The 57671-nt window shown below is 41.5% G+C and carries 55 protein-coding genes (1 of these 55 running past the window's edge); 25 read left to right on the top strand and 30 right to left on the bottom strand.

Going from position 1 to position 57671, the window contains the following annotated elements:
• Positions 1 to 358: 358 nt before the first annotated feature.
• From U3A58_RS06955 to U3A58_RS06975, 5 genes are all read right to left on the bottom strand, one after another.
• Complete coding sequence (locus tag U3A58_RS06955) at positions 359 to 955, bottom strand: 3-keto-disaccharide hydrolase (protein ID WP_323822681.1); 597 nt, start codon at positions 953 to 955, stop codon at positions 359 to 361.
• A gap of 63 nt (positions 956 to 1018) precedes the next feature.
• The gene (locus tag U3A58_RS06960; protein ID WP_323822682.1) at positions 1019 to 1783 is read right to left on the bottom strand and encodes a 3-keto-disaccharide hydrolase; all 765 of its coding nucleotides are present in this window, start codon (positions 1781 to 1783) and stop codon (positions 1019 to 1021) included.
• Positions 1784 to 1908: 125 nt separating this feature from the next.
• The gene (locus tag U3A58_RS06965) at positions 1909 to 2667 is read right to left on the bottom strand and encodes a helical backbone metal receptor (RefSeq protein WP_323822683.1); all 759 of its coding nucleotides are present in this window, start codon (positions 2665 to 2667) and stop codon (positions 1909 to 1911) included.
• A gap of 44 nt (positions 2668 to 2711) precedes the next feature.
• Entirely contained in the window at positions 2712 to 3776 is a 1065-nt protein-coding gene (locus U3A58_RS06970) for a M42 family metallopeptidase (protein WP_323822684.1), read from the bottom strand.
• A gap of 36 nt (positions 3777 to 3812) precedes the next feature.
• Entirely contained in the window at positions 3813 to 5396 is a 1584-nt protein-coding gene (locus U3A58_RS06975; protein WP_323822685.1) for an acyl-CoA carboxylase subunit beta, read from the bottom strand.
• A 262-nt stretch (positions 5397 to 5658) separates the two neighbouring features.
• Between U3A58_RS06975 and U3A58_RS06980 the strand changes: the two genes are divergently transcribed.
• From U3A58_RS06980 to U3A58_RS07015, 8 genes are all read left to right on the top strand, one after another.
• Positions 5659 to 6603 carry a Ppx/GppA phosphatase family protein gene (locus tag U3A58_RS06980; protein ID WP_323822686.1) on the top strand — a complete coding sequence of 315 codons (945 nt, stop codon included), beginning with the start codon at positions 5659 to 5661 and terminating at the stop codon, positions 6601 to 6603.
• Positions 6604 to 6670: 67 nt separating this feature from the next.
• Complete coding sequence (locus U3A58_RS06985; RefSeq protein WP_323822687.1) at positions 6671 to 7741, top strand: Ldh family oxidoreductase; 1071 nt, start codon at positions 6671 to 6673, stop codon at positions 7739 to 7741.
• An 89-nt stretch (positions 7742 to 7830) separates the two neighbouring features.
• The gene (locus tag U3A58_RS06990; RefSeq protein WP_323822688.1) at positions 7831 to 8046 is read left to right on the top strand and encodes a hypothetical protein; all 216 of its coding nucleotides are present in this window, start codon (positions 7831 to 7833) and stop codon (positions 8044 to 8046) included.
• Positions 8046 to 8498 (top strand): nucleotidyltransferase, encoded by a 453-nt coding sequence (locus tag U3A58_RS06995; RefSeq protein WP_323822689.1) that lies wholly within the window; start codon positions 8046 to 8048, stop codon positions 8496 to 8498. Before U3A58_RS06990 ends, U3A58_RS06995 begins: the two co-directional genes overlap by 1 nt.
• A gap of 12 nt (positions 8499 to 8510) precedes the next feature.
• Positions 8511 to 8972, top strand: a complete 462-nt coding sequence (locus tag U3A58_RS07000) for a hypothetical protein (RefSeq protein WP_323822690.1) — start codon at positions 8511 to 8513, stop codon at positions 8970 to 8972.
• Positions 8973 to 9117: 145 nt separating this feature from the next.
• Positions 9118 to 10485 (top strand): Gfo/Idh/MocA family protein, encoded by a 1368-nt coding sequence (locus U3A58_RS07005; protein WP_323822691.1) that lies wholly within the window; start codon positions 9118 to 9120, stop codon positions 10483 to 10485.
• A gap of 119 nt (positions 10486 to 10604) precedes the next feature.
• The gene (locus tag U3A58_RS07010; protein WP_323822692.1) at positions 10605 to 11972 is read left to right on the top strand and encodes a Gfo/Idh/MocA family oxidoreductase; all 1368 of its coding nucleotides are present in this window, start codon (positions 10605 to 10607) and stop codon (positions 11970 to 11972) included.
• 90 nt (positions 11973 to 12062) lie between these two features.
• A complete protein-coding gene (locus tag U3A58_RS07015; RefSeq protein ID WP_323822693.1) occupies positions 12063 to 12557 on the top strand; it encodes a GNAT family N-acetyltransferase in 495 nt (164 codons plus the stop codon).
• 49 nt (positions 12558 to 12606) lie between these two features.
• Here the strand turns inward: U3A58_RS07015 and truA are convergent, their stop codons facing one another.
• Together truA and U3A58_RS07025 are read right to left on the bottom strand one after the other, a co-directional pair.
• A complete protein-coding gene (truA, locus tag U3A58_RS07020) occupies positions 12607 to 13443 on the bottom strand; it encodes a tRNA pseudouridine(38-40) synthase TruA (RefSeq protein ID WP_323822694.1) in 837 nt (278 codons plus the stop codon).
• Positions 13444 to 13462: 19 nt separating this feature from the next.
• Positions 13463 to 14668 carry a CehA/McbA family metallohydrolase domain-containing protein gene (locus U3A58_RS07025; RefSeq protein ID WP_323822695.1) on the bottom strand — a complete coding sequence of 402 codons (1206 nt, stop codon included), beginning with the start codon at positions 14666 to 14668 and terminating at the stop codon, positions 13463 to 13465.
• 289 nt (positions 14669 to 14957) lie between these two features.
• Between U3A58_RS07025 and U3A58_RS07030 the strand changes: the two genes are divergently transcribed.
• Together U3A58_RS07030 and U3A58_RS07035 are read left to right on the top strand one after the other, a co-directional pair.
• The gene (locus tag U3A58_RS07030) at positions 14958 to 15236 is read left to right on the top strand and encodes a hypothetical protein (protein ID WP_323822696.1); all 279 of its coding nucleotides are present in this window, start codon (positions 14958 to 14960) and stop codon (positions 15234 to 15236) included.
• A complete protein-coding gene (locus tag U3A58_RS07035; RefSeq protein ID WP_323822697.1) occupies positions 15233 to 15688 on the top strand; it encodes a PIN domain-containing protein in 456 nt (151 codons plus the stop codon). Before U3A58_RS07030 ends, U3A58_RS07035 begins: the two co-directional genes overlap by 4 nt.
• A gap of 50 nt (positions 15689 to 15738) precedes the next feature.
• On the opposite strand, the gene leuB is transcribed toward U3A58_RS07035, so the two are convergent.
• From leuB to ilvD, 10 genes are all read right to left on the bottom strand, one after another.
• Positions 15739 to 16806 (bottom strand): 3-isopropylmalate dehydrogenase, encoded by a 1068-nt coding sequence (gene leuB, locus U3A58_RS07040; RefSeq protein ID WP_323822698.1) that lies wholly within the window; start codon positions 16804 to 16806, stop codon positions 15739 to 15741.
• Positions 16775 to 18361: an alpha-isopropylmalate synthase regulatory domain-containing protein gene (locus tag U3A58_RS07045; protein ID WP_323822699.1), complete on the bottom strand. Its 1587-nt coding sequence runs from the start codon at positions 18359 to 18361 to the stop codon at positions 16775 to 16777. Before U3A58_RS07045 ends, leuB begins: the two co-directional genes overlap by 32 nt.
• 6 nt (positions 18362 to 18367) lie before the next feature.
• Positions 18368 to 18958: a 3-isopropylmalate dehydratase small subunit gene (gene leuD, locus U3A58_RS07050; protein WP_323822700.1), complete on the bottom strand. Its 591-nt coding sequence runs from the start codon at positions 18956 to 18958 to the stop codon at positions 18368 to 18370.
• Positions 18959 to 19068: 110 nt separating this feature from the next.
• Positions 19069 to 20475 (bottom strand): 3-isopropylmalate dehydratase large subunit, encoded by a 1407-nt coding sequence (leuC, locus tag U3A58_RS07055; protein WP_323822701.1) that lies wholly within the window; start codon positions 20473 to 20475, stop codon positions 19069 to 19071.
• Between the two features lie 2 nt (positions 20476 to 20477).
• Positions 20478 to 21986: a 2-isopropylmalate synthase gene (locus tag U3A58_RS07060; protein WP_323822702.1), complete on the bottom strand. Its 1509-nt coding sequence runs from the start codon at positions 21984 to 21986 to the stop codon at positions 20478 to 20480.
• A 19-nt stretch (positions 21987 to 22005) separates the two neighbouring features.
• Positions 22006 to 23049 (bottom strand): ketol-acid reductoisomerase, encoded by a 1044-nt coding sequence (gene ilvC / locus U3A58_RS07065; protein WP_323822703.1) that lies wholly within the window; start codon positions 23047 to 23049, stop codon positions 22006 to 22008.
• A gap of 64 nt (positions 23050 to 23113) precedes the next feature.
• The gene (ilvN, locus tag U3A58_RS07070) at positions 23114 to 23614 is read right to left on the bottom strand and encodes an acetolactate synthase small subunit (RefSeq protein WP_323822704.1); all 501 of its coding nucleotides are present in this window, start codon (positions 23612 to 23614) and stop codon (positions 23114 to 23116) included.
• Between the two features lie 17 nt (positions 23615 to 23631).
• Positions 23632 to 23823 carry a hypothetical protein gene (locus tag U3A58_RS07075; protein WP_323822705.1) on the bottom strand — a complete coding sequence of 64 codons (192 nt, stop codon included), beginning with the start codon at positions 23821 to 23823 and terminating at the stop codon, positions 23632 to 23634.
• A 9-nt stretch (positions 23824 to 23832) separates the two neighbouring features.
• Positions 23833 to 25527 carry a biosynthetic-type acetolactate synthase large subunit gene (gene ilvB / locus U3A58_RS07080; protein ID WP_323822706.1) on the bottom strand — a complete coding sequence of 565 codons (1695 nt, stop codon included), beginning with the start codon at positions 25525 to 25527 and terminating at the stop codon, positions 23833 to 23835.
• Positions 25528 to 25531: 4 nt separating this feature from the next.
• Positions 25532 to 27211 carry a dihydroxy-acid dehydratase gene (ilvD, locus tag U3A58_RS07085; RefSeq protein ID WP_323822707.1) on the bottom strand — a complete coding sequence of 560 codons (1680 nt, stop codon included), beginning with the start codon at positions 27209 to 27211 and terminating at the stop codon, positions 25532 to 25534.
• Between the two features lie 535 nt (positions 27212 to 27746).
• Here ilvD and ispE point away from each other — a divergent pair.
• The 3 genes from ispE (at position 27747) to U3A58_RS07100 (ending at position 29187) form a co-directional block, all read left to right on the top strand.
• Positions 27747 to 28556, top strand: a complete 810-nt coding sequence (ispE, locus tag U3A58_RS07090; RefSeq protein WP_323822708.1) for a 4-(cytidine 5'-diphospho)-2-C-methyl-D-erythritol kinase — start codon at positions 27747 to 27749, stop codon at positions 28554 to 28556.
• A 69-nt stretch (positions 28557 to 28625) separates the two neighbouring features.
• Positions 28626 to 28868, top strand: a complete 243-nt coding sequence (locus tag U3A58_RS07095) for a ribbon-helix-helix domain-containing protein (RefSeq protein ID WP_323822709.1) — start codon at positions 28626 to 28628, stop codon at positions 28866 to 28868.
• Positions 28855 to 29187, top strand: a complete 333-nt coding sequence (locus tag U3A58_RS07100; protein ID WP_323822848.1) for a type II toxin-antitoxin system PemK/MazF family toxin — start codon at positions 28855 to 28857, stop codon at positions 29185 to 29187. The genes U3A58_RS07095 and U3A58_RS07100 overlap by 14 nt, the downstream gene beginning before the upstream one ends.
• A 6-nt stretch (positions 29188 to 29193) precedes the next feature.
• Here the strand turns inward: U3A58_RS07100 and U3A58_RS07105 are convergent, their stop codons facing one another.
• From U3A58_RS07105 to tgt, 3 genes are read right to left on the bottom strand one after another with little or no spacing between them, the layout of a single operon-like run.
• Positions 29194 to 30102, bottom strand: coding sequence for a DMT family transporter (locus U3A58_RS07105; RefSeq protein ID WP_323822710.1), 909 nt, complete (start codon positions 30100 to 30102; stop codon positions 29194 to 29196).
• Positions 30103 to 31176 (bottom strand): LptF/LptG family permease, encoded by a 1074-nt coding sequence (locus tag U3A58_RS07110; protein WP_323822711.1) that lies wholly within the window; start codon positions 31174 to 31176, stop codon positions 30103 to 30105.
• Position 31177: 1 nt separating this feature from the next.
• The gene (gene tgt / locus U3A58_RS07115; protein WP_323822712.1) at positions 31178 to 32308 is read right to left on the bottom strand and encodes a tRNA guanosine(34) transglycosylase Tgt; all 1131 of its coding nucleotides are present in this window, start codon (positions 32306 to 32308) and stop codon (positions 31178 to 31180) included.
• Positions 32309 to 32315: 7 nt separating this feature from the next.
• Between tgt and U3A58_RS07120 the strand changes: the two genes are divergently transcribed.
• The 10 genes from U3A58_RS07120 to U3A58_RS07165 all read left to right on the top strand — a co-directional run bounded on the left by U3A58_RS07120 (position 32316) and on the right by U3A58_RS07165 (position 47553).
• Positions 32316 to 33566 (top strand): glycosyltransferase, encoded by a 1251-nt coding sequence (locus tag U3A58_RS07120; protein WP_323822714.1) that lies wholly within the window; start codon positions 32316 to 32318, stop codon positions 33564 to 33566.
• Entirely contained in the window at positions 33557 to 34168 is a 612-nt protein-coding gene (locus tag U3A58_RS07125; protein WP_323822716.1) for an RNA polymerase sigma factor, read from the top strand. The genes U3A58_RS07120 and U3A58_RS07125 overlap by 10 nt, the downstream gene beginning before the upstream one ends.
• Positions 34168 to 34812, top strand: coding sequence for a 16S rRNA (guanine(527)-N(7))-methyltransferase RsmG (gene rsmG / locus U3A58_RS07130; RefSeq protein WP_323822717.1), 645 nt, complete (start codon positions 34168 to 34170; stop codon positions 34810 to 34812). The genes U3A58_RS07125 and rsmG overlap by 1 nt, the downstream gene beginning before the upstream one ends.
• A gap of 687 nt (positions 34813 to 35499) precedes the next feature.
• Positions 35500 to 38316, top strand: coding sequence for an outer membrane beta-barrel family protein (locus U3A58_RS07135; protein WP_323822718.1), 2817 nt, complete (start codon positions 35500 to 35502; stop codon positions 38314 to 38316).
• A 19-nt stretch (positions 38317 to 38335) separates the two neighbouring features.
• Positions 38336 to 39079 carry a GLPGLI family protein gene (locus U3A58_RS07140; RefSeq protein ID WP_323822719.1) on the top strand — a complete coding sequence of 248 codons (744 nt, stop codon included), beginning with the start codon at positions 38336 to 38338 and terminating at the stop codon, positions 39077 to 39079.
• A gap of 451 nt (positions 39080 to 39530) precedes the next feature.
• Complete coding sequence (dnaE, locus tag U3A58_RS07145) at positions 39531 to 43817, top strand: DNA polymerase III subunit alpha (protein ID WP_323822720.1); 4287 nt, start codon at positions 39531 to 39533, stop codon at positions 43815 to 43817.
• 318 nt (positions 43818 to 44135) lie between these two features.
• Entirely contained in the window at positions 44136 to 44456 is a 321-nt protein-coding gene (gene trxA / locus U3A58_RS07150; protein WP_323822721.1) for a thioredoxin, read from the top strand.
• A gap of 66 nt (positions 44457 to 44522) precedes the next feature.
• On the top strand, positions 44523 to 45578 hold the full coding sequence (mnmH, locus tag U3A58_RS07155; protein WP_323822722.1) for a tRNA 2-selenouridine(34) synthase MnmH: 1056 nt from the start codon (positions 44523 to 44525) through the stop codon (positions 45576 to 45578).
• Complete coding sequence (gene selD / locus U3A58_RS07160) at positions 45550 to 46593, top strand: selenide, water dikinase SelD (RefSeq protein WP_323822723.1); 1044 nt, start codon at positions 45550 to 45552, stop codon at positions 46591 to 46593. The genes mnmH and selD overlap by 29 nt, the downstream gene beginning before the upstream one ends.
• Before the next feature lie 48 nt (positions 46594 to 46641).
• Positions 46642 to 47553: a TolB family protein gene (locus U3A58_RS07165; protein WP_323822724.1), complete on the top strand. Its 912-nt coding sequence runs from the start codon at positions 46642 to 46644 to the stop codon at positions 47551 to 47553.
• On the opposite strand, the gene U3A58_RS07170 is transcribed toward U3A58_RS07165, so the two are convergent.
• The 9 genes from U3A58_RS07170 to cmk form a co-directional block, all read right to left on the bottom strand.
• The gene (locus U3A58_RS07170; protein WP_323822725.1) at positions 47554 to 48108 is read right to left on the bottom strand and encodes a DUF502 domain-containing protein; all 555 of its coding nucleotides are present in this window, start codon (positions 48106 to 48108) and stop codon (positions 47554 to 47556) included.
• 84 nt (positions 48109 to 48192) lie between these two features.
• Positions 48193 to 48822, bottom strand: a complete 630-nt coding sequence (locus tag U3A58_RS07175; protein ID WP_323822726.1) for a 3-keto-disaccharide hydrolase — start codon at positions 48820 to 48822, stop codon at positions 48193 to 48195.
• Positions 48823 to 48955: 133 nt separating this feature from the next.
• Positions 48956 to 49567, bottom strand: coding sequence for an NADH:ubiquinone reductase (Na(+)-transporting) subunit E (nqrE, locus tag U3A58_RS07180; RefSeq protein ID WP_323822727.1), 612 nt, complete (start codon positions 49565 to 49567; stop codon positions 48956 to 48958).
• A gap of 14 nt (positions 49568 to 49581) precedes the next feature.
• Positions 49582 to 50265, bottom strand: a complete 684-nt coding sequence (locus U3A58_RS07185; protein WP_323822728.1) for an NADH:ubiquinone reductase (Na(+)-transporting) subunit D — start codon at positions 50263 to 50265, stop codon at positions 49582 to 49584.
• Between the two features lie 30 nt (positions 50266 to 50295).
• Positions 50296 to 51060 (bottom strand): NADH:ubiquinone reductase (Na(+)-transporting) subunit C, encoded by a 765-nt coding sequence (nqrC, locus tag U3A58_RS07190; RefSeq protein ID WP_323822729.1) that lies wholly within the window; start codon positions 51058 to 51060, stop codon positions 50296 to 50298.
• The gene (locus tag U3A58_RS07195; RefSeq protein ID WP_323822730.1) at positions 51047 to 52264 is read right to left on the bottom strand and encodes an NADH:ubiquinone reductase (Na(+)-transporting) subunit B; all 1218 of its coding nucleotides are present in this window, start codon (positions 52262 to 52264) and stop codon (positions 51047 to 51049) included. The genes nqrC and U3A58_RS07195 overlap by 14 nt, the downstream gene beginning before the upstream one ends.
• 5 nt (positions 52265 to 52269) lie before the next feature.
• On the bottom strand, positions 52270 to 53622 hold the full coding sequence (locus U3A58_RS07200; protein ID WP_323822731.1) for a Na(+)-translocating NADH-quinone reductase subunit A: 1353 nt from the start codon (positions 53620 to 53622) through the stop codon (positions 52270 to 52272).
• A gap of 132 nt (positions 53623 to 53754) precedes the next feature.
• Positions 53755 to 54651: a 4-hydroxy-3-methylbut-2-enyl diphosphate reductase gene (locus U3A58_RS07205; RefSeq protein ID WP_323822732.1), complete on the bottom strand. Its 897-nt coding sequence runs from the start codon at positions 54649 to 54651 to the stop codon at positions 53755 to 53757.
• Entirely contained in the window at positions 54635 to 55339 is a 705-nt protein-coding gene (cmk, locus tag U3A58_RS07210; RefSeq protein WP_323822733.1) for a (d)CMP kinase, read from the bottom strand. The genes U3A58_RS07205 and cmk overlap by 17 nt, the downstream gene beginning before the upstream one ends.
• 130 nt (positions 55340 to 55469) lie before the next feature.
• Between cmk and ade the strand changes: the two genes are divergently transcribed.
• Positions 55470 to 57092: an adenine deaminase gene (ade, locus tag U3A58_RS07215; protein WP_323822734.1), complete on the top strand. Its 1623-nt coding sequence runs from the start codon at positions 55470 to 55472 to the stop codon at positions 57090 to 57092.
• A gap of 18 nt (positions 57093 to 57110) precedes the next feature.
• Here ade and U3A58_RS07220 read toward each other — a convergent pair whose 3' ends face one another.
• A complete protein-coding gene (locus U3A58_RS07220) occupies positions 57111 to 57497 on the bottom strand; it encodes a hypothetical protein (RefSeq protein WP_323822735.1) in 387 nt (128 codons plus the stop codon).
• 170 nt (positions 57498 to 57667) lie between these two features.
• Here U3A58_RS07220 and U3A58_RS07225 point away from each other — a divergent pair, with 170 nt between their 5' ends.
• Positions 57668 to 57671 carry the beginning of a hypothetical protein gene (locus U3A58_RS07225; protein WP_323822736.1) on the top strand. 290 nt of this gene lie beyond the right edge of the window, so the window shows 4 of its 294 coding nt (coding positions 1–4); the start codon lies at positions 57668 to 57670; its stop codon lies off the right edge, out of view.

Below are 57671 nucleotides of genomic sequence, written 5' to 3' on the forward strand. Positions count from 1 at the left end.
CCGCAATACCCTCCGCAAATTAATTTCTAAAGTTTTTCAGTGGCCTGAACCCCTCCTGCTTTATCCCCTTCTCTTCAGATGGGTGCGCAAAGGTAAAAGATCATTTTTGACTTCCAAAACCTCCCGCTTAAATTAATAGTTTTTCTACTTACTTGAGCCGCTTTCCGCTCAGCCCCGACACCGTCTGCGTCGTTTGGGAGTGCAAATATCTGCCTTTTTATTTTAGCGGCAAGGGAATATCTAAGGTTTTATCCCCAACTCTCATAATCCCCTGATAAAGAACATGAAAAGTTTTTGCAAAATAAAAATACCCTGAAAAATGAATCTTCAGGGCATTTCAACTATTCCTTATCGCTTATTAAAGCTTTTTCAAAACAATGTTTCGCCAGTAAACCTTAATCCCACCACCATCATGAATCTGTAGGTTAATACCTCCTTTTCCATCTCCTATTTTAGCATCTGAGAAGTTTACCATCTCCACGCCATTCAAATAGGATGTTACATTATCTCCCTTGACTACAATCTTCATTTTGTTCCATTCTCCAAACTTCAAATTCTTGTCTTTTTCCGGATCCGGCTTCACTAACCATCCTCTACCGTATGATTCGTAGATCCCACCAGTATCATTACCCGGAGGAGCAACCTCTACTTGCCAGCCAGAAACCTTAGTCCCATCTACAGTAGATCTAATAAATACCCCCGAGTTACCATTTGCCTCTTGCTTGAATTCTAAGTTTATTTCAAAATCATCATACTCTTCATCTGTCCCTAAGTACCCATACCCTTTATCTGGGCCACTTTCAGAAACCAACAATCCATCTTCCACGTACCACTTTTCTGTTCCATAAATGGTCCAACCTGAAAGATCCTTACCATTAAATAGTTTTACTTTCTTCTGCGCATGGGCAAAATTCACAGTGGCCAGCAACAGCAGCATCACTAATATCTTTTTCATATTTTTATAATTTGTATTTCCAATGTTATGTAAAATCTCGCATGCTTGTAATTATGATCGATTTTATAGTTTTCTAATTTTAATGTTTTTGAACCAAGTCTCTGCGCCATGATCCTGAAGGGAAATCAAACCAGTTTTTGAAATAGCATAATCAGGGAAGTCATTCCACTTGCCAGAATTACGGGCAGCCGTCCACGCTTCTGAGAAAGGAACGAACTCAACTGTCTTCTTTCCATTTAAATAATAGCTCGAACCTTCTTCAGAGAAGATGATTTTTGATGTATTCCATTCTCCTGCAGGTTTAACTGCACCTTCGTAATCAGGTTCAGTCATTGCATAATCCGCGCCAATTGATTGCCATTTCTCTAATGGATCTGCAAAACCAAGCTGATCAATCATCTGATACTCTGGCCCGGTCTCGTAGGGAGCATCGTACTTCGGGTCTTCAACCACGTGATAAAGAACTCCACTATTTCCACCCGGAGCTATTTTCCAAGTCCATTCCATCTCAAACTCTTCAAATTCTACCGGCGCAAAAACAATGTCTCCACCGATATCCCCTCCTTTTCCCAGCGCTTTCAAAGCGCCATCTTCAACTGTCCAGCCATCTGAAGGAAAACTATCTCCATTAAAGGCTCTCCAACCATCTGTATTTGTTCCGTCGAAAAGTAGCATCCAGCCATCAGCTTTTTCCTCCTCTGTAAGAGAGTTTTCCGGCACTAAAACTTCTTCAACAACTGTTTCGGTAACTGAATTTTCAGCTGGCTTAGGGCCGCATGACCAAGCCAAGGCGAATATTGCCACCCATGCATATCTTGTATTTTTCATATTATGGTAATTTTCAAAGTAATTGAACCCAAAAGTTAATTGAAATTTTTAATAAAGTATCTCGCTTAATTAGATTTTTTCACGGGCGGTAGCGCCATTATATTCATGTTATCAAAATACTTGCACTACAGGCGCTCAAAATAAGATCTTGCTTTCAATAACCTGCTTCCATACCATGAAAAAATTTCCCCATCCACTAATTTGATTTTAGCCTTCGGCAATAGCGAATGAAAAAATTTAACGTGCTCCTCACTGAAAGGAAAAGGCTCTGAGCTGAGTAATAGGTGTTCAGGATTCAACTCAACCAACTCCTCAATCGAGAACTGTGGATAGCGGGAAGTTTGGATCAAATTCTCGAAACCTGCAAAGCCCAGCATCTCATTAATAAAGGTATCAACTCCAGCTACCATGATAGGATCGTTCCAAATCAAATAAATGGCCGTTCCCTTCTTAGGAAGTGGTAAAGCAAAATCTAAATTCAATTGCTTGATGATTTCTTCAGCTTTAGCTTTTACGCTTAGCATTTTTCCAAAATCCTCAATCATCTCCAGACTATTCTCCAAGGTATTGATATCACTCATCCAAACAGGATACATTTCCATCAATTTCTCCACTTCGGATTGCTCGTTTTCCTCTTTATTCCCAATAATCAAATCTGGCTCTAAAGAATCTATTACTTCAAACCGGTAATTCTTTGTCCCACCGACTATAGCTTTACGCTTTTTTAAGCCTTTGGGATGAATACAAAACTTGGTTACGCCCACAATTCTTTCTTCCAAACCTAAATCAACCAGCAATTCTGTTTGAGAAGGTACTAGAGAAATGATCCGTTGAGGAGGGTTCGCAATAGAAATACTTCGCTTGAGTTGGTCTATATATTTCATGCCCATAGTTTACCCGACAGCTCAAATGACGCTAAATCCTAGACTTACTTAATGTATTTAAAATCAAATGTGGGGTCAAACTCAAGCAAAAATTCGTACATCAGGTTGATCACTTGCTCGATATCATCCTTACTAGCTGTCTCTACTGTTGTATGCATGTATTTCAAGGGAAGTGAAATCAATGCAGAAGGTACGCCCTCGTTAGAATAAGCAAATGCATCCGTATCTGTTCCTGTCGCCCTTGATGCAGCTGATCGCTGAAAAGGAATCTCATTCCTTCTGGCCGTTGCAATGATAAGATCCAGAAGTTTTTTATGTACAGAAGCACCATAAGTTAAAACAGGCCCTTTCCCAGCTGTAAAATCACCACTTGTAACTTTATTATATAAAGGTGCTGTAGTATCATGACAAACATCCGTAATAATTGCCGCATTGGGTTTGATTTTGTGTGCAATCATTTGTGCTCCACGCAGACCTATTTCTTCTTGTACCGCATTTACTATATAAAGACCAAAGGAGAGTTTCTTTTTGGACTCCTTTATTTTTTTAGCAACCTGAGCAATCATGTATCCGCCTATTCTATTATCAAGTGCTCTTCCTGAATAGAATTTTCCGTTTAATTCGGTTAGCTCATCTTTGAAAGTAATCACACAGCCTACATGAATCCCCATTTCCTCCACTTCTTCTTTAGTTCTGGCGCCAACATCTAGGAAAATATTATCCAAAGTTGGGGCATCTTCTTTTCCCTCTTTCCGAACATGAATAGCAGGCCATCCAAAAACTCCTGGAACCATTCCTTTGTCTGTGTGGATATTCACTCGCATAGATGGCGCAATCATATGATCCGAGCCTCCATTGCGACGCACATATATATAACCGTCCTCTTTGATGTAGCTAACAAACCAGCTGATCTCATCGGCATGGGCTTCTATCACCACTTTGTATTCAGCCGTTGGATTGATGACTGCAACCGCGGTTCCGTAATTGTCAGTAAAATAATCATCCACAAATGGCTTGACATAATCCAGCCAAATCTGCTGACCTGATGATTCAAAACCAGTTGGGGAGGCGTTATTTAAGTATTTATATAAAAAGGTATTCGAATCCATATTGAAAATTGTATTTGAAATTGATAATTGAATGTATTACAAAGGAATATTCCCGTGCTTCTTCCGTGGGATTTTATCCACTTTGTTCTCTAGCATTTTGAAAGCTCTAATTAGTTTAACTCGCGTTTCAGAAGGCATAATGATTTCGTCAATAAAGCCTCTATGAGCTGCTCGATAGGGATTTGCAAATTTAGCCGTGTACTCCTCCACTTTTTCCTGAAGTTTAGCTTCTGGATCTTCGGCTTCTGAGATCTCTTTTTTAAAGATAATTTCCGAAGCACCCTTAGCTCCCATTACTGCAATCTCGGCTGTTGGCCAGGCAAAATTAAGATCGGCGCCGATATGTTTGGAGTTCATTACATCGTATGCACCTCCATAAGCTTTTCTGGTAATAACCGTAATTCTCGGCACGGTGGCCTCCGAAAATGCATACAGCAATTTTGCCCCATTCGTGATTATCCCATTCCATTCTTGATCTGTTCCTGGCAAAAACCCCGGTACATCTACCAAAACTAAAAGCGGGACATTGAAGCTATCACAAGTCCGCACAAATCTTGCCGCTTTGACAGAAGCGTCATTATCCAATACACCTGCCATAGATTGCGGTTGATTACCCACCACGCCTATACTTCTACCAGCCACTCTAGCAAAGCCAACAACAATATTGTCTGCAAAGTTTTCATGTACCTCCAAGAATGAATCCTCATCCACAATACCTCTCACTGCATCGCGCATATCATAGGGTTGATTTGGATTCTCTGGAATCAAGCTGTCCAATTCTTTCCGGCTTTCATCCTTTAACAATTCATAGGAATAAACGGGAGCAATTTCCTCACAGTTTTGAGGCATGTAACTCAAGATCTTTTTTATATGCAGAATACATTCCAACTCATTTGGGCAAGAGAAATGAGTCACGCCACTTTTAGTGCTGTGCGCTGAAGCCCCACCAAGTTCCTCTGCTGTGACATTTTCCTGAGTTACAGTCTTCACCACATTTGGCCCTGTCACAAACATATAAGATGTGTTTTCCACCATCAAGATAAAGTCAGTTATCGCTGGTGAGTAAACCGCTCCTCCTGCACATGGCCCCATGATCGCTGAGATCTGTGGCACCACTCCTGAAGCGAGTGTATTTCTATAAAATATATCGGCATAGCCACCAAGTGAATTCACTCCTTCTTGGATTCTCGCTCCACCAGAATCATTCAATCCAATCACCGGTGCTCCATTTTTCATAGCCATATCCATGATTTTGCAGATTTTCTCGGCATGGGTTTCGGATAACGATCCTCCAAAAACTGTAAAGTCCTGAGAAAATATGTAAACCAGTCGGCCGTTAACCTCTCCATATCCCGTAATCACTCCATCACCAAGGTAATGCTCTTTGTCCAGGCCAAAATCCTTTGCCCTATGCATCACGAATTTGTCAATCTCCTCAAACGTCCCTTCATCAATCAGTAGTTCCACACGCTCTCGGGCGGTGAGTTTGCCTTTCTTATGTTGGGAAGCAATTCGTTTTTCACCTCCTCCAAATAAGGCTTCTGCATTTTTCTTGTTCAGTAATTCGACCTTCCCTTCTTTTCCTGGCAAAGTATAATTGGGTTTATCCTGCTTGCTCATACATTAGTTATTAGACTTGCTCAAATATAGCAGGCTTTGTCAGCTATGGAAAAATTCCTACCCAAATGCGTTTTGTGTAAATGTGTGTTTGTACTAATCGAGAAATATAGATGCGCAAATCGAGTTGGTACAAAAAACACCGCATTAGACTTAGAAGTGCGTTTATCCAGGACTTTTTAAAAAAAAGGGCATTTAAATAAAAGTAGAAAGACCTCATTTCAAATAACTTTCTATATTCGCCCATCCAAAAAATTGGCAGCGTATGAGTACCCGAAAGGCAGCGGTGATAGACATGGGGACCAATACATTTCATTTGTTATTGGTTGAATTAGATGGTGTAAGTTTCAAGACGATTTACAAGGAGAAAATCCCTGTCAAATTGGGAAAAGGTGGCATCAATCAGAATACCCTTGCCGAGGATGCTATAAAACGAGCTTTTCATACGCTCACACATTTCAAAAACCTGATCGATGGCGAGCACATCGATCAGGTTTTTGCTTTTGCTACCAGTGCTGTACGAAATGCAGTAAATGGCCCTGAATTCGTCAAAAAGGTCAAAGAAACCATTGGAATAAACATCCAAGTATTATCCGGCACTGAGGAAGCACAGATGATCTATGAAGGCATCCGACTTTCCGGCTCGCTCAATGGTCAAACAGAACTAATGATGGATATCGGAGGTGGTTCTGTGGAATTCATTATTGGCAATAGTCAAGGATCCCTCTGGAAACAAAGTTTTGAAATAGGAGGTCAGCGTTTGTTGGAACTTTTTCACTACCACGACCCCATTCTCCCAGAAGAAATCGATAAACTGGAAAGTTATTTAGAACAAAAACTCCAGCCATTGATTGAGGCTATTAGCACCTACAAACCAGTTGGGTTAGTGGGTGCTTCAGGGACTTTTGATACGCTGACGGATATTTACTTTGAATCCATGCTACAATGCAAACTCACCGGCCGACATGTATTTGAGTTGCCAGTGGAAGAATACGAAGCTATTCATCGCATAATTTTGAGCAAAAACAAAGAAGAGCGTCTGCTGATTCCTGGAATGATCCCCATGCGTGTCGATATGATTGTAGTTGCGTCGAGCCTGATCGAATTTATTCTGCGGTATATCGAGGTTGATTTTATCACATGTTCTCATTATGCATTGAAAGAAGGTGCTATCGCCTCCTTGCTTGTTCCAGAGCAATCAGCCCTTTAGGGTTTTTCGAAAATTTCCTTTCTTATCTTTGGCTACTAGTTATTTGCCAGTTTAATCTCCTATACTTATGACCTATTCCTATGAACAACTTCACTCATTTACTTTAGGCTTGCTTGACAAAATCGGCTGTCCGGATGAGCAAGCCAAAACGGCTGCTGATGTGTTGCTCTCAGCTGATCTCCGCGGAGTGGATAGTCATGGTGTGGCCAGACTTTCAGGCTATGTAAGATTATGGGAAAAAGGAAGAATCAATGCGACTCCTAATTTACGGGTGGTACATGAGACACCTTCCACTGCGGTGGTGGACGGGGATGGGGGTTTAGGTTTGGTCGTAGCTCCTTATGCGATGAAAGTAGCTATTGAGAAAGCTAAAATTGCCGGGACAGGATGGGTTTCTGTGAAAAACTCTAATCACTACGGCATTGCAGGCTACCATGCCATGCAGGCATTAGATCATGATATGATCGGGATTTCTTTGACAAACGCCAGTCCGCTGGTAGCGCCTACTTTTTCGCAGGAAAGACTATTGGGAACTAATCCCATTGCAGTGGCAATACCTGCCAAAGATCAACCACCATTTGTAGCAGATTTGGCCACAACTACGGCTGCTAATGGGAAGTTGGAAATTTTGCAACGGAAAGGCATGGACACTCCAACGGGATGGGTGCAGGATAAAAATGGCAATCCAACTACCTCTGCCAATGGCGTAAAAGACGGAGGAGCTTTACTTCCACTCGGTGGCGATCGGGAGCATGGATCACATAAGGGCTATGCGCTTGGTTCAATCGTTGATATTTTTTCAGCAGTGCTTTCGGGAGCCAATTATGGACCATGGGTTCCGCCATTCGTGGCATTCTTAGAGCCAGATCCCAATCCAGTCGGTGAAGGAATCGGACACTTTTTTGGAGCGATGCGTGTAGATGCATTCCGTCCTGCAGATGAATTTAAAGCGCACATGGACAATTGGATCACTCGATTCCGTGCAGCCAAACCGACACCTGGAAATGAAAAAGTTTTGATCCCTGGAGATCCTGAACGGGAACTGGAAGCTATTCGTATGAAAGAAGGAATTCCATTGCTTGATCCCGTGGTCAAGGATTTGACTGAATTGGGAGAACGGTTTGGTGTGAAGTTTTAGGAGCGGGAAGACAGGAAACGGAAGATGGGAGTTGGGTGATTAAGAAGTTTCGTCGAATTCTTACCTTAGTAAGGTTCAAACAATTATTCATGCCTGATTCTACTCAAAAATTTCGTCTCGACCGCTCCGCCTTCAAAGCAAGAAATGCTTCTGAACAAGTTAATTATGGGGAAGAATACAGGAATTTGACTTGGCAAGAAAGGATGCGAATCCATAAGTACCTTAATAGCATAGCTTACGGGTACGATTTAGAAAATCCACCTAGGATGGACAGATCTGCTTTCTGCATGAAATCCAGAAAATAATGGGAAATATTTTTGAAGATGATTTTCGCGATTTTTTAAAAGCATTAAATCACCAAGAAGTAGATTACATACTCGTTGGTGGGTTCTCTGTGATTATTCATGGATACGCTAGAACTACCGGTGATATGGATTTATGGGTTCGAAAAACTGAAAACAACTATAAAAAGCTTGTAGATGCATTTTATGAATTTGGAATGCCTGTCTTCGATATGACTTTGGAAAATTTCTTGAATCATCCTGATTGGGACGTGTTTTCCTTTGGAAAATCCCCGGTAGCCATTGATATCATGACGGCGGTAAAGGGTTTAGACTTCAATAAAACTTTTGAACAAGCAAAGATATTTGACGATGGTGGCTTAAAAGTCAGAACAATTCATAAAAATGATTTAATTAAAGCCAAAACTGCTTCTAATAGACCTAAGGATCAAGATGACTTGGATAATTTACAATAGCAACCCAAAAACATGTCCCTCTTCTACCTCACTCCACAACCCTCTTTCGAAGAAAATCCAAAACTTGCCAAAGCATCTCATAATTTAAGTTCTCTTTTAGATGCACTTAGAGTTAAAAAAATACCTGCTGCCACCGAGTCCCAAATCAATGAAATCGTGACGGGAGTGAATAATTTCCTAGGCCCAGATCCCCAACTGATTAAGCAAATCACTTCTGCGCAATCAGCCATCCTCAAGCTCCTAGAGAATGAACTTGGAATAGTTTCCAAAAACTATTATCAACTCCAATGGCTGGCTCTGGGAATGGCTGCTTTTGGAATCCCTTTAGGAGTTACTTTTGGTGCTGCGTTGGGAAATATGGCATTTTTAGGAATTGGACTTCCGATTGGAATGGCTATCGGAATAGCAGTGGGTACATCAAAAGATAAACAAGCTCAGGAAGAAGGAAGGCAATTGGATTGGACTGCCAAATAATTTTTGGAAGTAATCCTTAACTCAGAGTACCAATTAAAATGGGTGGTTTATTTTCCTCTCAAAACTTATGCACGTCCTAAAACTTCTTGTCATTGTTTGAGCTTTTTGTAATTTGATGCACTATTTTCCTCCAACCCAAAAACCTATGAATCCCCTAAACCGAAGAGAATTTTTAAAAGGAAGTGCCACCATGATGTCTCTGGCCAGTTTTGGCTTGCTTGGCATGGACTTTAAAGACCGGGAAGGTCCACTGCAAGTAGCACTGATCGGTACAGGATGGTATGGTAAGTCTGATCTTTTCCGGTTGATACAAGTGGCAGAGGTAGAAGTGGTTGGGCTTTGTGATGTGGACAGCAAGCAGTTGGCAGAGGCTGGAAGATTAGTATCAACAAGACAAAAGTCAGGAAAAGTCCCAGCACTTTACGAAGATTACAAAGAGCTTCTGGCCAAAGAAAAACCTGAATATGTGTTGATAGGAACACCTGATCACTGGCATGCTCTTCAGGCGATAGACTCCCTAAAGGCTGGGGCACATGTTTATTTGCAAAAACCAATTTCTGTAGATGTGATCGAAGGCGAAGCGATTTTGGCGGCAGCTAGAAAGTACGACCGCAAAGTTCAGATCGGAACACAGCGCAGAAGCACGCCACACCTCGTTCAAGCAAAGACGGAAATAATCGATTCGGGAAAGCTCGGTAAAATCTCCCATGCGGAGGTCTGCTGCTATTACCATATGCGAAATAGAAGCCATCCAGACGTTACCCCAGTTCCAGAAAACCTAAACTATGAGCTGTGGGCTGGTCCTGCTCCTATGCTTCCATATCGTGGGATTTTGCATAGAGGCTGGCGGGCATTTATGGAATACGGTAATGGCATCGTGGGCGACATGTGTGTACACATGCTGGATGCCGTGCGCTGGATGCTGGATTTGGGCTGGCCTGTACAGGTGACTTCCACCGGGGGGATCTATATGGACAACGATTCCATTTCCAATATTGCGGATACCCAAACAGCGCTTTTTGAATTTGACAAAATGAATGTAGTCTGGCAGCACCGCACCTGGGGAAACCCTGTGGACAAGGATTATCCTTGGGCTTTTAAGATTTACGGAGAAAATGGCATGCTAGCAGGAAGTCCTATGCGGGCAGATTACTACCCTGAAGGAAAGGAAAATGGTGAACCAATCCATTATCCAGTAGTGCTGGAGAAAGAGCAATATCCAGAAGATGTCACTGAAAAAGACATTGAAATCCATGCGGCACCAGCGACTAGAGAACAATTGAAAGACTGGCTTCAGTCAATTGAAAAAGACACCTTGCCGGTTGCTGACGTTCTCCAGGGTCACATTTCCACAGCATCCTGCATTTTGGCAAATATGTCTATGGAACTTAATGGAAGACCACTAAAATATGATCCCAAAACCATGACAGTGGTGGGTGATGAGGAAGCTACTGATCTTTTGAGAAGACCTTATCGGGATGCTTATACACATCCGGAGCCAGATCAAGTTTGAGTTTGAAATTAAAAATCTCAGCTATCAAATTCATTCTTTTTCCATTCATCTAATTCTAGTTGCTAAGGTTTTGACTTTTTGTAACTTATAAGCCAAAATAACCCTCAAACCCTTAATTTATGAATTCATTTAATCGAAGAGATTTCCTAAAAGGCTCTTCCGCTTTGGCAACCCTCGCAAGTTTCGGCCTTCTAGGGATGGATTTCAAAGACCGAGAAGGCCCTCTACAAGTAGCATTAATCGGTGCAGGCTGGTATGGGAAATCAGACCTTTTTCGCCTCATTCAAGTAGCAGATGTGGAAGTAGTCGGACTATGCGATCCAGACAAAAATATGCTAAAAGCTGCTGGAGAAATGGTCGCAACCCGCCAAAAGTCAGGAAAAGTACCTGCGCTCTATGAAGACTATAAAGAACTTTTAGCTAAGGAAAAACCTGAGTATGTTTTGATCGGATCGCCTGATCACTGGCATGCTCTTCAGGCAATTGACTCGTTAAAAGCCGGAGCGCACGTTTATGTGCAAAAGCCGATTTCAGTTGACGTAATAGAAGGTGAAGCGATGATCGCAGCCGCCAGAAAATACAAAAAAGTGGTCCAAGTAGGAACCCAGCGCAAAAGCACCCCGCATTTGATCGATGCAAAGGAGCAGATCATTGACACAGGAAAGCTAGGCAAGATTTCTCATGTGGAAGTTTGCTGCTATTTTCACATGCGTGCCAATGGCAATCCGCCAGTCGAGCCCATTCCGGATTTTTTAAATTATGACCTTTGGACAGGCCCTGCTCCAATGAGACCATACGATGGTTTACCACATAGACGTTGGTGGAGAACATTTATGGAATATGGAAATGGCATCACAGGTGATATGTGTGTGCATATGCTGGATACTGTTCGATGGATGCTTAAACTTGGCTGGCCAACCCAGATCACTTCCACTGGCGGAATCTTTGTTCAGAAAGAGGGGAAATCAAATATTTCAGATACGCAATCAGCAATTTTCGAATATCCAGAGCTCAATGTAGTTTGGCAACACCGAACTTGGGGAAATCCAGACGACCCCGAGTATCCATGGGCCTTTAAAATTTTTGGTGAAAAAGGAATGCTGGCTGGAAGTACTATGCAGGCAGATTACACTCCATTAGATAAGGATGAAAAGCCGATACATTTTGATTGCCTTTTCGAACGAGAGAAATATCCAGAAGATTTGAATGAGCCTGATATCGAGCTGAATGCAGCTCCAGCCACTCGACTCCACATGCAGGATTGGTTGAAAGCGATCCAAAATAACTCACTGCCTGTTGCTGACATTGAAGATGGGCATATTTCTACAGCATCATGTATTCTGGCTAATATTTCCATGGACTTGGGCGGTCGAGCGTTGAAATACGATCCAAAGAGCATGACAGTAATTGGCGATAAAGAAGCGACCGAAAGATTGAGAAGACCTTACAGAAAAGGCTATATACATCCAGAACCTAAAAAAGTATAAAAATCTTCAACATTACTCCTCATCAAGACCGATCTTTTATCTTAAAGGTCGGTTTTCTTACTTTTATACCTGTTTCAACTAATCTTAAAAATGGTAACTATCGTTCCTGCCCAAAAAAGAGAGCTAATCCATGTTCAATCCATAGCACATCGAACTTGGCCAGATACTTTTAAAAACATTCTCAACCCAGAACAAATTGATTACATGCTCAAGTGGATGTATAGCTTGGAGACACTTGAGCAGCAGGCAAGTGATGAATATCATTTTCATTTTGCTGATGAGGATGGGGAGAAATTGGGGTTCGCAGGTTTTGAACTCAATCAGGAACCCGGGAAGACAAAAATCCATAAGATCTACATTTTGCCAACCGCTCAAGGGAAAGGCATTGGAAAGAAATTGATCAATGCAATCAAAGAAATTGCTTTGGAAAATGAGCAGACCAGTCTGCTGCTAAACGTCAATAAATACAATCAAGGAGCGATTGACTTCTACGAATACTTGGGCTTTATTAAGATTAAAGAGGAAATCATCGACATAGGAAATGGTTATGTGATGGATGATTATGTGTTTGAGTTAAAGCTTTGAGTTTTTTTTATCTCGAAACGGCGCAGCGACGCAACCAAAAATTCATCTCTCATAAATTCCGTAAGATCGTTTCCCAAAGCACCAATCCATTCACTGGTGCTGGAGGTAATTTCTCAAAACCCTCAGGGGATTCAAACCGAGCAGAGATTTCTGATAAATCTATTTCTCCTTTGCCTATTTGCCAAATGGCAGACATCACCATCCGCACTTGATGATGAAGAAAACCTGATCCAGTGATTTCGAAGTAATAAATTTTCTGTGGAAAAAACTGCCCGAGAAATTCTTTTGATGTAAAAATACCAGCCGAAAGTACCTCTCGTTTATAATCAGTCTTGTTTTCCGAAGGCTTGCAAAACGCTCGGAAGTCATGATTTCCGACAAACATTTGACACGCTTCCTCCATGGATTCCCAATTCAACTTTCCTGCTACATTGACTATCAAAGCTGAAGCAAAAGGATGGAAATCTTTGGAGTTTGAGAAATAATAGCGGTAGGTTTTCTGGCTGACTGACTGGATCAGATTGAAGTTAGCACTCACGTCTTGCACTGAATTTAGTTGAATATCCTGTGGAAGATGCGCATTGAATTCTGGCAATAAGGAATTCATATCTACTTTTTCCCGAAGGAAAATCTGTACAAATCCCCCAACACAAGAAACCCCCGAGTCCGTTCTGCTAGCTCCGATCAGAGAAAAATCCTCATGACTGAGCACATGTCGCAGTACTCGCTCCAATCTCCGCTGCACAGTCAGCTGATTAGGTTGAGGTGCCCAGCCTTTATATCGGGCACCGTAGTAGGAAATGGAAAAAAGGTAGGAAAATGGGCGTGATTGCAAGGAATAAATGATTTCTGATTTGAGAATATGCCCAAGTTCGCTCAAATCCACGAAGTACTCAAGAATTTAATCAATACTGCTTTACTGGCTGTGTCCAGGCAACTTCCATATCGCCTAACTGATATGGATTTTCTTTCGGTTTGGAAGAAATGATTTTAGCACGGACGTACATATCATCTGCCTCTAGGCTGTAAGATGCTTTTTCCCCATTCTCCTCATCCAGCAATACACCAGTAGATTCAGGGTTAGATTTCTTTGTGCCAAAAAACTGAATTGTATAAGTGATTCCCTCTTCGGGTTTAACGTCAACATTGAGCACTTCCCCATCAAAATCAATAGACTCCAAAGTCACTCCAGTGCTGGAGTAAAAATCTCCAAGCTCCATTGCTTCAACGAGAGAAGCCGGATCCAAACTTTCCGCCAAAACCATTACCCACCCTCTGCCTGGATTACTGCTATTTTGATCGAAAACATGGTAATTATGTGAATCGTCCACCGCCAAACCATATAGTAGTGGCTTCTCATCTTCCAGATAAGCTACCTGAACTTGATCCCAAAGAGCCTCCATGCCTGGACGAAGTGAATCGCCATAATTATGAACGAGTGGGTGACCATTATACACTTCGAAAAATCGCTCACCATCCAAAGCAATAATATCCTCAGGCGTAATTGCCCAGATAAAATTAGGGTGGTTGATATGCAAAAACATAGGTACACCCGTGGAATCACGCTGAGCTTTTACCTTGTCCAGACTTCTTTGCATAACTTCAGAAACTGAATTTCCGCCCTGTGGGGTTATCTCCTTTTGGACATTCGTCACATTCATATGAATAGGCTTCTTATCGAATGAATCTGATAATTCCTGAGATTGAATGATCAGAAATTCACCGGGCTCTTCAAACATAGGAGCATATTCTGCTAATGTTTTCAATTTGACTTCAATCCTACCTGCCAAATCTTCTCTAGATATCACCTGATCACCGTACTTCTCAACATACTTTTGATAGCCCATTTCATGTGATGGGGATTTTGGAATCAGCTTCCATTTTTCACCCTCTGCTAAAATATTATGATCAGATAAAACCACAAAGTCGTATTCATGCGACTTGTACCAATCCATAATCATTTCCGGATAATCATCCCCGTCAGACCAATAAGAATGGGTATGGAGATTGCCTTTATACCATTGTTTAGAAGATTCCTCAACTTTCTCTGTAGGCTTACAGGAAACAAAACTTAAAGCAAAAAGCATAAAAATTAAAGGAAGATATTTCATTGTAATCAAGTTATTGATGAACTTTAAATATAACAAGGACTTTTAAATGAAAGGTTAACCCAAGCTTATCATAACTTTGGGCATTAAAAAACCACCCAACTGCTAAAGTATTTTTTTGAGATTTGATAATAAATATCAAATAGTTTGGCGAAAGTACCGGACTTACTTAGAGTCCAGAATGATCAGAATTTATTTAAATGAATCATGGATTCAGGTATGCATTGCTCATTTATTATGATCAATGTGGCAGAAATTAAATTGAGATTTGATAAATTGGAAAAAAATAGAAATGGAACTATCTCTTAAAGAAATCTTTGAAGCAGCGAAAAAGCAATTTGCGGAATTGATCAATATTCAGGAATCCGATTTTCGGCTTGAACAAATAGAATTTAAAAAAGAAGAAAAGGCATGGGATGTTGTTGTTTCATATCTACAGGAAAATAAAAACAGGGGTAGCTCAGCAGTTTCAGTCTTTAGCTTTCTACCTTATGAAAGAATATATAAGAGACTGAAAATCGATGAAAATAAAGAAGTGGTTGGAATCTACATGTTTTCCGAGTCAAAATGATTTTTATAGACACCAATGCTTTGATACTTTTAGTCGTAGGCCTTATTGACAAATCACTAATTTCTACCCATAAAAGAACTTCAATTTTCGAATCAATTGACTTTGAAAACTTGACTTTTTTAATTGGAAGCTTGGAAAGAATATTGACAACCCCAAATGTCTTGACGGAAGTTGACAACCTTCTAAATAACTTTCAAAAAGGGCATCGTTGGACTTACTACCAAGTTTTAAAAGAATTGATTTCAAAATCAACTGAGAGATTTATAGAGTCAAAATCCAATTTGGAGTCTCAAGCTTTTTTTGATCTTGGATTAACAGATTCAGGAGTTCTAGAAATCTGCAAAGAATGTGATTTTCTGATAACTGGGGATTCCAAACTTGCAGACTATGCAAACGCGTATGGGATAAAAGTGGTAGACTTAAAAAAAATCAGAAATGATAGATTAAACTAGAAAGCCACATCATTCCTAAGTTGGCTTTCTAGTTTTTGTAAGAATCGTGATTACCCCAAAATCTTAGCGGCCAGCCAGTCTCCAACTTCAGAAGTCTTGTATGCCGTACCGCCATCAGCAATATCTTCGGTCACATAGCCTTCTTCAAGAGAAAGGTTCACCACGTCGGAAATCATCTTAGCTTCCTCTTTCAGATCAAATGCATAATCAAACATCATGGCTGCCGAAAGAACTGTCGCCAAAGGATTAGCAATGTCTTTACCAGCCGCCTGAGGATATGAACCGTGAATCGGCTCAAACAATTTGATAGATGTCCCCAAAGATGCAGATGGCATCAAGCCCATAGATCCTGAAATCACAGATGCCTCATCAGTCAAGATATCACCAAACAAGTTTTCCGTGATTAGCACATCATACGCTTTTGGCCACTGGATCAATCGCATCGCTACTGCATCTACAAATTCATATTCTACTTTCACATCTGGATATTCTGGAGCGAGTTCCTGCACCGTTTCTCTCCAAAGTCTGGAAGTAGCCATCACATTTGCTTTGTCCACACAAGTCAGAAGCTTTCTCCTTTTTTGCGCAGCTTCAAATCCCATTCTAGCTAAGCGAACAATCTCAAACTTGCTGTACACGTTGGTATCAAACGCCTTAGTGCCTTGCTCATTTCTTCCTCTTGGTTCGCCGAAGTAAATCCCTCCGGTTAATTCTCTGAAGAACACAAAGTCAACACCATCAACACGATCCAACTTCAAGGGAGATTTGTGCACCAGAGAAGGGAAAGTAAATGTAGGACGAACATTGGCAAACAAGCCCAATTTCTGACGCATCAACAGCAATCCTTGCTCTGGGCGAACCTTAGCCTTGGGGTCATTATCATATTTAGGATCACCGATGGCTCCGAAAAGAACTGCATCCGAAGCTGCAGCGATCTCATGCGTGGAGTCTGGATAGGGCTCACCAGTTGCATCTATTGCAGCGGCTCCTACTACAGCTTCTGTAAAAGTGATTTCGTGTCCGAATTTTTGGCCGATAGCTTTCACTACTTTCACAGCCTGGTCGATTACTTCAGGTCCGATGCCGTCACCTGGCAACAGCGCGATATTCATTTCCATAAAACTTGGATTCTTCTTTCGTTGGTGTATGATTAAATGAGTCGAAGATGTTCAGCATTTTCTCCGTGGCCATCATCGCTGCCACTGTTTGATCGGGATCTAGCCCTTTAGTTTTAAATATTTTCCCATAATCCCAAGTGATGACAGTCTCTACGAAAGCATCAGTTTTTCCTCCCGGAGGAATGGAAACATGGTAATCGGTCAACTTAGGTAATTGTCTTTTACGGGATTTATAGATCTTTTTGACTGCCCGCATAAAGGAATCATACTGACCATCTCCAGTTGCGGTCGCATCGTATGACTTCCCATAAATATTCAATCTCAGCTGCACCGAAGGCTTTAATCCTTTGGAATGAGTCATATGATAGCCTTCAATAAAGATATTTTTGGAAATGGAATTATTCTGCAACACATCAGAAATGATATATGGCAAATCTTCAGTAGTAACGCGCTCCTTTTTATCACCGAGTTCGATGATGCGCTGAGTTACTTTTGCGAGCTCATCTTTTTCCAAAGAAATTCCCAATTCCTCTAGATTCTTCAGGATATTAGCTTTCCCGGAGGTTTTTCCAAGGGCATATTTCCGTTGGCGACCAAATCGCTCAGGAAGTAAATCGTTGAAATACAGATTCTTTTTATTGTCCCCGTCAGCGTGAATCCCAGCGGTCTGGGTGAAGACATTCTCCCCCACCACTGGTTTATTCGCCGAAATATGCTGACCGGAAAATTGCTCAACCAATTTGCTTACGCGGTAGATTTTTTGCTCCTGCACATTGATTTGAAGATCTGTGAAATCTTTGATCACAGCAATAACCGACTCAAGGGGAGCATTTCCTGCTCTTTCCCCAAGTCCATTGACAGTGGTGTGAATTCCTGATGCACCGTGCATAATCGCTTCCATCACATTGGCAACAGAAAGATCGTAGTCATTGTGTGCATGGAAGTCGAAATGTGCCTGAGGAAACCGTGTACAGATATGAATGAAAAAACTCCTTGTTTCTTCCGGAGAAAGCAGTCCCAAAGTATCTGGGAGCATAATTCTCTTAATAGGTAGCGTAAGCAGGAATTCTATCAATGCCAGTGTATATTCTTGCGAATTACGCATGCCATTTGACCAATCTTCCAAGTACACATTTACATCAATCCCATTCTCTTGGGCATATTCTATGCTCCTTTGAATATCATTGAAATGCTCCTCTTGAGTTTTTTTCAACTGATGAATCAGATGATTATAAGAACCTTTAGTAAGCAAGTTCATCACCTTGGCACCAGCTTTCAAAATCCAATTCACCGAAGCAGGGGTATCTACAAAACCCAAAACCTCCACACGATCCAGGTAACCTTTCTCGGTTGCCCAATGGGTGATTTTCTGCACTCCTTCCAATTCACCATCTGAAACCCTCGCTGAAGCCACCTCTATACGATCCACCTTCAATTCATCCAGCAAAAGTTTAGCGATCTGCAGCTTTTCAGAAGGCAAAAAAGAAACGCTCGAGGTCTGCTCACCATCCCTCAGCGTTGTATCCATTATTTCAATGCGCTTCCCTGCGGTCATTTTCACTTATTTATCCGCTGCAAACGCGTCGATTTCCTCTGACATATTCAATAAATAGTCGATGTCGTCGAAGCCATTTTGCATGTTATCTTTCTTGTATTCATTGATATCAAAAGACTCTGAATCTCCAGTGGTATCCAAAGTGATCTTCTGTGAAGGAATATCTACTGTGATAGTCGCAGCAGGATTAGCAGTAATCGTTTCCAGCAATTTATCTGCGAATAGCGGAGAAACCGTCACAGGCAACACTCCGATATTTAGGCAGTTATTTTTGAAAATATCTGCAAAAAAGCTAGAAACTACACATCTGAAACCGTAATCATAAAGCGCCCAAACGGCATGCTCACGGCTAGATCCAGAACCGAAATTCCTTCCGGAAACCAAGATTTTGCCGCTGTACGTGGGATCGTTCAGGACAAAATCCTTTTTGGGATTTCCCTCCACATCATATCTCCAGTCACGGAAAAGATTGTCGCCAAAACCTTCACGCTCAGTAGCCTTCAGGAATCGAGCTGGGATGATTTGATCTGTATCGACATTATCTGTCGGTAAAGGAACCGCAGTGCTCGTGAGAACAGTAAATTTATCGTAAGCCATTTTTATTTAATTAAAAGATTGGAAAAACCTGTCCGCCGTGGCGGATAGGAAGATTGGAAAATTGATAAGCTTTGGTTATAAGTAAAAGCCCTCAATCACCATCTTCAACATTAGTTCTCGAAAACTTCTCTTGGGTCGCATATTTCACCTCTTACGGCAACAGCTGCAACCGTCAACGGAGAGGCAAGCATGGTACGCGCACCTGGCCCTTGACGACCTTCAAAATTTCTATTAGAAGTAGAGACTGCATACTTCCCAGAGGGGATCTTGTCATCATTCATCGCCAAACAAGCTGAACAACCCGGCTGTCGTAGTTCAAATCCTGCTTCTTCGAGGATTTTCACCAAGCCTTCCTCATGTGCCATTTTTTCCACTTCACGGGATCCTGGCACGATCCAGGCGGTGATATTTTCTGCTTTCTTATGACCTTTTACAAATTCGGCTACAGATCTGATATCTTCAATTCTTCCATTTGTGCAAGATCCTACAAATACGAAATCGACTTTTTTACCTTTGATCGCCTCGCCCGGCTCAAAACCCATGTAGGCTAAGGATTTCAGATAAGAACTTTTATTGCTTCCTTCCATTCCTTCTGTAGTAGGAATAGTTCCTTTTACTTTGATACCCATACCCGGATTAGTCCCGTAGGTGATCATCGGTTCTATATCTGCAGCATCGAAGTGGTATTCCTTATCAAATACAGCATCTTCGTCTGTTTTCAGTGTTTTCCAGTAAGCAACTGCCTTATCCCAATCCTCACCTTTAGGAGCGTATTGCTTTCCTTTTAGGTATTCGAAGGTAGTTTCATCAGGAGCTATTAAACCTCCGCGTGCGCCCATTTCGATAGACATATTACACACAGTCATTCTCGCTTCCATAGAAAGACTCTGAATTGCAGATCCAGCATATTCTACGAAGTATCCAGTAGCACCAGCCGCTGAAATCTGTGCGATTACATAAAGAATCAAATCTTTAGAAGTAACTCCTTTACCAGCCACCCCATCAATGGAGATTCTCATTTTTTTGGCTTTAGACTGCATGATACATTGCGTAGCAAGCACCATTTCTACTTCAGATGTACCTATTCCAAATGCAATAGCACCAAAAGCACCATGCGTAGAAGTATGGCTATCTCCGCATACGATGGTCATTCCTGGCTGAGTGATGCCAAGTTCAGGGCCAATTACGTGTACAATTCCGTGATGGGCAGAACCCAAATCGTGAAGCTCAATGCTATATTTGGCACAGTTCTCACGAAGTCTTTCTACCTGCATACGGGAAAGCTTGTCCTTTATAGTTTTATCCTGATCGACCGTAGGTACGTTGTGATCAGGTGTAGCAACTGTTCTGCTTGGGTTTTTCACTCCTATTCCACGCTTTTCCAGATTTAGAAAAGCTACCGGAGAGGTCACTTCATGGATAAAATGCTTATCGATGAAGAATACATCTGGACCAGCCGGTACGGATTTCACTACGTGAGCATCCCAGATTTTATCAAATAATGTTGTCTTTTCCATAATTATGCGGTCGCGTATTCCTTGACCGGGATTTTATTGAGTGCATCGACAAAAGCCTGAGCTGATGCCAAAACGATGTCTGTATGAGAAGCGAAACCATAATAAGGCTTGTCTCCTTTGATTAATCTCATGTGAACTTTAGCCACGTCATCACTTCCGTGCGTAATGGCTTGGATCAGGAATTCTTCCAGTTCAACTGCTGGCTTTGCACTTTTTTCAATTGCCTTAAGCACTGCATCTACAGGTCCGTTACCATGTGCGGTAGCAGTATGTTCCGTATCGCCAATCTTCAGGGATACCTGGGCTTGGATAGTGCCGTTGGAAGAATAAGTAACCTTACCTAGTTCAATGAAATTAGAATCTTCTACGTATTTGCCTACAAGCCCCAAAAGGTCCTTCCGTCCAATATCTCTCTTGCTATCCGCAAGGATCAAGAATTCCTCATAAACTTCACGAAGTGCTTCACCTTCGAGTTCTACTCCCAAAGCATCCAAGTGATGCTTTAAGGCAGCTCTTCCAGATCTTGCTGTCAGTACTATTGTTGACTCACCAACACCCACATCTTTCGGGTCAATGATTTCGTAGTTTTCTCTATGCTTCAATACGCCGTCTTGATGAATCCCGGATGAGTGTGCAAATGCATTTCTACCAACTATAGCCTTATTTGGCTGCACAGGCATATTCATCAATTTGGAAACTAATCGGCTTGTATTATAGATTCTAGGAGTGACGATTTCAGTATGGACGTCGATAGATTTATGACATTTGATTGCCATTACCACTTCTTCCATAGAAGTATTTCCGGCTCTCTCTCCGATACCGTTGATAGTGACTTCCACCTGACGCGCTCCTTGTTGTACACCTGCTACTGTGTTGGCAGTAGCCATTCCTAGATCATTGTGACAATGGGTGGCAATAATAGCTTTGTCGATATTCGGGACATTATTCCTCAAGCTTGCGATTATGGCTCCGTATTGCTCAGGAAGGCAATATCCGGTAGTATCAGGTATGTTGACAACGGTAGCACCTGCTTTGATCACTTCCTCAATGATCTTGTTCAAGAAGTCTTCGTCTGCACGACCTGCATCTTCAGCGTAAAACTCCACGTCATCTACAAATCGTCTGGCGAACTTCACTGCTGCCACACCCCGAGCAATAATATCTTCGGGAGTGGAGCGCAGTTTGAATTGAATATGATAAGGCGAAACACCAATCCCGGTGTGAATCCTACCCTTTTTAGCGAATTTGAGGGACTGAGCCGCTACTTCGATATCTTTTTCAACAGCTCTGGAGAGGGCACAGATAATCGGGTTTGAAACTGCCTTTGAAATCTCGAGTACAGAATTGAAATCTCCTGGACTAGAAATTGGAAAGCCGGCTTCGATAATATCTACACCTAGATCTTCCAGCGCTTTTGCTACCACAATTTTCTCCTGGGTATTCAGCTGACACCCGGGTACTTGCTCCCCATCTCTCAGGGTAGTGTCAAATATCCATAGCTTCTCACTCATAGTTCTTGGGGGTTTTGTATTAATTATTTTCTGGTCTCAACTGACGGACGACAGCACCTGCCTGCCACATTTCAGAATCTCTCAATTCTTTCAATTCAGCTTCCAATTTTACTCTATAGTCTTCTTTAGAGTTAGAGTCAATTGACTTCTGAGCCTCTTGTCCAGTTTTTACGCTGTTATACAATTCTTCGAACACCGGCTTGGTAGCGTCTCTGAATGGCTTCCACCAATCCAATGCACCTCTTTGTGCAGTGGTAGAACAGTTTGCGTACATCCAGTCCATTCCGTTTTCAGCTACCAATGGCATCAGTGACTGAGTCAGTTCTTCCACTGTTTCGTTGAAAGCTTCAGAAGGTGAGTGACCGTTTGATCTCAACACCTCGTACTGTGCAGCGAATATACCCTGAATAGCCCCCATTAAGGTGCCTCTTTCCCCTGTCAAATCGGAAGTTACTTCACGGTAAAAATCGGTCTCAAACAAATATCCTGAGCCTACCCCTATACCCAGAGCTACAACACGATCATAAGCTTTGCCAGTTCCATCCTGATAGATTGCATAAGAAGAATTCAATCCTCTACCTTCTACAAACATTCTTCTCAAAGAAGTACCAGAACCTTTAGGAGCTACCAAGATCACATCTACGTCAGCTGGAGGTATGATGCCCGTTTTATCTTTGTAAGTCACACCAAAACCATGAGAGAAATATAATGCTTTACCTGGAGTCAGGTGTTTCTTTACCGTTGGCCAAAGTGCAATTTGCCCTGCATCAGAAAGAAGGAATTGAAGAATAGTGCCTTTTTCGCAAGCCTCTTCCAATTCGAAAAGTGTTTGTCCGGGAACCCAGCCATCAGCTACCGCTTTATCCCAAGTCTTGGAGCCTTTACGCTGACCTACAATCACGTTGAATCCGTTGTCTTTCAAGTTTAGTGCCTGACCTGGGCCTTGTACGCCATAACCTAGTACTGCGATCACTTCATCCTTGAGTACTTCTCTTGCTTTTTCCAGTGGAAATTCTTCCCTAGTTACTACGTTTTCTTCTGTTGAGCCGAATTTTAATTTCATGAGCTTTTAATATTTATTTCTAGTGTTTAATAGGTTCCGGTGGAATCCCTTTTTTGGTTTATTTCTATTTGACAAAACTGTCAATTGTCAACATTCTTTTGGCGACAGCGACTCTACCTGATCTCGCAAATTCTAAGAGACCATACCCTTTGAGAATTTCGAGTAGTTCCTGCGTTTGCTCCTTGTGCCCTGTCAGTTCCAACACAACAAAATCCGGTTCTGCCGCGATAATCTTAGCATTGTGCTGACGAATGATTTTCTCTAATCCTCCGTCTAATCTTGAAACAGGAATTTTGTACAATGCGATCTCCTGATAGACTACGCTCTCATCTTCATGATAGAAAGCCTTGATCACATCGATAATTTTCTCGATCTGATTGACTAGCTGGATTACCGTATCTTCCGACGCGTTTACCTCAATGGTAATCCGATGGATTCCCTCCAAGCGGCTTTCCGAGGCTGTGAGAGCATCTATATTGATACCCCTTCGGGTAAAAATAATAGTGATGCGATTAAGGATACCGATGAAATTCTCGGTAATAACGAATATAGTATATCGTTTCATGTGTTTATAATTTGTTTTTATAAGGTCACATGGAATCTCGCATGGTAGATAATCATCTCAGTGTGTAACGCTTGAGTCATGCTCGATTTCATCTGTTTATAATTGTTTTCAAAGGTCATAACCTGTCCCGTGACGAAGGAAACGGGATGGTATCTCACATAGTTAATAATCATCCCTCTGTGTGACGTATGAGTCATGCTCGATTTCATAGGGTTAATTTAGCTAAGTCTAACCTCTTCCACTGAACAGCCAGTGGCAATCATTGGGAATACATTATCTTCTTTTTCCACTACTACTTCGAGGAAATAAGGACCATCGTGAATCAGCATATCTTCTATTGCTTCTTGTAAATCAGCTCGCTCAGTGACTTTCTGCGCCTGAATATTATATGCCTCAGCTATTTTGATGAAATCAGGATTGTCAAGTTCGGTAAAAGAATACCGCTTTTCAAAGAACATTTGCTGCCATTGCCTCACCATTCCAAGAAAATTATTGTTAAGCAATACAATTTTCACTGGGGCTTTGGTCTGCATGATGGTTCCCAATTCCTGAATAGTCATTTGAATACCTCCATCGCCAACTACGCAGACTACCTGCCTAGAGAAATCATACATTTGAGCTCCCAATGCTGCTGGAAGCGCAAATCCCATGGTTCCCAAGCCACCGGAAGTAACTTGTGTTCTTGGTTTTTTATAATTAAAATACCTCCATGCAATCATTTGATGCTGGCCTACGTCTGTCACTAATATTGCGTCGTCTGCTTTGTATTGGTTGATTTGATGAATTACTTCTCCCATCGTCAAACCAATTTTGGTAGGCTTCAAATCTGGCTGAATCACTGTGGCATTTTCCTGGTCTGCCAGTTCTTGGAATTTAGCCATCCAGTCAGGATAAGCATTTGACTTCACAGCATCAGTCAGCAGACTCAGACTATCTTTACAGCTACCGAGTACTGCCACCTCACACTTCACTATTTTATTGATTTCCGAAGGATCAAGCTCCAGATGGATCACTTTTGCTTGCTTTGCATAACGCTTCAAATCACCCGTTACCCGATCATCAAACCTCATTCCCACAGCGATCAAGACGTCGCACTGATTAGTCAGTAAATTTGGCGCATAATTACCATGCATCCCAAGTTTACCCACATAATTTGGATGTTCCTCCGAAAGAGCCCCAGACCCTAATAAAGTAGAAGCAGCAGGTATCCCTGATTTATCCAAAAAAGCTTTCAATTCCACTTCAGCTTCTCCCAACACAACTCCTTGGCCAAAAAGCAAATAGGGTCTTTTAGCCATATTGATCAAAAAAGCAGCTTCTTGAATTGCTGTCTTCTCTACAGGAATGTGCGTTCTATAGGATCGGAAACCAAGACACTTGCTGTAATTGAAATCACCAAAATCAGTCTGAGCATCTTTAGTGATATCAATCAACACAGGCCCTGGCCTACCAGACTTGGCTATATAAAAGCCTTTTGCGATAGCCGGAGCTATATCCTCCACTCTTCTGACCTGTATATTCCATTTGGTACCTGGCATAGAGATGCCCACTACGTCAGTTTCTTGGAAAGCATCTGTACCAAGTAAGTGCGACGCTACTTGTCCGGTAATACACACCAATGGTGTACTATCGATTTGAGCATCAGCTAGTCCAGTGATCAAATTCGTTGCTCCTGGCCCTGAAGTAGCAATGCAGACCCCTACTTTACCTGATACTCTAGCATATCCTTGAGCTGCATGGATGGCTCCCTGCTCATGCCGGGTGAGGACATGCCTTAACTCATCATGATAGTCATGTAATGCATCGTAAACCGGCATAATAGCTCCTCCGGGATACCCGAAGATGATTTCTGCATTTTCGGCAATAAGTGATCTGACTACTATGTCAGCCCCTCTGATCATCGAATCCTTCATGGGTTTAGAATTTATCTGTTACGCAACCTTCTGATGCCGTTGCTACAAGTTTATTGTATTTCTTGAGAGTTCCCTGTAAGTCGGACAAATCTCTTTGCTTCCAGGATTTTTTTCGTTCTGCGAGTTCCTCATCTGAAACGTCCACTGTCAGTTTCAAATTGTCTGCATCAATAGTGATCATGTCTCCGTTCTTCACCAAGCCAATAGGCCCACCGCTCCATGCTTCAGGAGTCACATGCCCCACTACAAAGCCGTGTGTACCACCTGAAAATCTTCCATCAGTAATCAAAGCAACATCTGCTCCTAACCCTGCTCCAATGATCATGGAAGTCGGCTTGAGCATTTCCGGCATTCCAGGACCGCCTTTAGGCCCTATATTTCTAATAACTAACACTTCACCTTTTTGTACTTTGTGATCTCGAATAGCATCATTTGCTTCCTGCTCAGAATCAAACACATGAGCGGGACCTGTAAACGAGCTACCTTCCTTTCCTGTGATTTTAGCAACTGCACCATCGGGAGCTAAATTACCTGAAAGAACGCATAAGTGTCCAGTTGCTTTGATAGGTGTTTCGAGTGGATGAATCACATTCACCATAGAAACAATCACCGGTTCTATATCTTTTAGATTTTCTTCTAATGTTTTCCCTGTCACAGTCATACAATCTCCATGAAGGAATCCATTCTGCAGCATATATTTCATGAATGCCGGTACGCCACCTTGCTCGTGAAGGTCCTCCATCATGAATTTGCCAGAAGGCTTAAAGTCACCAAGCATTGGAGTCTTCGCGTTAATCGCTTTAAAATCTTCAATAGTGAAAGCTACTCCGGCAGTTCTTGCTATCGCAATAATATGCATTACTGCATTGGTACTGCCTCCTAAAGCAATAGCAACCGTAACCGCGTTTTCAATGCTTTTTCTGTTAATGATATCACTAGGTTTGATATCCTTTTCTAAGAGGATTCTCATGTATTTATTTACTTCTCGGCATTCTCTTAGTTTTTCTGGAGAATTTGCCGGATATGAGGACGAGTAGGGCAATGACATGCCCATTGCTTCAATAGCCGAGGACATGGTATTTGCGGTGTACATTCCGCCACAAGCTCCTTGACCGGGACATGCATTACGCATCACACCATCATAATCTTCGTCAGAGATATTGCCATTCACTCTTTTTCCGAATGCCTCAAAGGCAGATACAATGTTCAACTTTTCTCCTTTATAACTACCAGAAGCGATGGTGCCGCCATAGACCAATATGGAAGGTCTATCGGTACGGATCATTCCCATCAATGCGCCTGGCATATTTTTGTCACAACCAGCTACTGACACACAGCCATCGAAAGAGTGGCCGATAATAAAAGACTCAATAGAATCAGCAATGATTTCTCTGGACACCAATGAATATCGCATTCCAAGCGTGCCCATGGTAGTTCCGTCAGAAATCCCAATGGTATTAAAAACCAAACCGGTCAGATCGTGCTCCTGTGAGGAGGCTTTGATCAGACCGGCAAAGTCGTTCAGGTGCATATTGCAGGGGTTACTTTCATAACCACAACTGGCTATCCCTACAAAGGGCTGTTTCATTTTCTTATCGCTCATACCAGTGGCGTAAAGCATGGCTTTACCTGCTGGATGCTCGTCATTTTCACTTATTTCCCAACTGTGTTTTTTAAGAGTCATATTCATGGGGGTATAAAAAAAGTGCCTCAGGTTAGTGAGGCACTTCAGATTTTTTTCTTATTTCATTATAAAGAATAGTCTAGTGCCTCACATTTAGAATCCAATGAGAATAATTATGCTTAGCAAAATGACTACGTTATACATACTGTTTTTCTAGGTTCTCTTCGATTCGACACCGAAGTATGGGACAAACTTAAAACCGAATTTTCAGACTTACAATATTTAATTTTACATTTTTAAAGTTACTCAGTTAAAAAATGTATAGAAAATATTTTTTTTCAAAATATAAATCTTCAATACCTACTATTTACCCCTGTTTTACAGCAAATGATTTGTCTAAATTTTAGATTCTCAAAATTTTGTACTGATTTCTATTTTATTCAACTTTCAGCAAAAGTTATTCTCTTTTTTTTAATAAGAAAAATGATATACCACATTTCCTTCAATATATGCTAGATTTTTTACCGAATTATCAATTGGAGGAAACTTCAAATCCCTTAGATTTTATTCTATTTTTGACCAAACATTCAATCAAATGATTTCATTTCCAAACGCAAAGATCAATCTAGGCCTTCATATCACAGCCAAAAGAAAAGACGGATACCACGATATCGTGAGCTGTATGATCCCTATCCCACTTACTGATGCGCTGGAAATAATCATTGATCCCAAGAAAACAAATTTTGCTATCTCTGGTGTACAAGTTCCGGGAGATCCGAAAGACAATCTCATTCTCAAAGCTTATCAACTTTTGAAGAAAGACTTTCCAAACTTGCCTCACGTAAGCATTCATTTGAACAAGAACATACCGATTGGAGCTGGTCTTGGAGGGGGATCTTCAAATGCTGCATTCGCACTAAAGCTGATGAACAATCTCTTTGATTTGATCCTGGATGATTTCTTCTTAGAAGAATATGCTGCGCAACTTGGAAGTGATTGTGCATTTTTTGTCGAGAACACGCCGAAAATCGCAAAAGGAAGAGGAGAGCTTCTAGAGCCTGTGGAATTGGACTTGAAAGGAACTCATTTGGTTTTAATTAATCCAAGAATTCATATTGGAACCAAAGAAGCTTATGCAGGTGTCACTCCAGCACTCCCAAAAGTCAAACTCGAAGAGGTATTAGCTGATCGAAACCGCTGGAAAGATGAACTTGTCAATGACTTTGAGCCTAGCATTTTCAAAAACCATCCAGAAATTGCCGCAATAAAAGAAAAACTTTATGAGAATGGCGCTTACTATGCCGCGATGTCTGGTTCTGGGTCTTCGGTTTTTGGACTTTTTGAGAAGAAGCCACCTGTTATAAAATGGGAAGATCGCTGTTCTAGCTTTGAAGAAATATTGTAAAATGCTGAAAATAAGCTTGGTAATGGGTATATTGTGATTTATATTTGTGAATCATAAATATGAATTACAATGGCGACTTACACTAGTACACTTCCCGACGACCTTCTTCAAAGGCTCGCTGATTATGCAAAAAAGCTATCTCTACCCAAGAATAAATTGGTAGAAAATGCCCTTAATCTCTATCTCGACCATCTTAAGCGCGCTGAATATGTCAAGTCATATAAGCAGGCGGCTCAAGACGATGATATTCTCATGGTAGCAGAAGAAGGGATGAGCAATTACCTACAGCAGATTGAAGATGAGGCAAGGTGAGATCTGGATGTCTGATCTCAATCCCGTGATAGGGTCTGAGCAGGCTGGAAGAAGACCGGTTGTCATTCTTAGTGGGAATCTGATGAACAAATTCTTGCAGGTGGTGATTACCGCACCTTTGACTTCCAAAGTCAAAAACTATCAGGGAAATCCAATCCTAGAGCCATCTCAAAAGAATGGTTTGAAACTGGAGTCTGAATTGATGGTTTTTCACATCCGATCCATCTCTAAAGATAGGCTGATCGAAAAAATAGGAGAAATTTCAAATAATGAATTAAAAATGGCTCTAGCAACTCTGACCGATATTACAACTCTCTAGAATATTTTACCCCAGCGGCCGTACTGGTTTCCTCCGTTTATTCAAGTAATTCAATACAGGATAGGTCAACACCGATATTAGAATAATCCCTGTACCCAAATAAAACTGTGGAGTCATTTTTTCGCTTTCTCCAAAAATCAATACAGCCAGAACAATCCCATAAACAGGTTCTAGATTCACCGTCAAATTGATAGAAAATACCGAAAGCCTCTTCATCAATTCTACTGAAACAGAAAATGCATACACTGTGCAAATCCCTCCCAGTATAAAAAGCCAAAACCAGTCGTAGCCAATCCAGTTGAGTTGCAGTCCTTCATTTGTCATGAAATTGGAATAAATAGGCATAAAGAGGAGTGTGAATAAACAAGCTCCCGCCATTTCATAGAAAGTGATTTGATATGGATTATGCTTGTGGGCCAGTTTTCCATTCAGAACAGAAAATACTGCTGCCAAAAATGCAGATGCTAGCGCCATACTTAAGCCTAACCAATAGCCCGATTCAAAACTGAAAATCACCAAAAGACCTGAAATCACCATTAAACCAAGACCAACTTCATACCACTTTACTTTAGTCCTGTTGAATAGTGGCTCTACGAAAGCTGTCCAAAGTGAAGTAGTCGCCATCCCCGCTAAGCAAACAGACGCTGTAGAAACTCTCGCTGACCAAAAAAATAGAATCCAATGCATGGCAATTACAAAACCTACTCCAGTCACTTTGATCATTGAAGAAAAGGGAATGAGTAGATTTTTCTTTTTAAGCAAAAAAAGTCCGGCAACTCCGACCGACGCTATCAATGTTCTATAAAAAACAAGTTCTATCGCAGGCAAGCTGATCAGTAACCCTAAAATAGCGGTGAAACCCCAAATGAGCACAATCAGATGAAGCATCAAGTAATCTTTGATCGTTGCGTTCATCTAGCGAGGCACAGTTTTATAAAGGAGAAGTCCTGTTGCTGCAAATATGATATTGGGTAGCCAGACTGCAAAAATAGGGTAATCAGTTCCATTTTCGGCAAACGTCCTAGAGAGTATAAATAAGATGATGTACACAAAAGCGAGCAAAAAGCCCATAGCAATCTGAAATCCGGAACCACCACGAGACTTCCTTGCCGACATAATTACCCCAATAAAAGTCAAAATTATCGCAGCAAAAGGAGACATAAATCGCACATAACGCTCGATTTTATAAAAACCTACATTATCGGCTCCCCGAGCTTCCAAAATCCTAATTTGCCTTCCAAGCTCTGGTAGTTTTAATGTTTCATGATGATTATCAGGCAAATCAAAATCTTCAGGTCGAATGGAAAGCGTAGTATCAAGTTTCTCCCCATCCGTATAAATTTCTTCACGCTCCTTAAGTACTCGGAGTTTCCAATTTTTTAACGTCCAAGTCCTTTTGGCTGTATCCCATTCGATAGTATTTGAAGAAAGTTTAGCCAATAGTTCTCCATCTTTGATTGTCTCTAGCGTAAAATTAAAGCCAGTGTTAGAAGTGGAATAAAATCTGCTTATATAAGCTAAAGAATATTCGCCGACTTGGATATGAAGATTCGATTCGGAGGATGTTTTTTCCTTTTCCAAATAGTTTATTCGAAATTTACTCACTCCTTCAGTTGCTCCTGGTAAAACCCACCCATTCAATAAAAAACTAGCGCCACCTATCATGATGGCAGCAAAAAGAAAGGGTCTCAGCAATCTCATAAAACTAACTCCACTGCTCAGTATAGCAATTATCTCGGTTCTCCCTGCCATTTTGGAAGTGATAAAAATAACCGATATAAAGACTGTGATAGGTGTCAAGAGGTTGTTCAAATACAAACCATAATTGATCATGTACTTAAAGATCTCACCAGAAGGAACCTCATTTCTCATGTAGGTGTCATTCTTTTCCGTAAAATCCAAAACCAAAACCACCAGAATCAACATGACCACCACAAAAAAGTAGGTCTTTAGAAAATCCTTAATGATCAGTTTGTCGAGTAGCTTCATATTAAAGTCTGGTGCTTACTTTCTTCACCATTTGATCTTTCCAAACGGCAAAATCACCGGCTAGGATATGTTCTCTAGCCTGGCCTACAAGCCAAAGGTAGAAACTCAGGTTATGAATACTGGCAATTTGCGCAGCCAATATCTCCTTGCTGATCGTCAAATGCCGTAAATATGCTTTGGAATAAAACGTACTCACATATCCGCCGATAGTAGGATCAATTCCTGTGAAATCATCCTTCCACTTTTCGTTTCGGATATTTATAAATCCTTCAGACGTAAATAGCATACCATTTCGGGCATTTCGAGTAGGCATTACACAGTCAAACATATCTACTCCCAACGCGATACACTCCAGAATATTCGCCGGAGTCCCCACTCCCATCAAATAGCGAGGTTTGTCCTGAGGCAAAATATCAGTTACCAACTCAGTCATCTCATACATCATCTCGGCAGGCTCCCCTACCGAAAGTCCACCGATAGCATTACCCTGCTGGTTGGTAGAGGCGATAAATTCAGCACTTTGCTTACGCAAATCTTTATAAACAGAGCCCTGAACGATAGGGAAAAGTGTCTGGTTGTAGTTATATTTCCCTTCAGTCACATCAAAGCGATCAATGCAGCGAGTCAGCCAGCGGTGAGTCATCTCCATAGAATTCCTAGCATAGCCATATTCGCAAGGGTAAGGAGTACATTCATCAAAAGCCATGATGATATCAGCGCCAATTGTCCGCTGGATATCCATCACATTTTCAGGGGTAAAATGATGCTTGGAACCATCAATGTGAGACTTAAACATCACACCCTCTTCCTTGATTTTACGTGTTCCAGAAAGCGAAAATACCTGATATCCTCCACTATCTGTTAAGATTGGTTTCTCCCAGCCGTTGAATTTGTGAAGTCCCCCAGCCTTTTCAAGTACCTCTAGCCCAGGTCGCAAATATAAGTGGTAGGTATTCCCAAGGATAATTTGAGCTTTAATATCTTGATCCAACTCCCGCTGATGCACTGCCTTCACCGAACCAGCTGTACCTACAGGCATGAAAATAGGTGTTTGTATATCACCATGGTCTGTTTTGACTACTCCTGCTCTGGCTTTACTTTTGGCATCACTGTATTCTAATGTAAACTTCATATCGCTAATGGGTTGCTGGAGAGACGTTCTACAGATTGTCCCGTTCAGCCCACAAAAATATACGCTTATTCTTAAACGGTTTGCTGAATTTGATTTTATATTTGCGCAGCAAAAGCGACCTATGGGCCTATTTTTACTTTGGTTTTTCTTCGGTGTTGGAATACTTATCCAAGCTGTTTACCTCTTGGTTATTTTTGGACGGTCAGCCTTTTACTCCGGTAATAAACCTCAATCTACTGCCACAAATGAGGAAGGAGTCACCGTGGTGGTTTGTGCTCATAATGAATTTTCAAACCTCCAAACTCTCATTCCTAAGCTTTTCGAACAGGATTACCCTACTTTCGATGTCATGATCGTCAATGACCGATCCTCCGATAAAACCAAGAAACTATTGGAAAAAATGATGGAGAGTTACCCTAAACTCCGATCCGTCACTGTCAAATACACACCGCCACACGTCACAGCCAAGAAATATGCACTTACGCTTGGCATCAAAGTATCCAAAAATGATGTCGTGCTTTTAACCGATGCTGATTGTTTGCCAAAAACAGATCAATGGATCCGAAAAATGACCGCACCGGTGAGAAATCAGGATAAAACTTTTGCTGTAGGCTTTTCGGGCTATGAACAAAAATCGGGCTTTTTAAATAACTGGATTCAGTTTGAAACCTTACTTACTGGATTGTACTACATCTCATTTGGACTATGGAAAAGACCCTTCATGGGCATTGGTAGAAATCTTTGTTATCGGAAAGATTTTTTTATGGAGGCAAAAGCTTTCAAAGGACTTTGGCATATTGAAGGTGGAGATGACGATCTCTTTGTAAACCTATACGCAACTGGTAGAAATACTTCCATCGTAGTGGATCCTGATGCCAATACCATTTCAAAACCCAAGGAAACCCGAAAAGAATATCTGGTTCAAAAGAAAAGGCATCTGCACGTAGGAAAGTATTATCGAAGTGAGGACAAAAGGAAGATTGGACTATACTCCTTTTCTCATGCATTATTCTGGCTTGGGGGATTAGGATTACTTATTTATTTCGGTTTAGCTGAAACCTGGGAACATTTTTCCATTGTTTTCGGTATTATTCTACTGAGGTCTATACTCGTAGTACACATTTTCAAAGCTGCTGAGAAAAAGATCCAAGGAACTAAACCACCAAAAAACATCTGGATGCTTGATTTCTTGTATTTAGGTTACTTTTGGATTTTAGGGACAATTTCCCACCAGGCAAAAGACATCCAATGGAAATAAACGAACGCGGTTTTTCTAAGAAAGCACTCGAAGACTTTGAGTTAATTGATCAGGCGGTACAACATAAGGATCAGCAAGCCTACGCCTCTTTGATGAAGCGCTACAAAAAGGCCGTTTATTACATGATCTTAAAAATGATCCGAAATGCAGATGATGCTGAAGATCTCACCATGGAGGCTTTCGCCAAAGCTTTTAAAAATCTGCACAGATTTAAGAAAGATTATACCTTTTCCACCTGGCTTTTCCGCATAGCCACCAACAATACCATTGACTTCATCCGTAAGAAAAAGCTCAAAACTATGAGCCTGAACACAACCATGTCTGATGATGGGGGAAACTCGGTCACCATCGACGTGGAAGATGATGACAATAACCCACAGGATGAGTTCATCCGCACGCAGCGGATCGAGATGGTGAGAATCTTCGTGGACAAGCTTCCCGCTAAATATCGTAAGCTAGTACAGCTTCGCTATTTCGATGAGCTTTCCTATGAGGAAATCGCACAAGAACTTGAAAAACCGTTGGGAACAGTGAAGGCACAACTTCACAGATCCAGAGAATTACTTTACGAAATCGCCGCTGGCAAACAAAAACACATTTGATGAACTCTGGCACACAGCTTATCCAGTCTTATTTTCCTGACCTTTCCGAAACTCAGCTTGCCCAATTCGACCTGCTTCAGGAGCTTTATGATGATTGGAATTCCAAAATAAATGTGATTTCCCGAAAGGATATGGAAGAATTCTATGTGCATCATGTGCTGCATTCCCTAGGAATTGTGAAAGTGATGCCATTTGAGCCAGAAACAAAGATTTTAGATATAGGTACTGGAGGTGGGTTCCCAGGGATTCCTCTAGCGATTATGTTTCCGGAAACTCAATTTCATCTGGTGGACTCTATCGGAAAAAAAATCACCGTGGTAAAAGACGTGGTAAAACAGTTAAAGCTATCCAATGTGGAAGCCCAGCAAGCTAGAGCTGAGCAGCTAATACGCAAATATGACTTTGTGATCAGCCGGGCAGTCACTCGCATGGCCAATTTCTATCCTTGGGTGAAAAACAAAATCCGAAAGGAAGATATCAACGAATATCCAAATGGCATTCTTTACTTGAAAGGGGGCGAAGTGGATGAGGAATTGGAAGAATTAGGTAAATCTTATGTCCTATACCATCTGGAAGACTACTTCAAAGAAGCATTTTTTGAAACAAAAAAGGTGATCTATATGCCTTGGGAGGACAAGAGGTGAAAATTTATTTTTTTGATTTTCAGTAACATTAAAAAATTACATAGTACATGAATGTGTCAGTACTTGGCCCAATCGGTAATAGCTAGTTTTTTATGAGGTCAGGATTAATTGCCCCGATTGGTATTTTTAAGGCGAAGATATTTAGCGGTATTTCATTTTGTCACTTAAGGACGGAAATATTTTTTCAAAAAGCCACTACCTCAAAGAAGTATTTGTCCACTTATGAACTTGGAACTATTTCCACTTATCCCCACCCCATCTCCACAAATAACATTCTTTAACAAAATATTCAGCCACTTTTAATCAAATCATTACTATACTAGTAGTATTAAAATATACATTAGCATAATAATTAGGTGTTTACCGAATTTTTCGTTGGAAGGCACTGCTTGATAGAAAGAATTTTTGATTTGTTTAAGAACATCACTAACCGAAGAAGAGAGAAGTGAAGGGCATATTTTTCTAGAAATTGGGGCTCAAATTTTAAAAAGGTTGACTAAGGGTTGCAAAAAGTAAAGTGCATTCATTTTCAACTTATTTAGCTGGATTCATAAACTGTGTATACAATCCTGAGCCTGTCATCTGATACTGCCAATTCATCATTACAAGTTGAATTGGTAGTGATTATGGGGTGGAGAATAGTTTTAGTCAAAGAAATTATAGTTAAAAATAAAACACTGAAAAAAAATGAAATTACTCCTTTCATGCCTTCTTTTGGTTGCCATCACTTTTGTTTCGCATGCCCAATCCAAACTTACTATTCGGGGAACGGTGAAAGACACCACGAATATCCCCCTCGACTACACCTCGGTGCTACTTCTTAGCCCAAAAGACTCGGCCTTGGTGGCCTACACCCTGACTAATAAAGACGGAGAGTACCAATTCAAAAACGTAGATAAGCAACCGCTGCTCATCAAAGCCACCTATATGGGCTACCTTCCCATTCAAAAAGAACTGGTTCTTCCCGAAACAGGTGACTTGGAAGTCGATGAGATTCAGTTGATGCCCATCTTACAGGAACTCTATGAGGTGGTAGTAAAAGCCGCCAAAGCGCCGTTGATGATGCGTGGAGACACGCTTGAGTACGATGCAAGCAAATTCAAAGTGCCCCCTGGAGCGACCCTGGAAGAATTGCTCCGCAAGCTGCCCGGGATACAAATCGACAAGGATGGAAATATAGTTGCACAAGGGCAGCAAGTACAGAAGGTAACAGTGGATGGAAGGCGTTTTTTTGGAGGCAACACCAAAATGGCCACGCAAAACTTGAATGCAGAGTCAATAAGCAAGCTTCAGCTATACGATGACAAGTCAGAACAGTCCAAGCTCACAGGCGTGGAAGATGGAGTTAAGGAAAAAACCTTAAACGTTGAGCTGAAGGAGGAGGCCAAAAAAGGAGGTTTTGGTAAGCTTTCTGCAGCACTGGGTACCGACGGAAGATGGTCTGCAAATGCCTCTTTCAATAAATTTGACAAAGTAAACCAATTTTCGGTGATCGGCTATGGCAATAATGTCAACCAATCCGGTTTGAGCTGGGATGACTTGCAGGAGTTTAGAGGGAGCGGTGCATTCCAATTTGGCGACACTGGGGACTTTGGTTTTAATGGAAGCGGTGGGATGAGTTATATTTCGTTTTCAGGTGGGGACAATGAAGAATCCTTCGAAATCCCCTTCAACAACCTCAACTCTGGCTACTCCAACAACCAGGCCATTGGAATCAATTATAACTACCTGAAGGACAAGAAGGATTTCAGTAGCAACTACTTCTATAGCCGTAGTGATCAAACGCTAGAAAGCTTCAATAGCAGAACAAACTTCCTGCAAGACAATACATCCTTCACTTCCACTGACCAAAGCTTACAAAATAACATGGCAGGTCACCATCGGGTAAACCTTCGTTTTCAAAACGAATTAGACAGCGCCAATACAATCACTATTAACGCAAAGGGAAGGCTAAGTACACTTACTACATCCTTGGCCAGCCATCAGGAGCTGATTCGCAGTAGTACGGAGCAAAGCCAAATGGATAGGAACAACCAATCGGATAAATGGTCAGGGGCCTTTCAGGGCACTGCAATTTATAGGCATAAATTCAAAAAAAACGGACGAAACTTTGCTGCCAGTATCAGTGATACTTATAGTAATGCAGACCAAAATGGTATACAAAAATCCGTCGTAGATCTCATGAACTCAACAGACCCAAATACCTATTTCCGAAACTTGGATCAATTGAACCTGGCACTGAATGGCTCTAACCTGATCAAGTCAAGCCTACTCTTTGTCGAACCCATCAAAAAAATATTTTTCTGGGAGACTTTCTACAATTTCAGCCAGTCAAAGAGCCAAACAAACCGACAAGTATACGATGTGGAATCAAGTGACACCCAAGAGCTAAATCCGGAACTCAGTCGATTTTTTGACAACACAATTACCTACAACAGGTTCGGTTCCAGCATCAGATATGCTAACAAAGGCTCTAATTTAAGCGTGGGTTTAGCCGCCTCCAACTACCGATTGAATGGACAGTTTTCAGTGGTAGAAGCTAGTGAGATATTAGGCCGAGTGGATAAGAACTACCTCAATTTCACCCCTAATGTGAGTTACTGGAAAACAATGAAAGGCAACAAGCGTATCAACGCAGGCTATGCCATGGGTGTTTCACCGCCAAATATTTCCGATCTACAGCCATTCAAGGACATCTCTAACCCCTTGTATATTCGAGAAGGAAATCCTGATCTAGAGCCCGAAGTATCCCATTCTTTCAATACAGGATATAGCATGTATGATCCTGCCACGTTTATAAATTTGCGGTTTTCATTCAATTCAACATTCTATCAGAATCAAGTCGTTCAAAATCAAACCATAGACCCCGAAACCTTTGTCACTACCTACAAGGCAGGAAATGTTTCAGGGGGACAGCGTTATTACCCATATCTAGGTTTTGGTTTTCCCATCGTAAAAACCAAGGCTACCGCGTACTTATTTGCAAATCCCTCTTATTCTAAAAGCCTCTCCCTCATCAACTCAATCGAGACAGAGACCCAAACTTATAGCCATAACTTTGGGGTAAATTTAGATCTGACACCTTTAGAATGGCTCAGCCTATATACCGGGTCATCCTTCCGACTTAGCAAAACCAAATACGAACAGAACCCCTCCCGAAACCAGGACATATTAAATTGGAGTGCCTATAGTAATATGAACATAAAATTCCCAAAAGATTTTTACCTAGATGTGAAATTCAACTATAATAGATATCAAAATGAAAGTTTTGGATTTGATCAGAAAGTACCTATCCTCAATGCATTCGTCTATAAACTTCTCGGCGAGGCTAAAAAATGGGAAGTGAGGCTCTCTGCTTATGACATCTTCAAGCAAAATCAAACCATCAGCCAGTATGCAGGCCAAAACTACGTTTCCACTGGACGCATTGAAACTTTGTCAAGATACTTCCTACTCGGAATAACTTATAATATGCGGGGAGTAGAAGTAAAAAATAGAAGATAGACTAAACTAGCAGCCAACCATGAAATTAAAATTTCTAAAAACCCTTGTCCTGGTCTTGATTACTACAGGACTTAGAGCCCAAAATATAGTGGGTGAGGTAGAATACCGATACCGCATTTTTTATGATAAAATCTATTCCGGCTTGCCCCACCTTACCCAACAGGAAAAGGACAGAATTCTACTTACTTGGAGTAATCCTGAAGGCTACAGCACCCGGATGAAACTCCAGTTTTGGCCAGAAAAAAGTCTCTACACCTTCGGTGAACCCTATGAAGTGCGCAGCTACTCTTGGCAAGTAGAAGACTATTTCATTGAAAACAATCTTAAAGATCAAACCTATCTGAAATACATGGATCAAATGGGCAAAACTTACATAGTCCGTGGCAGCCTAAATGCTCCAAAATGGAGAGTAATGAACGAAATACGCGATATTCTCGGACACATGTGCATGAAAGCCGTGAGTGAAGACAGCATCAAAGGCCAAAAGGTCACTGCGTGGTTCGCCTCCGATATTCCCGTTTCAATCGGTCCTGAAGAACAATTCGGGCTTCCAGGTTTAATTTTAGCCTATGACATCAACGACGGCATGCTTATCGTGGAAGCAGAGAAAATTACTTTTGGGGAACCGGAAAAAATCATCACCCTGCCAAAAAAAATGAAGGGGAGAGAAGTATCGGGCACTAAATATCAGGACATAGTCCGAGAGTTTATCCAATCTTCCATCGAAAGCAGGGGAGCTTGGATGTGGGAAATAAGATATTGAGAAGGCTGTAGAAAGTACAAAAGCGGAAAGTAAGAAGGTGGAAAATTGCCAGGAAATGTACAATCCCTATGAAATTGTAAAATTAGAAGATTGCCTTAGACGTTCACCTATCCAAAAGGAGAAATCCTTTTGGATAGGCGGTAAGAATAAAACTCAAAATCAGGTAATACACCATGAAAACCATCTGGTCTTTTCAGATGAATTAGAATTTGTTGGGGAAAGCAAATCCCGCTTTATTTGCTCGGATTTCTATATTAACTAATGAATTGCTTTGGGATAGTATATCATTATCCCACTTCTCGACTGCACAATTTCAAAATGAGATTTAGCCAAATTTTGAAAGTTGACTTTTTAAAATATGGTTTTGGTATTAAATCCGACAATTACCCCCACTCCACTTGTCTCCTTTCAGAGATTAGCCCTAATTTGAAGTCTCAATTCCCCAAGCTGTATGTATTTAATTTTTGACACCGAAACCACCGGTCTTCCCCGCGATTACAAAGCCCCCATGTCCGATGTGGACAACTGGCCTAGGCTAGTCCAACTCGCATGGCAACTGCATGATGGGAAGGGAAATCTGATCTCGAATCATAACTACATTATCCGTCCCGAAGGTTTCACTATTCCTTACAATGCAGAGAAGGTTCATGGGATTTCCACCAAGCGTGCTTTAGCCGAAGGACACGACCTGAAGCAGATCCTTGGAATCTTTGATGGAGATGTGAAGCAAGCCAAGTATTTAGTGGGTCATAATGTGGAGTTTGACGTCAATGTGGTTGGCTCGGAATATTACCGGGCGGAAGCTACTATGCCGCTGACCGCAAAGCAGCTGGACACAAAAGATATTTCTACGGAATTTTGCGCACTTCCAGGCGGCCGAGGTGGCAAATTCAAATGGCCTACACTTACCGAGTTACACCAAAAACTTTTCGGCAAAGGCTTTGGTGATGCGCACGATGCAGCTTATGATGTAGACGCAACAGCCCGCTGTTTCTTTGGATTGATCACCCAAGGAGTACAAGCTCCAGAAGCTGGAATTACTATTCCTGAAGTAATCTATGAAGCCCCAAAGCTAGAGGAAGCCAACTTTGCGCAAGCAAAAGACACTCAAAAAGCTGCCGCAAAAGATGTACTGAAACAGGCTGGAAAAGCTAATATCTCTGAACTTACTGACATTCCTTTTACGCACCTGCATGTGCACAGTCAATATTCGGTACTTCAGGCTACTTGTGAGATCCCAGCTATGGTGGCTCGCGCAAAAGAGCTTGGGATGCCGGCGATTGCGATGACAGATCATGGCAATATGATGGGTGCCTTTCACTTCGTGAAAGAAGCAATAGGAAAGGACATCAAGCCTATTTTGGGATGTGAATTCAATCTATGTAGAGATAGAAAAAACAAATCCAACAAAGACGATGGATTCCAAACTGTCTTATTAGCAAAAAATAAAGCGGGATATCACAACTTGGCAAAATTGGCTTCCTATGCCAATATCGAAGGATTTTATTATTTACCTAGAATTGATAAGGAAGTCTTGGTTCAATACAAAGGCGATCTAATCGCTACCACTGGTGGACTTTGGGGAGAGATACCATTCTTGATTTTGAATGTGGGAGAGACTCAAGCTGAGGAAGCATTTGTCTGGTGGAAGGAGCAGTTTGGTGAAGATTTCTATGTAGAGCTAAACCGACACGGGGTTCCTGAGGAAGAGAAAGTAAACGAGGTGCTATTGGAATTTGCGAGGAAATATGATGTGAAGTATTTCGCTGCAAACAACTCTTATTACACTGAGAAATCAGATGCAAAAGCCCACGATGTATTGCTGTGTGTGAAAGACGGTGAGCTCTATGAGAAGCCGAAAAAGTATATAGGCAAGCGGGGCCGTGAGTTTCGATACGGCTTTCCAAATGATGAGTTTTATATCAAGACTCCCGATGAGATGAAAAAACTCTTTGCGGATTTGCCGGAAGCGATTGAGTGTACTAATGAGATCACTGAGAAAATCGAGACGTATAAGCTTGCCCGCGAAGTTCTCCTTCCTGCATTTGAAATCCCGGAAGAATTCAAACATGCAGAAGATGAAGCAGATGGAGGGAAACGTGGGGAAAATGCCTTCTTAAGACACTTGACTTACGAAGGGGCAAAAAAGCGATACCAGGAAATAACTCCAGAAATCGAAGAACGTTTAGATTTTGAGCTCGCTACTATTCAAAATACCGGATATCCCGGTTACTTCTTGATCGTACAGGATTTCATTGTGGAGGCGAGGAAAATGGGAGTTTCAGTCGGACCTGGACGTGGATCCGCAGCAGGATCAGCCGTCGCCTATTGCACGGGCATCACCAACATTGATCCAATCGAATACAATCTCCTTTTTGAGAGATTCCTTAACCCCGATAGGGTTTCCCTTCCTGATATTGATATTGACTTTGACGATGAAGGCCGACAAAGTGTGATTGACTATGTAATCAAAAAATACGGCTCAAATCAGGTAGCCCAAATCATTACTTACGGTACCATGGCTGCAAAATCAGCCATTCGAGATACGGCAAGGGTGCTGAATCTTCCACTTGCAGAAGCTGGAAGATTGGCGAATTTAGTACCAGATATCAAATTGAAAGCACTTTTTGGCTTGGCCGGCAATAGAGCTGCGCTTTCGGACAAACTCAAAGGGCAGGGCGAAATGATTGCAAAAGCAGATGAACTGATCCGGATTTCGAAAGGACAGGATGAATCAGCCAAAACAATCAATCAGGCGACGATGCTGGAAGGATCTGTGAGAAACCTTGGTATCCATGCCTGTGGTGTGATCATCACGCCATCTGACATTACCGATTTTGTCCCGGTTGCCTTGGCAAAGGATTCGGACATGGTTTGTACACAGTTTGACAACTCAGTGGTAGAATCTGCTGGCCTGCTAAAGATGGACTTTTTGGGTCTAAAAACACTGACTCTTATAAAAACTGCCATTAGAATCGTAAAGGAAAGGCATGGTATCGAGCTAGACGCAGATCATTTTCCTATTGATGATGTGAAAACTTACGAGCTCTTCCAGCGCGGTGAGACTGTGGGGATCTTTCAGTATGAATCCGCCGGGATGCAAAAATACATGCGCGAACTGAAGCCTACGGTTTTTGCGGATTTGATTGCTATGAACGCTTTGTATCGACCAGGGCCATTGGCCTATATTCCTTCCTTCATTAAGCGAAAGCATGGGACTGAACCGATCGAATACGATCTGGAAGACATGCAGGAATACTTGGAAGAAACCTACGGAATTACGGTTTACCAAGAGCAAGTGATGCTGTTATCACAAAAACTCGCCGGATTTACCAAAGGTGAGGCGGATGTATTGCGTAAGGCAATGGGTAAAAAGCAGAAGGATGTCCTAGATAAGATGAAGCCAAAGTTCGTTGAACAGGCTTCCGAGAAAGGCCATGATGCAAAGAAATTGGCGAAGATCTGGACTGACTGGGAGGCTTTTGCATCCTACGCCTTTAACAAATCCCATTCAACCTGCTATGCGTGGATTGCCTATCAGACGGCCTATTTAAAAGCCCATTATCCTGCTGAATATCTAGCTTCGGTTCTGAGCAATAACATGAATGATATCACGCAGGTGACATTTTTCATGGAAGAATGTAAGCGTGCAGGTATTCCAGTATTGGGGCCAGATGTGAATGAATCTAAAAATGGCTTTACAGTAAATGCTGAGGGAGAAATCCGATTTGGAATGGCCGCGATCAAAGGTGCAGGCTCTGCCGCTGTGGATGCAATTATCCAAGAGCGGGAGAAAAACGGTCCCTATAAAAATATTTTTGACTTTGCGAAGCGGGTAAGCTCCAAAGCCTTGAATAAGAAAACCATGGAAGCACTGGCGATGGCAGGCGGATTTGACTGCTTTCCTCAGCACCATAGAAGGCAATATTTGGAATCAGCGGACGGGGATTTGAATTTGATTGAGAAGGCCACCAAATATGCTCAGAAAGTACAGCAAGAGGAAGAAAGTAATCAGGTAAGCCTATTTGGTGGAGGAGCTGGGAACATGGAAGTTCCACTTCCGACCATTGCACAAATGGAGCCGTTCACACAACTGCAACAACTGAACATAGAAAAAGAGGTGGTCGGACTTTACATTTCAGGTCATCCACTTGATCAGTTTAGATTAGAAATTGAATCGTTCACAAATGCTTCTTTGCCTGATCTGAATGATTTGGAAAGTTTGAGAAATCGAACTGACATCAAACTGGCAGGTTCAGTAGCTACTTTTGCCCATAGAACTACCAAAAATGGAAAACCTTTTGGCACACTTACGCTGGAAGATTATCAGGGAGCATTTACCTTCTTTTTGTTTGGAGATGATTACGTGAAGTTCAAAGAGTACTTTATGCCAGGCTGGTTTTTGTTTATCAGTGGAACAGTAGCAGGAAAGCGATGGGCAGAAAATGAACTGGAATTTAAAATCGGCAACATTACACTTCTTGACGAAATTCGTGGCAAAATGGTAAAAGGCCTCCGGATTAATATAGACTTGGATGATTTGACCCTTGATCTGATGGAGAAGCTGGAAGCAATCACAGAGAAATATAAAGGAGATGCAAAGCTGTATTTTGATGTGGTGGATCGCAAAGAAAATATTTCTTTGGAGCTTTTCTCTAAAAGGTTCTCCATTGATCCTAGCGCAGAAATGATCAAAGCACTGAAGGAAATTCCCGAGGTAGTTTATCGGGTGGTTTAGTGGAGAGATTCCTTTTGCTAAAAGTAATGCTTTGTTTAAGTGAATATATGCTTCTTGAAAAGTATCAAGTAGTTAGAAACAAGATTTATGACAATGCATTTTGTAAGTTTTGATACTTGTGTCAATTGTCTTTCTATATCATTTGAAATCTATAATTATCCTCCAGAATGATGGTATTGTATTCAATATATAAGCTAGTTCTTATCGTTTTCATCGATCCCCCATAGACAAAAAATTCAAATCCCTCGGAACTTATTAATCCTCTATTGGCTTTTGCACATATATTTGAAATATAAGAAATTAAAAACCTAACATACAATGTCAAAAGCAATAGAGATTACTGACGCAAACTTTGAAGAAATCATCAAATCCGAACAACCAATCCTTGTGGATTTCTGGGCAGAGTGGTGTGGTCCTTGTAAAATGATTGGGCCCGTGGTGGAAGAATTGGCCGGCGAATATGACGGAAAAGCCGTAGTCGGTAAAGTAGATGTGGATGCCAATCCAGGCGTAGCACAGGCTTTCGGCATCAGATCTATCCCTACATTACTTTTCTTCAAAGGAGGAGAAATCGTAGATAAGCAAGTTGGAGCAGTTCCAAAATCCATTTTATCCCAAAAACTAGATGCTCAGCTTTAATTAGTTGACTATATTACATTCAGAGCCGCAAGGAATTCCTTGCGGCTTTTTTTATCTTCAAACTTTATGACGGAGCAATTAATTTCTTTAGATGAATTTTGGAGTTTGCGAGATCAATTCCCGCTGATTGATGCTCGAAGTGAAGGAGAATTTTCCCAAAGTCATATTCCTGGCGCCATCAATATCCCAATTTTGAATAATTCGGAAAGGATTGTGGTTGGTACGCTTTACAAAGAAAAGGGCTCACTGGAAGCCACCACCAAGGGATTCGAATTGGTAGGACCACGATTTCACTTGATTCAAAAAAATGCCCTCAAGCAGTTTTCCGGTAAAAAAATACTTATTTATTGCTGGCGTGGCGGCATGCGAAGTGAGATTTTATCATGGCTTCTATCCATGGTTGGTTTTGAGGTGTTTCGTCTGAAAGGAGGGTATAAAACTTATAGAACCTATAGTTTTGACTTGGTGAGAAAGAACTGGAACCTGCTAGTATTAGGAGGAAAGACGGGAACAGGAAAAACCAGATTACTGCAGAAACTTCAGGAAACAGGTGAACAGATTATCGATTTGGAAGGACTAGCAAATCACAAAGGATCCTCCTTTGGGTCAATCGGACAGCCAGATCAACCCACCGTGGAGCAATTTGAAAATCTATTTGCAGAAGCTTTGCGCAAGCAAGATCCAAGCAAATCAACCTGGGTAGAAAATGAAAGTAGAAAAATCGGACGATTGATTCTTCCTGACAAATTCTATCAGCAAATGCTTGCTGCTCCGCTAATCGATATAACAAAAACTGACCAAGAACGGATCGACCTAATCGCTGAAGAATATGCCTGTCTTCCTGCTGATGAATTAATTCATGCAGTTTTACGTCTGAAAAAGCGGCTGGGTGGCTTGCGTACATCACAGGCCATCGAAGCAATCGTAGAAGCAAACCATGCCGAATGGATCTCAAACATGCTCATCTATTACGACAAAGCCTATACCTTTGATTTGGATAAGCATGCTGAAGGCAAAACAATCCAATTAGATCTTGGTGGAATCGATCTGGAAACATCCATCAAAAAACTACTAGAAGCAAAATCCCAATTTCATGGAAATTATACCAACACGACTAACTGAATGGAGTGAAGGCTCGGGCTGTGGATGCAAGATCGCTCCGGCCATTTTAGACCAAATACTAAGTTCAAGTGGCTCATTTAGCCAGTCTGACCCCAAGCTATTGGTTGGCAATGCAGGTAAAGATGACGCGGCAGTCTATCAGGTTTCTGAAGATTTAGCTGTAATCAACACCGTTGACTTTTTCACTCCTATTGTAGATGATCCATTTGACTTTGGGCGGATCGCCGCTGCGAATGCTCTTTCGGATGTATATGCCATGGGAGGAAAGCCAATTTTCGCCAATGCCATTCTAAGCTGGCCAGTGGAAAAACTTTCACCAGACCTAGCCGCTAAAGTAATGGAAGGAGCAAAGACTATTTGCAAAGCTGCCGGGATCGAATTGGCCGGTGGACATTCCATCGCTGCAAAAGACCCGATTTTCGGGCTTTCAGTCAATGGAATTATTCATCCGCATAAGATCAAAACAAACAAAGGTGCGAAGGTTGGGGATATCATTTACCTGACTAAGCAGCTTGGCGTAGGTGTATTGGCGACAGCACTAAAGCGTCAAAAGATCTCTGAAAAGGATTACCTCAGCTTGCTTGATACAGCTTGTCGATTAAATTCTGTGGGTGAAATTCTGGGCAATCATGAGGAAGTGCACGCCATGACTGATGTCACTGGGTTTGGCTTATTGGGACATCTGATTGAAATGTGCGAGGGAGCGGGGCTTTCCTCTGAGATAAATCTTCCTGAACTTCCTATGATAGAAGGTGTGCAAGAATACATCAATCAGTTTATATTTCCTGACAATACCTACCGTAACTGGAATGCTTACAGCGCCAAGACCAAAGGCGTGGTAGGGATGGATTTAGTAAAACTCTGCGACCCTCAAACTAGCGGAGGACTGATGCTTGCTGTAGATCCTGAAAATAAGGCTTGGTTTGAAGACACGATGAAGCAGCAAGATCAAGCCATATGGGAAATCGGCCACTTCACAAAAAGAAATGAGTATAGAGTAGAAGTCATGCCATAAATACACTTACACTTTCATACCTTAAACTATCAATCAACCCAACCTATCATGTCATACCTAAAAAACCTATTCGCTTTACTCTTGCTGTTTTTTTCTGTAACGCTTTATGCGCAACAGGTCCCCGAGGGAACTTCCAGTGAGCTAGTAATCCTCAACATAAAGACTGGAGAACAAAAAACAATCTTAAAAGAAACCAGACATTTCGAAGCTCCCAATTGGTCAAGGGATGGAAAATACTTGCTCATTAATTCTGGAGGATTTCTTGAAAAAGTAGCTTTAGATGGCAATAAATTAGGGCAAATTCAGCCAGATAAGATCTCAAGGGCAAACAATGATCACGGGCTGAGTTTTGACGGCAAATTGCTAGTGATCAGCAAAAGTGATCAAAACTTTGGATCTCGCATTTATACAGTTCCCTTAGCCGGTGGGGAGCCAAAATTAATTACACCAAATCATCCAAGCTATTGGCATGGAATCAGTCCCGATGGGAAAACATTGGTTTACTGCGCTCAGCGAGATGGAGCATGGGATATATATGCCATCCCTACTGCAGGAGGAAAAGAGAAAAGACTGACCGATGCCGAAGGACTTGATGATGGTCCGGAATACTCTTATGACGGAAAGTGGATCTATTTCAACTCTAATCGCACCGGACGCATGCAAGCTTACCGAATGAAACCTGATGGAACTGCTGCCGAACAACTCACCGATGATGCCTTGGACAATTGGTTTCCTCATCCCTCTCCTGACAATAAATCAGCAGTAATTATTTCTTATCTGGAAGATCAAAAAGGATCCCATCCTTTTGGCAAGGATGTCAAACTACGCTTGCTCAATGTGGAAACAAAAGAAATCAAAGACTTAACTGACGTGTTTTACGGCGGACAAGGTACGATTAACGTTCATAGCTGGTCACCGGATGGTGAGTGGATTGCTTTTGTGAGGTATCATAAGCCCTAATCAAATCAAAGGAGAAACTCCCCCAGACACCATAAACTTCATCACGTCAGAGCTTTTCACTCCGACTAGCGGAGATACTTTATCCTTGGGAACCAAGAACACATTGCCGGAGACATTGTAGCTATGCGGGAAATAAACGGCCACCATATCCGGCTCACCCACTACAGACATATCATCCTGCGTGATAAATCCCAAGCGGATCAGAGTATCGCTAAGCTGCACTTTGACAGGTAGGGAAAACTTCTTTTTGTCCCCTACAAAAGCACCCATCAGGTCTTTGATGCTGGTATATATTATATTGACCAGCGGAATTCGTATCAATCCCCGCTCGAACCAATCGAATATAGGCTTGGCAAAGAAAAGACTAGCCAGATACCCTACAAAGGTAATCAAAGCCAAAACCATCAAAATCCCGATTCCCGGTAATGGTACTGGAATCAGATTATCCAGAAAAAGGATGGTTTGATAGATAATATAGAGCGTTACAGCTACCGGAGTGACGAATAGAATCCCTCGAAGGAAATAGGAGATAATGCGCTTGTATGTAAATGCCATGGGTAGAAAATGAAAATCCTGATTATTACTCAATAATAATCAGGATTTATACCTGAAGGTAGTTTCTTTCTGATTTTCTTTAACTTAATCTGGGAGCAATTTCACTTTCACACTTTTGTAATAAATCACAGATTTAGGATCATGGGCTTGAAGTGCAATGGTACCATGATCAGCTTTTTTAGTACCTAGATCTCCTTTGCGGTTCTCATCCTTGGACTGATCATATACATTGACAGTTTCACCATTGATTTTTACAGTCACTACATCACCTTGTACAATGATATGCTCAGTGTACCATTCTCCGTCTTTGACATAGACGTCTTTTACGTCTTGAAAAGAATAGACGCTGCCAGTTTTTCTCCAGTCTGTGTGGCTCTGATTCACTTGGATTTCATAGCCCACGTTAGGCCAGCCATCTTCTTGGTATTGGGTGTGAATGAAAATACCAGAATTTGCTCCAGGCATTGTTTTTACCTCAGTTATCACTTCAAAATTGTTGAAGTCATGATTTGCTACATCGCCATTGTAAAATGCATGTCCACGTGGACCCGCCACTTTTATCACACCATCTTCGACTTGGAAAGATTTAGAATCTTCAGATATTTTCCAGCCATCAAGGTTTTTACCATTGAAAAGCTCAATCCAATCACCACTTTGCGCAGAGACTGAAAATGTAAGTGCTAAAAAGCAACAGAATGTTACTAGGATTTTCATAAGATTCAGGGTTATTGAATAGAAAGATTAAGGCCAAAAGTTACGAGCAAATTGATTAAAATCAATTACCATTAAAAACAAAAGCTCTGAGATACTATCCCAGAGCTTTCAACTATTATTAAACTGAATGTGTCTACAAATCAATCCCCATAAAGGACATAAATGCAATGCCCATCAGACCAGTCAAAAGCATGGTAATACCCAAACCTTTCAGGCCATTTGGGACATGTGAATATTTCAGCTTCTCACGAATAGCGGCCAAGGCTACAATAGCCAAAAAGAATCCTGTACCTGATCCAAAGCCATAAACGGTAGATTCAGCTAAGGTGTAATCTCTTTGAGCCATGAATAGTGATCCTCCGAGAATAGCACAGTTCACTGCGATCAATGGTAAGAAAATACCCAATGCACCATAAAGTGCTGGAGCAAATTTCTCTACTACCATCTCCACCAGCTGAACCATCGCTGCGATAATGGCAATAAACATGATGAATCTCAAGAATGAAAGATCAATTGTGGCCAAACTTCCATTGACCCAAGACAAAGCGCCTTCCTTCAGTACAAACTCATTCAATAACCAGTTCACTGGAACTGTCACAGTCAATACAAAGATTACTGCTGAACCAAGACCAATTGCTGTGCTTACCTTTTTGGATACGGCCAGGAAAGAACACATTCCAAGGAAGTAAGCGAAAACCATATTGTCGATAAAGATCGACCGAATACCTAAGTTAAATAAATCCATTTCTTCAGTTGGTTTTAGTGTTCGACATAACCTGTTTTGGTACGCTGTACCCAAATGATCAATCCAAGTATGATAAACGCACCTACAGGAGATACCATTAAGCCATTAGTAGCCAAATTGAAATCTGGACCAAATAGGCTAGAGATAGACGCGTAAATTGGAAGTCCAAAGATAGCACCGGAACCGAGCAATTCTCTAAAGAATGCCACAGTAAGGATAATCCAAGAATAACCCAAAGCAGATCCAAACCCATCTAAGACAGAATCATAAGGTTTGTTTCCCAAAGCAAATGCTTCAAGCCTACCCATTACGATACAGTTGGTAATAATCAAGCCCACGAATACGGAAAGCTCTTTGTACATGTCGTAAGCAAATGCTTTGAGAACTTCACTTACCAAGGTCACCAAGGTGGCAACAACTGCAAGCTGTACAATAATTCTGACACGGCTAGGGATGGTATTCCTCAACAAAGAAATCACCAAATTAGACATTACTATCACGAAAATAACCGAGATAGCCATTACTAAGGTTGGCTTCATCTGGGTGGTAACCGCTAATGCCGAACAAATACCAAGTACCTGAATGGTAATTGGATTTTCATCCACTAAGGGGTCAGAGACTAATTTTTTTCGGCGTTTCGAAAGTAAAGCCTCAGCGGGCTTCTTCGCAATCGCTTTTTCTACAGTTTCAGCACTCATGTGTATAGAATTCTTGAGTTGATAGTTCGATTAAAGTACAGCTACGGAAGTAGATGACTTTTTATTTTCAATGTATGCCTTATAATACCCGAGGTAGTTCTTCAGCATATTATTAACGCCTTTGCCAGTAATCGTAGCGCCAGACATTCCATCCACTTGGTGTGGATCATCAGAGTAATCCTTTCCTTCACCTTTTTGCATCTCCACAGCGACTAGCTCGCCAGATTCATCAAAGATTTTTTTGCCTTCATACCTTGCCTGAACACCCGATTCGGTGATTCTTGCTCCCAAGCCTGGAGTTTCACCAGCGTGAGCCAAAGTAATCCCTCCTACTGTATTCATGTCTGTATCCAAAGAAATATAACCCCAGATGGCATCCCAAAGACCTGCTCCATATAATGGTAAAACGTAGTTAATAACATCATCAGGATTTCCTTCGGCATGGAAAATATAAACTGGGTATAAACGATCCTCTGCTGCCTTCTTGTAATTCTTAGCGATATCCACCGACTCCGCAGTCACAGCTACACCGTCTCGCTCAGATACTTCTTTGCCATTAATATCTACTACTACAGAGGCAATTCTGTTGCTGTAGTAGTCATTAACTTCCTTAGGTATCATGGCAGCGATTTCTTCTCCAGGGATAACAGCACCTAAGATTTGCTTTTTGTTGTCCAAGGCAATGGCCTCCTTCTGCATAGGACCTAGCAACTGCGAAGTACCTGAAAGGAGTAATCCCAGAACTACCGTCAAGATGACGGAGAACGTAATGATATAAGTATTAGACTGTTGCACGTTGTAACCTCCTTGTTTTGTTTGCCTTAACTACATAATAATCGATCAACGGAGCGAACACGTTCATAAACAGAACTGCAAGCATAATTCCCTCAGGATATGCCGGATTAGTCACTCGTATGATCACAGTTAGGAATCCGATCAATAGACCGTAAATCCATTTTCCTGTTTCTGTTTGCGCGGCAGACACTGGATCAGTTGCCATAAAGACAATTCCGAATGCCAAACCACCCATCACCCAGTGATACTGAGGAGGCAGCGCCATGTATTCATTTACTGCAAAAAGATTCATTACAAATCCCATAATATAAGCACCGGAAAATCCAGAAACGATAATCTTCCAGCTAGCTACTCCGGTACCAATCAATATCAATGCACCTACAAGCGCCATCAAAGTAGATGTTTCTCCAATCGATCCTGGTATCCAACCTATAAATAAGTTTGTAAACTCATACAAGCCTGATCCAAGAACCGAATTATGACCTGCTAATGCCTCTACTGCTGTCTGCGTTCCTTCTACTCCTGCGTTATATACTACAGAAAGTGCGGTAGCTCCAGAGAAGCCATCAACTGGCATCTTATCTCCTAGGTAAGTCCAAACCTGATCGCCTGAAATCTGCGCAGGATAAGCAAAGTATAAAAACGCTCGTGCCGTCATGGCAACATTTAGAATGTTCATCCCTGTACCTCCAAAAACCTCCTTGGCGATTACTACAGCAAATACTGTAGCTAAAGCAACTTGCCATAGTGGAGTAGTAGCTGGCACCACCAATGGAATAAGCATTCCCGTCACCAAGAAGCCTTCATTGATTGGGTGCTTTCGGATAACTGCAAAAATAGCCTCTACAATCCCCCCCGCAGCATATGCTACGATAATGATAGGTAATACCAACTTCACGCCAATCCAGGTTTTGTCACCGAAGTCTTCCCAAAGACCTACAGTACCACCTGTGGCCAGTAAATGCTGGTGACCAGTGTTATAAATACCGAATAGCAAACATGGAATCATGGCGATTACCACCGTGATCATCATTCGCTTCAGGTCAATAGCATCTTTTACTTGTGCTCCTTTAATTCCTGTGGTATGCTTGGGGCTAAACATGAATGTCTCCCCTGCCTCAAACGCGTAATATAGACTTTCAAGCTTTCCACCTTTTTCGAAAAGTGGCTTCTGCTTGTCCAATAAATCTCTTAGAAACTTCATATGGATTAACTGTATTGGATTAATTCAATTCCTTTTCTCACCAACTCCTGCACAGGATGCTTAGACACATCCACAAACTCACACAGAGCCAAATCTTCTTCCACGATCTCATAGATCCCCAATTCTTCTATCTCGTCAAAATCCTCAGCCATGATAGCTTTCAAAAGATAAACCGGTAGAATATCCATTGGAGTTACCGATTCGAAAACACCAGTTTGTACAAATGCTCTTTCTTCTCCTCTTCCGTTAGAATCCAAAACAAATTCTTTATTGGGAGTAAGGAAGGAAAGTAAGCCCAGTGCCCTATGGTAGCTCAATCTAGTGGTAGGTTTGGCCCATCCCATAAATTCATAATAATCACCTTCTGGAATCACGGTGATCTGGTTGTGATAAAAACCTATAAAACCTTCCAAAGAAATCTTTTCTCCAGTAAGTACATTACCAGATATTACTCGGACGTGACCTGAATTAAGATTTCCCTTTACAAAAGTAGAAACACAAGCACCGCTATACGTCTTCACATAAGCTGCTTTTGTAAGCTCAGAACCAGTCACTGCAATCACTTTTGAAGCATCATAAATGCCTTCTAGAATGAATTTACCGATTTGAACTACACCGTATGGCGAAATAGTCCAGGCAATTTCACCTTTGTTCATCGGATCAAGATGGTGAATCTGCACACCTACGTTTCCCGCCGGGTGTGGGCCTGAAAACTTGTTAACCTGTGCACCTTTCAAATTTGAGAAAACTGTTGGAATTGCCTTAGAACCATCTACGTTCAGATGAACTTTGCCACTTGTCAGCTTCGCCAAAGTTTCAATACCCGCCTGAAGATATTTCTCTTGTCCTTCTAATGCAAAAGCATAATCCGGAGCGAGAGGATGCGTATCAAAAGCTGAAATGAAAATACTCTTGGGAGTATCAGCAGGATTTGCTACTATGCCGAAAGGCCTTTGGATGATATTCGGCCAAATGCCACTTGCTGCCAATTTAGATGCTAATGCATCTCTATCGAGGGACGCAATATCAACCGGTCCAAACTGCTCGTGCGAGATAGTAGCATCCGCCAAAATACTGATCTCAAGTAATTTGCGACGATCTCCTCTTTTCACTTCGACAACTTTGCCGGAAACAGGAGATGCATAAATTACTTGATCCAATGCTTTGTCGATCAAGATTGGAGTACCTGCCTTTACGGTATCTCCTTCATTGACAAGAACTTTAGGGCGCTGGAGCCCGATAAAGTCTGTCGGCTTAATTGCGAAAGTTTGAGCCGGGGCGAAATCAGCAAGCTCTTGCTTAGCCTTTCCCACCATGTTGATGTCAAAACCTTTCTTAAGCTTCACTATTTTAGACATATCTGTTTTTGAACTATGAGCTTTTGAAAAACGCCCCAAATCTAATAAATAACCTTTTTAATTGGAGGGTATATGAACTTTAATGTTTGAACTTTTGGAAGAATGGCTTCCTGAGTTTTTAAATACCTGAATTTAAACTGAAAGCACTCCTTCTTCGAGTGATTCCACATAAGATTTCACTTGCTCCATCAGCCACATCGGCGTAGAAGTAGCTCCACAGATCCCTACTTTTTCATCTTTATGAAACCAGTCTGAATTTATCTCTGTCTCATTTTCTATGAAGTAGCTTCTTTCATTTTGCCCAAGGCAAACTTGAAAAAGAGCTTTTCCATTGGAGCTTTTTTTGCCTGATACAAATAAGATCACGTCATTTTCCTGAGAAAAACGATGCAATTGAGGCTCGCGATTTGACACTTGCCTACAAATAGAATCATTGGTATTGAAAGTCTCCCGATTCACTTCTTGTTTAGCGGCCTGGATTCGTCCTTCTATTTTTTGAGAAATTTCGTAAAAGCCCTTAGTGCTCTTAGTCGTCTGGCTGAAAAGCGTCACTGGTCTGGTAAAATCTATTTTATCCAAATCAGCGTCTTCCATTACCACGATAGCTTTTTCCAGTGTCTGGCCAGTCAAGCCAATTACTTCTGCATGGCCTTTTTTACCATATATGACAATCTGCCCCTCCTCACGCTCCATCTTATCAAAAGCGCTTTTCACTCGATGCTGAAGCTTCAGTACCACGGGACATGAAGCATCTATCAACTCAATGTTATTTTCTATGGCAGTCCTGTAGGTTTCCGGTGGCTCACCATGCGCACGAATCAACACCTTACAGTCATGCAATTCTGAAAGTTGCTCTCGATCTATTACGACCAGTCCTTTGGCACTGAGGCGAGAGACCTCCATATCATTATGGACTATATCGCCCAGGCAATACAGCTGCTCGCTTTGCTCCATCTCATCTTCTGCCATTTTGATGGCAAATTCGACACCGAAGCAATACCCAGAGTTTTTATCAATGCTTACCTGCATAGCTCTCTTGTTTATCAATGATTTGTCTTGCAGCGTGGACGATCTTTCCCACTTGCTCCCCAAAGGTACTATTACTCGTATCTACCTCCACAGCATCCTGCATTTTCTTCAGAGGACTTTCTGCACGCGAAGAATCAACCCGATCTCGCTCTGCAAGATTGGTTCTGATATCTTCCAGATCTACTAGCTCACCTTTTTCCAAAAGCTCCTCCTGCCTTCTGACAGCTCGGGTTTCCAAATCGGCAGTCATAAATACTTTCAAATCCGCATCCGGAAAAACCACCGACCCGATATCCCGACCATCCATGACTACCCCTTTTTTCTTTCCAAGACGCTGCTGCTGTGCTACCAATTCTTTCCTTATCGCAGCCACAGTGGCTATCTCACTTACTTTATTGGAAATTCGCATTGTGCGGATCTCATTTTCCACATTCAATCCATTCAGATAGGTTTCTTGCTTGAGCGTATCCGGATTCAAATGAAAAGAAATAGCAAGTGATTTCAGTCCCTTTTCCACATCATGTGGATTCGCTGGAGAAAGGAAGTTGTTCAAAAAGTGTAGAGTCGCCGCTCTATACATGGCTCCGGAATCGATGTAAGTGTATCCCAAATCCTTTGCAACTGCTTTGGCCGTGGTACTCTTCCCACATCCCGAATATCCATCGATGGCGATGACGATTTTATTCATTCAAAAAACCCGCTTGATTCGTTTTTTTATTCCTGCGCAAATATAGTAGTTTTAATCTAAACCTATCTTCAACTCATGGAAGCGAATCTCTTAAACAGATTCTCTCCAATTAAGTTTTTCTTACATTTTTATGCAGATTCAAGGCCAATTCGTAGATATCCCAAACCGTGAAATCTATGCTGTTTCTCTAAGTATTGAAGACGGGAAAATATATAAATTAGAGAAAACCGAAGCTGATCCTTCCTTGCCTTATTTGATGCCGGGGTTTATTGATGCGCACGTGCATGTGGAGAGCTCCATGCTCGTCCCTTCCGAATTTGCACGACTGGCGGTAGTTCATGGCACGGTGGCCACTGTCTCCGATCCACATGAGATCGCCAATGTCTGCGGTATGCAAGGCGTAGAATATATGATAGCCAATGGAAAACAGGTTCCTTTCAAATTCTATTTTGGTGCGCCTTCCTGTGTCCCAGCAACACCTTTTGAGACAGCTGGTGGAGAAATAAAGGTAGCGGATATAGAAAATCTGATGTCTAGGCCTGAGATTCATTACTTGGCAGAAATGATGAATTGGCCAGGAACGGTGAATCGGGATGAAGTAGTGATGGAGAAGATCCGCATCTCAAAGAAGTATGGCAAACCCATCGACGGACATGCTCCCGGACTAAAGGAAGAACTTGCAGAAAAATACGTCAGTGCAGGTCCCAGCACCGATCATGAATGTTTCACAGCTGATGAAGCTCTGGGGAAATTAAAGTTTGGGATGAAAATCGCTATCCGGGAGGGTTCTGCAGCCAAAAACTTTGAGGCGTTGATCGATCTGATTGATGAATATCCTGAGATGATCATGTTTTGCTCAGACGACAAGCACCCGGATAATCTAGCGGTTTCTCATATCAATGAGCTTGCTGCCCGGGCTATTGTAAAAGGCAAAGATGTTTTCAATGTTCTCCAAGCTGCCTGTCTCAATCCCATTGCTCATTACTCTCTGAATGTGGGCCAATTGAGAGAAGGCGATCCCGCGGATTTTATTTTGGTGAAAGATTTAAAAGATTTCCAGGTCATCAGTACCTATATCAATGGAGAAAAAGTAGCAGAAAATGGCAAGACATTGATCCCTTCTATCAAAAACGAAATCATCAACAATTTCCATACTTCTCTGAAAAGGCCCAAAGACTTTCAGCTCAAAGCCAATGGATCGAAAGTAAGAGTGATCGAAGCCTTGGATGGGCAATTGATCACTCCAGAGATCAGTGGAGAAATACTGATCAAAGAGGGCTTTGCAGAATCGAATCCAACTGAAGACATCCTGAAAATCACCGTGGTCAACCGCTACGAAGATGCTCCGCCAGCAGTGGCTTTTATCAAAAATTTTGGGATTAAAACCGGAGCCATAGCTTCCTCGGTAGGACATGACTCACATAATATAATTGCGGTAGGAATAGATGATAGATTTATCTGCAAAGCAGTGAATCTGATTATAGAAGCCAAAGGCGGTGTTTCCGCCGTTTCTGGTGAAAAGGAAGAAATTCTTCCACTTCCAGTCGGTGGGATTATGTCAGCATCCGATGGCTACGAAGTGGCAGCTGCTTACACTAGCATTGATAAGCTAGCTAAGGAAATGGGAGCCACGCTGAACTCTCCATTTATGACGTTAAGCTTTATGGCGTTGCTGGTGATTCCTGACTTGAAACTTAGCGACAAGGGGTTGTTTAATGGGCAGAGATTTGAGTTTGAAGAGGTTTTTATTTGAAAACAATCAAGGCAAACATCAATCCTTACAATTATAGATCAAGTCAATTTCTAATATCTCATTAGCTCTTTTTAGCATAATCTGTAATGAACCCGCCTCTTTGAATAAAGAGTCTCCAATAATCAAGCTATTAAAGGCCTCACTTTGGTCCATCACGAATATTCTAGAATCATAATTATTTTCCTCAAAACTGACTATTATCGTTTCATAATTATGGTTCCGTTTGTCTATGTATTTATCAATTAGTTTTCCTTTGAAGAATTCTTCCTTCGCTAATCTTTCAGTTTCGCAGATACTCATGTTTGCAAGATCCATTGGTTCCAAATCAATTAACACAAGTACTAATTTTATCAGTGCCAAAATCAAAACGACTCCTGCTGTAATAGAAAAAATGGTTTTTATCATCAGGTGAAGGTTTTACACATGTTTAAATTCAAAACCAAATCTAAATCAATATTCCAAAATAAATTCAACCTCAACCTCAGAATTATTGTCCATCCACCAATTTTACACTAGCCTATTTTATAGAGTAACAATAAGAGTTTAATAGGCCACTAATCCCCAGTTATTTCATCATGA

Origin of the sequence: Algoriphagus persicinus (genome assembly GCF_035156415.1) — a bacterium.
Lineage (GTDB): Bacteria > Bacteroidota > Bacteroidia > Cytophagales > Cyclobacteriaceae > Algoriphagus > Algoriphagus persicinus.

Coding starts and splice junctions, on each gene's coding strand:
- U3A58_RS06955 (WP_323822681.1), bottom strand. CDS start 955: ATGAAAAAGATATTAGTGATGCTGCTGTTGCTGGCCACTGTGAATTTT.
- U3A58_RS06960 (WP_323822682.1), bottom strand. CDS start 1,783: ATGAAAAATACAAGATATGCATGGGTGGCAATATTCGCCTTGGCTTGG.
- U3A58_RS06965 (WP_323822683.1), bottom strand. CDS start 2,667: ATGAAATATATAGACCAACTCAAGCGAAGTATTTCTATTGCGAACCCT.
- U3A58_RS06970 (WP_323822684.1), bottom strand. CDS start 3,776: ATGGATTCGAATACCTTTTTATATAAATACTTAAATAACGCCTCCCCA.
- U3A58_RS06975 (WP_323822685.1), bottom strand. CDS start 5,396: ATGAGCAAGCAGGATAAACCCAATTATACTTTGCCAGGAAAAGAAGGG.
- U3A58_RS06980 (WP_323822686.1), top strand. CDS start 5,659: ATGAGTACCCGAAAGGCAGCGGTGATAGACATGGGGACCAATACATTT.
- U3A58_RS06985 (WP_323822687.1), top strand. CDS start 6,671: ATGACCTATTCCTATGAACAACTTCACTCATTTACTTTAGGCTTGCTT.
- U3A58_RS06990 (WP_323822688.1), top strand. CDS start 7,831: ATGCCTGATTCTACTCAAAAATTTCGTCTCGACCGCTCCGCCTTCAAA.
- U3A58_RS06995 (WP_323822689.1), top strand. CDS start 8,046: ATGGGAAATATTTTTGAAGATGATTTTCGCGATTTTTTAAAAGCATTA.
- U3A58_RS07000 (WP_323822690.1), top strand. CDS start 8,511: ATGTCCCTCTTCTACCTCACTCCACAACCCTCTTTCGAAGAAAATCCA.
- U3A58_RS07005 (WP_323822691.1), top strand. CDS start 9,118: ATGAATCCCCTAAACCGAAGAGAATTTTTAAAAGGAAGTGCCACCATG.
- U3A58_RS07010 (WP_323822692.1), top strand. CDS start 10,605: ATGAATTCATTTAATCGAAGAGATTTCCTAAAAGGCTCTTCCGCTTTG.
- U3A58_RS07015 (WP_323822693.1), top strand. CDS start 12,063: ATGGTAACTATCGTTCCTGCCCAAAAAAGAGAGCTAATCCATGTTCAA.
- U3A58_RS07025 (WP_323822695.1), bottom strand. CDS start 14,668: ATGAAATATCTTCCTTTAATTTTTATGCTTTTTGCTTTAAGTTTTGTT.
- U3A58_RS07030 (WP_323822696.1), top strand. CDS start 14,958: ATGGAACTATCTCTTAAAGAAATCTTTGAAGCAGCGAAAAAGCAATTT.
- U3A58_RS07035 (WP_323822697.1), top strand. CDS start 15,233: ATGATTTTTATAGACACCAATGCTTTGATACTTTTAGTCGTAGGCCTT.
- leuB (WP_323822698.1), bottom strand. CDS start 16,806: ATGGAAATGAATATCGCGCTGTTGCCAGGTGACGGCATCGGACCTGAA.
- U3A58_RS07045 (WP_323822699.1), bottom strand. CDS start 18,361: ATGACCGCAGGGAAGCGCATTGAAATAATGGATACAACGCTGAGGGAT.
- leuD (WP_323822700.1), bottom strand. CDS start 18,958: ATGGCTTACGATAAATTTACTGTTCTCACGAGCACTGCGGTTCCTTTA.
- leuC (WP_323822701.1), bottom strand. CDS start 20,475: ATGGAAAAGACAACATTATTTGATAAAATCTGGGATGCTCACGTAGTG.
- U3A58_RS07060 (WP_323822702.1), bottom strand. CDS start 21,986: ATGAGTGAGAAGCTATGGATATTTGACACTACCCTGAGAGATGGGGAG.
- ilvC (WP_323822703.1), bottom strand. CDS start 23,049: ATGAAATTAAAATTCGGCTCAACAGAAGAAAACGTAGTAACTAGGGAA.
- ilvN (WP_323822704.1), bottom strand. CDS start 23,614: ATGAAACGATATACTATATTCGTTATTACCGAGAATTTCATCGGTATC.
- U3A58_RS07075 (WP_323822705.1), bottom strand. CDS start 23,823: ATGAAATCGAGCATGACTCATACGTCACACAGAGGGATGATTATTAAC.
- ilvB (WP_323822706.1), bottom strand. CDS start 25,527: ATGAAGGATTCGATGATCAGAGGGGCTGACATAGTAGTCAGATCACTT.
- ilvD (WP_323822707.1), bottom strand. CDS start 27,211: ATGACTCTTAAAAAACACAGTTGGGAAATAAGTGAAAATGACGAGCAT.
- ispE (WP_323822708.1), top strand. CDS start 27,747: ATGATTTCATTTCCAAACGCAAAGATCAATCTAGGCCTTCATATCACA.
- U3A58_RS07095 (WP_323822709.1), top strand. CDS start 28,626: ATGGCGACTTACACTAGTACACTTCCCGACGACCTTCTTCAAAGGCTC.
- U3A58_RS07100 (WP_323822848.1), top strand. CDS start 28,855: ATGAGGCAAGGTGAGATCTGGATGTCTGATCTCAATCCCGTGATAGGG.
- U3A58_RS07105 (WP_323822710.1), bottom strand. CDS start 30,102: ATGAACGCAACGATCAAAGATTACTTGATGCTTCATCTGATTGTGCTC.
- U3A58_RS07110 (WP_323822711.1), bottom strand. CDS start 31,176: ATGAAGCTACTCGACAAACTGATCATTAAGGATTTTCTAAAGACCTAC.
- tgt (WP_323822712.1), bottom strand. CDS start 32,308: ATGAAGTTTACATTAGAATACAGTGATGCCAAAAGTAAAGCCAGAGCA.
- U3A58_RS07120 (WP_323822714.1), top strand. CDS start 32,316: ATGGGTTGCTGGAGAGACGTTCTACAGATTGTCCCGTTCAGCCCACAA.
- U3A58_RS07125 (WP_323822716.1), top strand. CDS start 33,557: ATGGAAATAAACGAACGCGGTTTTTCTAAGAAAGCACTCGAAGACTTT.
- rsmG (WP_323822717.1), top strand. CDS start 34,168: ATGAACTCTGGCACACAGCTTATCCAGTCTTATTTTCCTGACCTTTCC.
- U3A58_RS07135 (WP_323822718.1), top strand. CDS start 35,500: ATGAAATTACTCCTTTCATGCCTTCTTTTGGTTGCCATCACTTTTGTT.
- U3A58_RS07140 (WP_323822719.1), top strand. CDS start 38,336: ATGAAATTAAAATTTCTAAAAACCCTTGTCCTGGTCTTGATTACTACA.
- dnaE (WP_323822720.1), top strand. CDS start 39,531: ATGTATTTAATTTTTGACACCGAAACCACCGGTCTTCCCCGCGATTAC.
- trxA (WP_323822721.1), top strand. CDS start 44,136: ATGTCAAAAGCAATAGAGATTACTGACGCAAACTTTGAAGAAATCATC.
- mnmH (WP_323822722.1), top strand. CDS start 44,523: ATGACGGAGCAATTAATTTCTTTAGATGAATTTTGGAGTTTGCGAGAT.
- selD (WP_323822723.1), top strand. CDS start 45,550: ATGGAAATTATACCAACACGACTAACTGAATGGAGTGAAGGCTCGGGC.
- U3A58_RS07165 (WP_323822724.1), top strand. CDS start 46,642: ATGTCATACCTAAAAAACCTATTCGCTTTACTCTTGCTGTTTTTTTCT.
- U3A58_RS07170 (WP_323822725.1), bottom strand. CDS start 48,108: ATGGCATTTACATACAAGCGCATTATCTCCTATTTCCTTCGAGGGATT.
- U3A58_RS07175 (WP_323822726.1), bottom strand. CDS start 48,822: ATGAAAATCCTAGTAACATTCTGTTGCTTTTTAGCACTTACATTTTCA.
- nqrE (WP_323822727.1), bottom strand. CDS start 49,567: ATGGATTTATTTAACTTAGGTATTCGGTCGATCTTTATCGACAATATG.
- U3A58_RS07185 (WP_323822728.1), bottom strand. CDS start 50,265: ATGAGTGCTGAAACTGTAGAAAAAGCGATTGCGAAGAAGCCCGCTGAG.
- U3A58_RS07195 (WP_323822730.1), bottom strand. CDS start 52,264: ATGAAGTTTCTAAGAGATTTATTGGACAAGCAGAAGCCACTTTTCGAA.
- U3A58_RS07200 (WP_323822731.1), bottom strand. CDS start 53,622: ATGTCTAAAATAGTGAAGCTTAAGAAAGGTTTTGACATCAACATGGTG.
- U3A58_RS07205 (WP_323822732.1), bottom strand. CDS start 54,651: ATGCAGGTAAGCATTGATAAAAACTCTGGGTATTGCTTCGGTGTCGAA.
- cmk (WP_323822733.1), bottom strand. CDS start 55,339: ATGAATAAAATCGTCATCGCCATCGATGGATATTCGGGATGTGGGAAG.
- ade (WP_323822734.1), top strand. CDS start 55,470: ATGCAGATTCAAGGCCAATTCGTAGATATCCCAAACCGTGAAATCTAT.
- U3A58_RS07220 (WP_323822735.1), bottom strand. CDS start 57,497: ATGATAAAAACCATTTTTTCTATTACAGCAGGAGTCGTTTTGATTTTG.